A 51,360-nucleotide genomic window follows, 5' to 3' on the forward strand; every position below is an offset into this window, starting at 1 on the left:
TGGTACCCCCGGCAGGACTCGAACCTGCTACCTTCCCCTTAGGAGGGGGACGCTCTATCCAGATGAGCTACGGGGGCATCTATGCAAGAAGGGCGGTATGATAGCGGCCTGAAGCCTGTGGCTCAAGGTGTGTTGCGGATTCGTCGTTTATTCCGGGGGTGTTTTGTCTGAATCGCTTTCGCTGAGTGTCATCGTGCCGGTATGGCATGAGGCTGCTACCATTCAGTCTTTTCTGCAGTCGCTGCAGCCGGTCCGGATGGCCGGGCATGAAGTAATTGTTGTGGACGGGTGCAGTGATGATGGTACGGCTGATCTGGCCGCGCCCTGGTGTGATCAGGTGCTGACCTGCGATAAGGGCCGCGCCTTGCAGATGAACGCGGGGGCGGATGCGACAGGCGGTAACGTGTTGTTGTTCCTGCATGCCGACACGCTGTTACCCGCTGCCGCCATTGATCATCTTGAGCGCTTTTTCAGTAGTCCGGAACAATGGGGGCGTTTTGATGTGCGACTCAGTGGCCAGCGTGCCATTTTCCGGGTGGTGGCCTGGTTTATGAACAAGCGCAGCCGGCTGACGGGCATTGCCACGGGCGACCAGGCAATGTTTGTTCGTACGCCGGTGTTCCGGGCACTGCAGGGATTTGCTCCAATTCCGTTAATGGAAGACGTGGAATTGAGCAAGCGGCTTTGCAGCCTTTCACGGCCGTACTGCATCAAGGAGCCGGTCACAACAGATAGCCGGCGGTGGGAACACGGGGGTGCCTGGCGCACCATTTTTCTTATGTGGAGGTTGCGGTGGCGGTATTGGCGGGGTGAATCCCCGGAATCGCTTGCGGCAGCCTATCGGGCGGATGTACGACATGCAAAGAGTTGACCCGGAGTCGGTTCTGGTTATGCAGTTTGCCAAGTGGCCGGAAGCAGGGCGGGTTAAAACCCGGCTGATGCCGGAGCTTGGTGCCGAGGGGGCGATGGATGCCCATGTGCGGCTCAGTCTTGCCGTGCTTGAGAATCTGGTTGCCAGTGGCTATGGCGTCCGCTTTTTGTGGGATCGGCCCCTGGATCGCGCACCGGCCGCTGCCTTGCCGATTATCGAGCAGCTTACAAGCTATGAAGTGGATCAGCACTGGCAGCAGGGCGGTGTGCTTGGCGAACGCATGACACAGGCACTGGAATCAGGCTTGCAGGAATCCGGCAAGGCAATGATCGTGGGCAGCGATTGCCCGTCGGTGGACGCAGATTACGTACGGCTTGCAGTTGCCGCGCTGGACGAGGTGGATGTGGTGCTGGGGCCATCGGATGATGGTGGCTACGTACTGATCGGTGCCCGCGTGCTTGCCCCGGATATGCTGGCCGGTGTGGCCTGGGGTACGCAAAATGCCCTGGAGCAGACTCGCGACCGGCTTACTCAGTCCGGTTTGACGTATGCACTGCTTCCGGAAAAATGGGATGTGGATGAGCCTGAAGACTGGCGCCGGTTTCTCGGCCAGTCTTCAGGCTGAGCTGCTTCAGGCGTCAGGGACGCTTGGGCGCTGCATCAGTTGGCTGATAACGTCGTTGTTGTCGGGAGCATCGTCAGCGGTAAATACGCGCAGGGCTTTTTGCCGCTCGATCACCTGCTCTTCCAGGGTTTTGATCAGGGTTTCATGGCTCACCCCGTTAATGGCTTCTGCCAGTTTTTCCCGTGAGTCAAAGCCGGTTTGGCCCCGGTCGATCTCTCGCCAGTAGCGCTCGGATATTTCTCCCAGGCGGCGGTCCTGCTCCATCAGGTTACTGATGACAGCCTCCTTCTCCCGTTCCAGATCCTGTTCAGACATCTGTGCAAGTGTGCTTTTGAAGGTTTGCGAAAACTCCCGCACTGCTTTGTCGATTTTTTCACTGCTGGCTTCCGGAGACTGCACCACAAAACCCAGTGCCGGGGTTTCCAGCATCTCGAAAGGCGTGGCATACACGATGTAGCCGAGCTGGCGGTTGGTGCGTAACTCCTCGTAGAACGGGCTGCTGATAATCTGGCCCAACAGCCGGAAAGCAGCGCGCTCCTCAAAGCTGGTGTCTTCACCCTGAACATACAGGGTGTAGCCGGTATCCGGGTGGTCCACTTGCAGGGGCAGGACTGTCTCTTCTTCCGGCAGAGCCCGTACCTCGCTGCGCTCGACTTCTGCCAGTTCACTGTCATCCAGCACCATGGCGTGAATGCGATTGGTGAGGTTGAGCGCCGAAGCCCGGGTCATGTTGCCATGGACCAGTAACACCGGGTCGACCTGCGCCAGAAAGGCATCGGCAAAGGATTTGAGTTCATCCAGTGTCACCTGCCGGGCAGCCTCGAGCTTTTCTTCCGTGCTCCAGGCGTCTTCGATCAGCAGGCTCTGGATGAATTCGGAGGTCTGTTGGACCGGGCGTTCCTTGGCCTTGTTCTGAAGCTGGTCGATCATGTTCTGCCGGGCGATGTTGAATCGTTGCTTGGTCAGCTCCGGTTCGGCCACCTGGGTCAGCAGGCGTGCCATCAGTGTATGCAACTTGTCGCTGTAGCCGCCGACACGAACAGTAATACCGCTAAGGTGCGGGTAGATGCTGTAATCCAGCCCTGCCAGCTGGGCCGGGTAGGCCCAGGCGTTGACGTTGGTGTTGATGGCGTCCACCAGCAATGTCGACAGCACATTGCTGCGGGCCGACGCCCGGGTGGCCGGTGTGCGCAGGCTCAGGTAAACGTTCGCTTTGGGTGTTTCAAAGCGGGTATCCCGGGCGTACCAGACGTCCATGCCACTGACGGTTCCCATGGAGACAGGTTCGTCCATGGTGGGGCCGGGGACCATTCCCAGTTCTTCCGGGATAAACGGGTTTTCCAAAGGCAGTGCCAGGTTGGCTGCCAAAGGATTGCCGTCGGCAGTAGCGACGGCCCGGGTGTCCAGCGGTCTGATTTTATAGGCGGCCTGGTACCACTGGGTCAAGCTGGGCGACCGGAGGTCCGGTTCAGGCTCCAGCACGGCAACCAGCGCATTGTCCGGCGTCAGGCGCTCAAGAATGGCCCGATACTGGGCGGGGGAGTATTCTTCCATCATCCAGGGTGCCTGCAGAACATCTTCCGGCGCCACATGCCGCATTTGCCGCGACAGATGCATGACTTCCTGGATCGGCCGGTTTTTCTCGCGGAAGCGGAAGTCGATTTGCGCCAGTTGTTTCATTTCTTCAAAACGCTGCCTGGCAATGCCTTCGTTGCGCACCTTGTCGATGTAGGCAAAGGTAAGTTCAAGGATCTTCTCCTGCTCTTCCAGGCCCTCCGGCGTCAGTGACATGTTCAGTTCCAGCGTGGCGTCTTCGCCGGTATCCATGCCTGTACCGGCAGAGAGGCTTTCCACAAGCCCTGCCTGTTTCAACACGTCAAACAGGCTGCCCGGACCTTCGTGGCCCAAAAGGCTGGCAACGTAGTTGGCTGGCTTGTCGCGGTAGTTTTCCTGCTGTGAAGGAATCGGAAAGCTTAGCCCCAGGGTGCGGATATCCTTCAGCGCATCGACGTTCAGGTGGGCGGGCAGGGTGCCCGGGCTGAACAGTGGCTCGTCGTGCACCTCGGCGGTCAGGTTGCGGTTTTCAATGCGGTCAAACCGGCCGCGCACCATGGCCTCCAGATCATCCAGCGACTGCGGCCCATAAACTGCCAGGGTCATCAGGTTGGATGAATAGTGCTGCTCCCAGAACTCGATCAGGTCCGGGCGCAGGGGGCGTTCTTCAGTGTTCTCCAGAGTCGTGAGATTGCCAACGGCAAACTGGTGGAAGGCGTGTTCAGGGTTGCTGATCGCCTTTTTTACCGAGTAGAAGCGGCGGCTGTCTTCCTTCAGTTTGGAACGGAATTCGGAGTGAACGGCACGGCGCTCGCGGTCAACCAGTTCCGGCGTGAACAGAGGTGAGGAGAACTGTTCCGCAAAGCGGTCAAGGGCGTCCCCGAAGTATTCGGCCTGCACATCGAAAAAATAGTTGGTGTCCCGGAACGACGTGAAGGCGTTATGGCTGCCACCATGGCTCTTGATGAACTGCTGGTATTCGCCCGGGTCAGGGTATTTTTCGGTGCCCAGAAACAGCATGTGTTCGAGGAAGTGTGAGAGGCCTTCCCGGTCAGCCGGGTCATCTCCGCTGCCAACGGCTACATTCATGGAGGCCGCAGCGTTGTCAGACCCGGGCGCGGAAACCAGCAGTACCCTCAGCTGGTTGTCCAGCTGAACATAACGGTATTCATTGTCGTCGTTGGGGCTTTTTACAGGGTTGGTGCTGGCCAGTGCTCCTGAGCTGAAGGCGAGAAGGAGTAACAGCAGAAACCCTTCTTTCAGACTGAGGAATCCTTGGGCAAATCCATGAATGCCTGGGTGCATAGTGCCTCTCATGTTCGGTGGATAGTCAGTGAATCAGTTCGTTGCGGGTGCTTTCCGGTTGCTGGTCCAGAGTCTTTTTCGCCAGGCTGGCGGCGGCGTCTGCATCAAGCTGACCGGAAGCGATGCGTTCGAGAACGGTGCCCATCACTGCCACAGACTGGCGATAGTCAGCGAACTCGGCCTGGAAAGCGTGGTCAATGGCCTGGTAAACAGCCTGGATTTTCTGTTCTCTGGTGCCGGCGTCCGCCGCCGTATCATTGATGGCCTTCAGGCAGGCGCGGGCGATGGCAATGTAACGTTCAGCGTTAGGGTCGTCTTTTTGCATAGTCGGGATTCCGGAAACGGAGGTTAAGACAGAAGCTGTCATGAATGGTTCCGATTATGTCACCGCTCCTGACAGGTTTCATTTCCTGTCTGTAATGGTAGGCATTTGCGGGCAGGCTGCACACCATGTGCTAGTCTCAATTTCAGGATGTCGGGCGGGCAAGCGCATCGAAGTGCGCTTTCCCTGGCAGGACTAGAGTATTGGCTCTAGATAAAACAAAGGGTTACAGAGTAAATGCTCTAAAAAAGTCCGATACATGAGGGTTGCATTGAAGTACAATGCCGGCTGCCGGGATGGTATAAGACTTTGGTCTAATGCTTCGGCTGGCAGCACAGGGATAAACAACAATTGAGCAACAAGCAGGGTGGACTATCAATGAATTACTTTCTGACGGGTGGCACCGGATTTATCGGCCGTTTTCTCGTTGAAAAACTGCTGGCTCGCGGCGGCACAGTACATGTACTGGTGCGCGAGCAATCACAGGACAAGCTGAACCATCTCCGGGAGCGCTGGGGCGCGGACGAATCCCGGGTAAAAGCAGTGATCGGCGACCTTACCAGCCCCAACCTGGGGATTGACGCCAAGACGATGAAATCGCTCAAGGGTAAAATTGATCATTTCTTCCACCTTGCCGCGGTTTACGATATGGGCGCTGACGAAAAAGCCCAGCAGGCGACCAACATCGAGGGCACTCTAAGCGCAGTACAGGCAGCAGAAGCCATGGAAGCCGGCTGTTTCCACCACGTTTCCTCCATCGCCGCGGCCGGCCTGTTCAAGGGCACCTTCCGCGAGGATATGTTTGAGGAGGCCGAAAAGCTGGACCACCCCTACCTTCTGACCAAGCACGAGTCGGAAAAGGTCGTTCGTCAGAGTTGCAGGATTCCGTTCCGGATCTATCGTCCGGGAATGGTCATTGGCCACTCGAAAACCGGTGAGATGGACAAGGTCGACGGGCCCTACTATTTCTTCAAGATGATCCAGAAAATCCGCCACGCACTGCCGCAGTGGATGCCGACCATTGGTGTTGAAGGCGGGCGCCTGAATATCGTTCCGGTGGATTTCGTAGTCAATGCCCTGGATCACATTGCGCATCTGGAAGGCGAGGACGGCAACTGTTTCCACCTTGTGGACTCTGATCCTTACAAGGTGGGCGAGATCCTCAATATTTTCTCCGAGGCTGGTCACGCGCCCCGGATGGCCATGCGTATCGATTCGCGGATGTTCGGGTTTATCCCGCCCTTTATCCGCCAGAGCCTGAAGAATCTGCCGCCGGTCAAGCGCCTGACAACAGCGTTGCTGGATGATATGGGTATCCCGCCCTCGGTGCTGTCGTTTATCAACTACCCCACGAAGTTTGACGCCCGGGAAACCGAGCGGGTCCTGAAGGGTACCGGCATCGAAGTGCCGCGCCTTGAAAGCTACGCTGCTGTAATCTGGGATTACTGGGAGCGGAACCTGGACCCGGACCTGTTCAAGGACCGCACCCTGCGTGGCACCGTTGAAGGTAAGGTCTGCGTGATCACCGGCGGTACCTCCGGCATCGGTCTGGCGACTGCGGAAAAGCTTGCGGACGCCGGTGCCATTCTGGTGATCGGTGCGCGCAAGAAAGAACGCCTGATGGAAGTGGCTGCCCAGTTGGAGGCCCGGGGTGGCAATGTTCACGCCTACCAGTGTGACTTCGCTGAAATGGAAGACTGCGACCGCTTCGTAAAAACGGTGCTGGACAACCATGGCCACGTGGATGTTTTGGTTAATAACGCAGGCCGCTCCATCCGTCGCTCCCTGGCGCTGTCGTTCGATCGTTTTCACGATTTCGAACGCACCATGCAGCTCAACTATTTTGGCTCGGTTCGTCTGATCATGGGCTTTGCACCGGTCATGCTGGAACGCCATCGTGGCCACGTGATCAATATTTCCTCCATTGGTGTATTGACCAATGCGCCCCGGTTCTCGGCCTATGTGGCTTCGAAGTCCGCGCTGGATGCGTTCAGCCGCTGTGCGGCGGCAGAATGGTCGGATCGCAATGTGACCTTTACCACCATCAATATGCCACTGGTAAAGACCCCGATGATTGCACCCACCAAAATCTACGATTCGGTGCCCACGCTGACACCGGAGGAAGCTGCCGACATGGTGGTGGATGCCATTGTCTACCGGCCCAAGCGCATTGCCACGCGGCTGGGTGTTTTTGCCCAGGTATTGCAGGCACTGGCGCCAAAGATGGGCGAGATTGTGATGAACACCGGTTACCGTATGTTCCCGGATTCGCCGTCAGCTGCAGGCAGCCGCTCGGGCGAGCGGCCGAAAGTCTCCTCTGAACAGGTGGCATTCGCCGCGATCATGCGGGGTATTTACTGGTAGTACCCGCCGGTAAACAGGAACCCCGCTTTCGGTTCGGAAGCGGGGTTTTTTGTAGCCGTTATGCAGATTCGGCCGGAACGGGAGGCGGTGGAAAGCCGCCAATCTCACGCCATCGGTTTACGATGGCGCAGAACAGGTCAGCGGTCTTCTCGGCATCATACGCGGCCGAATGCGCTTCCTTGTTATTGAACGGAATGCCCGCCAGTTTGCACGCCTGGGCCAGTACGGTATGACCATAGGCAAGCCCTGCCAGGGTTGCGGTGTCAAACGTGGAAAAGGGGTGGAACGGGTTGCGGCGGATATCCGAACGCAGGGCCGCAGCGAATACGAAATTGTGGTCAAAGGTGGCGTTATGACCCACCAGCACGGCCCGCTTGCAGTCGTGGGCTTTGACCGCTTTGCGAATCGGTCCGAATATTTCGCTCAGGCCTTCCCGCTCGGGAACCGCTTCACGCTCCGGGCTCCAGGGATCTATGCCCGTAAAATCCAGCGCTGACTGCTCCAGATTGGCGCCTTCAAACGGGTCAATCTGCTGCACGTGAGTCTCGGAGCGTCTCAGCCAGCCGTCTTCGTCCATGGTCAGTATGACTGCAGCGATTTCCAGCAGGGCATCCTTATGGGGATTGAAGCCTCCCGTTTCCACATCGACCACGACAGGCAGAAATCCGCGAAAGCGGCGGGACATGGGATGCGGTTCTTTGTTTTCGTCGGTCACTTGAACTCCCGGAGTGTCGGGCCAGGATTATCCGCCTGGCCTGAAGAAAGATTACGGAATTATTCGGCTAAAAGGCGCCATCTCAGGCTTTCACCGGCTTTCAGGGGAACAATGGTGCCATCGGCCAGGGGCAGTTCACGGGGCATTTCCCAGCTGTCCCGCACCAGAGTAACGGTATCCGGGTTTCGTGGCAGTCCATAAAAATCGGCCCCGTTGAAACTGGCAAAGGCTTCCAGCTTGTCCAGAACGCCCAGATCTTCAAAGATCTCGGCATACAGGGATAGGGCGCTGTATGCCGAATAGCAGCCGGCACAGCCACAGGCGGCTTCCTTGCGGTCCCTGGCGTGCGGTGCCGAGTCGGTGCCGAGGAAAAAGCGCCGGTCGCCGCTGACGATGGCATCCCGCAGGGCCTGTTGGTGCCGGTTGCGTTTCAGAATGGGCAGGCAGTAAAGATGAGGGCGAATGCCACCGACCAGCATATGGTTACGATTGTACATCAGGTGCTGGGGCGTGATGGTTGCCCCCAGGTTGCCACCCTCATGACTGAGGACCAACTCTGCAGAGTCTGCAGTGGTGATATGTTCAAGAACAACCCGCAGGGCCGGAAAGGCTGCAAGTGTCGGCGTCAATACCCGCTCCAGGAAAACCTTCTCCCGGTCAAAGATATCGATTTCCTGGTCGGTTACTTCGCCATGGACCAGCAACAACATGCCACAATCGCTCATGGCTTCCAGTACCGGATAGATGTTACGTATATCGTTGACACCGGAAGCGGAATTGGTGGTGGCGCCGGCAGGATAGAGCTTTGCGGCAACCACTCCGGCCGCCTTCGCCTCGCGGATCTGTTCCGGTGTGGTGGACTCTGTCAGATACAGGGTCATCAGCGGGTCAAAGTCATGGCCGTTGGCTGCATCCATTATTCTGTCGCGGTAGGCGAGGGCCTGCGCGGCATTGATTACCGGCGGCACCAGGTTGGGCATGATAATGGCGCGGCCGAAGCAGCGGGCCGTGGCAGGCACCACGTCTTTGAGAATGTCACCGTCCCGGACATGAAGATGCCAGTCATCGGGCCGTGTAATTGTGATCTGATGGGTCATTGATGGTTTCCGGCTTGCCGGGGCATTTGCAGTGCTTGCCCCTTAAAAAATTCTGGCGGAATTATATCAGAAGCTGTCGCCGATTGTTTCCGGCAAGAATGCTAAAGAATACTTCCCGCTGGCCGTTAACAAACCAGTGAACCTTCTTTGACGGACTGATGGTATGGCACGAATTCCAGCGTTTCTGCGCGATGCAGCTATCGCCAGTGCATGCTCTTTGCTGGCTGGCGCCAATACGGCGCAGGCCGCGACCTATGGCGCGGGTATCGAGAACAGCCAGTGGTATCTGTCGGAGTCTGTCTTCGAATGTACCCTGGTGCATCAGGTTCCGGGTTACGGTCGAGCCGTTTTTCGTCACCGGGCCGGCGAGTCCCTGTCCTTTTTCCTGGAGTCGGAAACGCCGGTGATGCGCCCCGGCCGGGGTATGCTGATTGTGGAGGCTCCCTCCTGGCGCCCGGGAACAGCTCCCCGTTCCCTGGGCCGGGTAAACGTGGATGACAGTCGCCGCCCGGTTTCGCTGGATTCGCGCCTGGCGATGACGCTGGTTCAGGGCCTGCTCGAAGGGATGGACCCGACGGTTACCCGTGAGTCCTGGTATGACGGCAGCCCGGTTCGCGTGAAAGTCTCCAACATCAACTTTGCCGGCCAGTTTTCTGGCTACCGTTCCTGTACCTCCGGTTTGCTGCCGGTGAACTATGACCAGGTCAAGCGCTCCCGTATCCCCTTTTCCTCCGGTAGTACCAGCCTTTCCGCAGCAGACAGGGAGCTCCTGGACAACATAGTGGCGTACGTTCAGGCCGATTCCACCGTTGAGCGCATTTTTGTAGACGGCCACACGGATAGTAGCGGCAGCCGTATCGACAATCGGGCGCTTTCCGAAGAACGGGCCAATGTAGTGGCGGATTACCTGATCGAAGAGGGCATTGATGCCGATATGGTGACGGTCAGGGCCCATGGGGACCAGTATCAGGTGTCACGCCGCCCGGCGGATAACCGGCGCACCACGATCCGCCTTCAGCGGGAAGGCGAGCGGCCCGATTTGCAGCAGGCCAGCGGCTATAACGCCGCGACGCCTAATACCTGATGTGAAACCGGGCATTTTCAGCAGATGGTATTGAGCACTTCAAGGTGTGTATTAACGCTTTCTGCCAGCGCCTTCAGATGGTAGCCCCCCTCAAGTGTTGATATGATCCGGTCATTGGCGGAGTCGGCAGCAACGCTGGTGATCATTTCCGTCAGCCAGCGATAGTCTTCCACTTCCAGATTCAGTTCTGCCATCGGGTCCAGCCGGTGGCCATCAAACCCGGCGGAAATCAGCACCAGCTGCGGGCGGAAATCCTGCAGCCGTTTGAGCCATGCCGCTTCCACGGTTTTGCGATATTCGTCGGCAGAGGCCCCGGCCTGGATCGGCGTGTTGATGATGTTCTCCGCCTGGCGATGCACGTGCGAGTGGGGGTAGAACGGATGCTGGAAACTGGAGCACATCAGAATGCGCTCATCACCCCCCACTATATCAACCGTGCCATTACCCTGGTGCACGTCGAAATCAATGATGGCGATGCGTTCCAGATGGTGGAAGGTCAGGGCGCGCATGGCTGCCAGGGCAATGTTGTTATAGAAGCAGAACCCCATGGATTTGCTACGCTCGGCGTGGTGTCCCGGCGGCCGGGCACACACGAAAGCATTGGTCAGCTGGCTGCTGAGTACCATGTCTACCGCTTGAACGCTGGCACCGGCCGCCAGGCGGGCGGCTCTCAGTGTATCTGGCATGATGGCAGTGTCCGGGTCGACATACACCCGCCCCCGGGTTGGCTGCATCAGGTCCAGCTGGTGCAGGTAGCGTTCAGGATGAACGGTCAGTAGCTGGTCCCGCGTGGCTTCATCCGGTCTGACCCAATCCAGTTCCTGCGCCAGGCCGGTATCTGCCAGGTAACTGATAATAGCCGCAAGCCGTTCCGGGGACTCTGGATGCTCCGCCCCCATGGTGTGTTTCATGCAGTCGTCGTGAGAGAAAAATCCCGTTGTCATGCTGGTCCCGAACGTTCTGGTTGTGCTTGTATTTTAGCCAATATTATCAGGGATACGGTACCTTTGCCGTGTTTCTTTGGTCTTATAGGATCGATAGACATTTTACATCCCCGGACAAGGGCCTAAGATAGGACCTAGATCCGTCCGGTCGATTCGCAGCAAGGAGCAACGCTTGAGCACCCGATACCTGGAAAGCCTTTTCAATCCCTCTTCCATAGTGGTTGTCGGCGCCTCGGAGCGGGCGGATAACCTCGGCGGCATGGTGCTGCGGAACCTGATGGGTGGTGGTTACCCCGGCCAGTTGCTGGTGGTCAACCAGAACGATTACGATAATGTGCACGGTGCGCCCTGCGTCAAGAAAGTGTCCCGTATGGGGTTCAGCCCGGATCTGGCCATTGTCTGTACGCCTCCGGATACTGTACCAAAGGTGATAAAACGGCTGGGCGAAGCCGGTGTCCGCACCGCAATAGTGATGACCGGCGGCATGTCCCGCAGCCACAGCAAGACCGGTCAGCCGTTGATGTATTCGGTGCGCGACGCGGCACGGGAAACCGGCATCCGGGTGCTGGGCCCAAACACCATTGGTCTGATGGTTCCCGCCCGAAGCCTTAACGCAACCTATGCCCATATGGGCGCGATTCCGGGAAAAGTGGCCTTCGTAGGCCAGTCTGGCACCATCGCCAGTTCAATAGTCGACTGGGCGTTCGCCCGGGGGGTGGGTTTCTCCTACTTTCTGACACTGGGCGACGGCATGGATATTGACCATGACGATCTGATCGACTACCTGGCCCAGGACACACAGACCCGCGCCATCCTGTTGCATATCGAAAATATTCCCAATCCGCGCCGTTTCATGTCCGCTGTCCGTGTGGCTTCACGCACCAAGCCGGTGATTGCGGTGAAAAGCGGCCGGGTGCCTGAGTCGGAGTGGTTTCACCATGAGCTGCCAGCCGGCCTGACCCGCAGTGATCCCATCTATGATGCCATGCTTCAGCGAGCCGGTGTTCTGCGTGTGGATGGCCTCGGGCAGATGTTCGACGCTCTGGAAACTCTTACCAGAATGCGTCCGTTGCGGCGGGAAACCCTGGCGATCATGGCCAACGGGGTTGGCCCTGGAGTGCTGGCGGTGGACCGGCTGGCCCATCTCGGTGGCGAACTTGCAGACTTGTCCGGCAAGTCTGTTGATGCCCTGGCGGAGGCATTGCCTCCTTACTGGACCCGTAAAAACCCCATTGACCTGGGTTATGACGCCTCGCCGGAGCTCTACGCCAGGGCCATCAAGATTCTCGCGAAGGACCCTGAAGTTGCCAATGTTCTGGTGATGTACGCACCGACCCTGACCCAGGACAGCCTGCAGATTGCGGACGCAGTGGTGCAGGCGTCCAAAGGCACGCGTATGAACGTGTTCACCTGCTGGCTGGGCCAGAGCACAGTGCTGGATGCCCGTGATGAGTTTTACCGGGCAGGGCTGCCATCGTTCTTCAACCCTGAAAAGGCAGTCACGGCGTTCATGCAGCATGTACGTCACCAGCGTGTGCAGCGGCTGCTGACGGAAACTCCGGAGTCGTTTACCGATCACTTCGCCGATCACACGCAGACACGTAGGGTCGTGATCAATGCCATGCGCTCGGGCCGCAACCATCTTTCCAACCGGGAAGCCCGGGATCTGATTCAGGATTACGGTATCAATGCCGTGGACACCATCTACTGCGACGATATGGAAGAGGTGCTGGAGGCTTTTGCGGTGGAGCGCCGGCCGGTGGACATTACCCTCATTCACGAGCAGGCGTGTCACCCCCTGATTGAACTCAGCCCGGGCCAGCGCCGCTATAAGGGCACGGTCCAGAAGCTGAACAGCGAGGGGGCGATCATGGACTCCTGTCGCTTTCTGATGGAAGAGTACCAGAAGCACTATCCTCACAGTGGATTTCTGGGGTTCGCGGTTCAGCGCTCGTATCAGCATGTTGGCGGCATAGAGTTCAGCGTTGGTATCACCCGCGACAAGCTTTTCGGCCCGCTGGTGGTGTGCGGTGCCGCCGGTGCCCAGATCAACGTGATGACGGACCGCCAGATTGCCCTGCCACCACTGAATATGGTGCTGGCACGGGAGTTGTTGCGGCGTACCTACATGTACAAGCTTCTTAAAGAGCACAGCCTGCAACCGGAAGAGGATATTCGCGCGGTATCGGAAACCCTGGTAACCCTGTCCCAGATCGTCATTGATATTCCGGAAATACGCGGGCTGGAAATTTCCCCCTTGCTGTTCAATGAGCAGGGCACCGTCGCTGTAAACGTAGCCATTGACCTGGCGGAAAAGCCGGGACGGCCCATTATCCAGCCTTATCCCCGGGAGCTGGAAGAGTGGATCCTGCTACCGAAGTCTGGCCGCCGCGTGATTATCCGGCCGGTACTGGCAGAGGACGAGCCTGCCCATCGCGCCTTCCACGAGCTCCAGTCCCCGGAATCCATCCGCTATCGCTTCTTCCAGTATCGCAAGCATTTCTCCCGGGAAGACGTGGCGCAGATGGTCCAGATCGACTATGACCGGGAAATGGTGTTTGTTGCCAACGCGCCCCGTGAAGATGGCGAAGGCGAGGAAACACTCGGAACCGTTCGAACCTGGACGGATGCCGACAATTTGCGGTGTGAGTTTGCGGTAATGGTGCACGACAAGATGAAGGGTGAAGGCCTGGGTGTGGCATTGATGCAGAAAATGATCGACTACTGCCGCGCCAAGGGTACCGTTGAAATGGTGGGCAATGTACTGCCGGACAATCGTCCGATGCTGAAATTGGCCGAGCACCTGGGTTTCGAGATCCACTACAACCCGGAAGAGGAAGTGATGGATCTTACCCTGGTGCTCAACGAACCGGAAAAGGACTGGCAGCGCGAGCGCCTGGAGCAGACGTCCCACTGACTGATGGTTGTCAGCTTTCTTCCACAATGGCGGAGCGGTCTTCGCCGCCAAGAGCCTCCAGCAGGCCGGGGATCAGCCTGGCCAGTTCCAGTGTCATCAGCGAGAACGCAGCATCGAAGCGCGCCGCCGCGTCATCTGCACCCACATCATCCAGCTTTTCCTGCAGGGTATCGCCGAATTTCAGGCGTCGAATTCCCAGTTCCTCATCCAGCACAAACGACAGGTTATCGTCCCAGGTTACCGACAGCTTGGTGACCTGCATGCCGGCATCAAGATGGCTGCGGATTTCGTCGCCCTGAAGCTCCAGGCCTTTGCAGCGAACGACGCCGCCATCTTCTGACGAATCTTTCAGTTCGCATTCGGTACCCAGCTCAATACTCGCGGGCAGATCGATGGATTCATTCAGCCAGCCGGTGAAGGTGAACGCCGGCGCCTGTTCCACGGCGGGGGGGCGAACGGGTAGTGAGCCGAGGCTTTTGCGAAGGGCGGAGGCAAGGTCTTCTGCCTGTTTGGCAGAGCCGGCATCCACAACCAGAACACCGTCGGCCGGCGCCAGATAGGCGTAACAGCGGCGGTTCTTGGAAAAGGCCCGGGGCAGCATTTCCAGCATCACTTCATCTTTCAGTTCGTCTTTTTCCTTGCGCCGCACCTTGCGATGCTGCTCGGTCTCGATCATTTCGGCCTTCTCATCCACCAGTTCCTTTACAACGGATGACGGCAGCAGTTTCTCTTCTTTGCGCAGGGCAATCAGGTGATAGCCACCGGCGCTGTGGACCAACAGGTCGCTGTGTTTGCCCATGGGCGAAACCCAGCCCTGGCGCGAGGTCTCCTGGGGGCCACAGGGCTTGAAGGCATCGGCCTGAAGCTGTTCTTCCAGGGCTTCGGCGGTTATTTCGAATGGCTTGGTAAAACGGAATACGCGGGCATTACGAAACCACATGGTCCGGGTCCTTGTTGGTTATTGGCTGATGTCGATATTGAGAAAGGGGAGGGATGATACGGCCACCGGTCAGTGGCCGTAAAGTGACTGCTGTGAAATGTGGTCGCCGCCTCAGATCTGCAAGATTTCAACCAGCACGGTCTTTACGATAAAGCCCACCACACCGGCGCCCAGAATGGTGAACAGGGCAATGGTGCCAAACCGGCCTGCCTGCGATTTCTTGGCCAGGTCCCAGACGATAAAGCCCATCCAGACAATCAGGCCGGTGAGCAGGACCAGCATGGCCAGCTCGGAAAATACAGCTTCACTCATTGATAACTCCGGGTTTTGTGAAAGGTTTACTGCTCGTCCCGCAGGAACACCCAGTTGTCAGCACTGGACTGCTCTTCGCTGAAACGGTAACCCTCAAGATCAAAGCCCTTGAGATCATCCGCCTGGCTGATATTGTTCTGGATGGCGTAACGGCACATCAGGCCCCGTGCCTTCTTGGCGTAGAAACTGATCATCTTGTACTGGCCGTTTTTCCAGTCTTTGAACTGGGGGGTGACCAGGCGCGCGTCCAGCTCTTTCTTGCGCACGCTCTTGAAGTATTCGTTGGAGGCAAGGTTCACCAGAACCCCGTCATCGGCCTTCATCAGGCGGTTGAGCTCGTCGGTAATCTTGCTGCCCCAGAATGCGTACAGGTCCTTGCCCCGGTGATTCTCCAACCTGGTGCCCATTTCCAGGCGGTAGGGCTGCATCAGGTCCAGAGGTTTCAGAACCCCATAGAGGCCGGACAGAATTCTCAGGCGCTGCTGGGCAATGTCGAATTCCCTGTCGCTGAAGCTTTCCGCGTCCAGACCGGTGTAGACGTCCCCCTTGAACGCCAGCACGGCCTGGCGGGCATTCTCGAGCGTGAAGGGTGTGTGCCAGGTGCGGAAGCGCTCTGCATTGAGCTGCCCCAGCTTTTCGCTGACCCCCATCAGGTTACTGATGTCATGGGGTTCCAGTTCCTTGAGCTGGTCCACCAGTTCGCAGGCGTCGTTCAGAAAGTCCGGCTGGGTTGCTTTGGTGGTGGCCAGCGGACTTTCGTAGTCGAGCGTTTTTGCAGGAGAAATAACCATCAACATGTCGGGCAATCCTCATCGGAGAAAATTCAGTAGCTGGTCGCTGGTAAACGGCCAGTCCAGCTCCTCGCCAGTATCGTTGCGGCGCAGGACCGGAATCCGCGTGCCGTAACGTTCCACCAGTTGCGCGGACTGGGCGATGTCCACAGCATCCACGGGGATGGGCTCGGGCATGGGCGTATTCACCAGCAGGGCTTCCGCCAGTTCGCACAGGTGGCATTGGGACGTGGTATAGAAAATCAGCTCCATTACTTGGGCTGTGCGTCTATCTGTTGACCATTCAGATCCCGGCTCTCGGGCCCCATCAGGTACAGGTAAACCGGCATCAGCTCTTCCGGCGCGGGATTTTTCCGGGGATTCTCCGCCGGATAGGCCGTTGCTCTCATGTTGGTACGGGTCGCACCCGGATTGAGACTGTTTACCCGTACATTATGGCGGTCATCATCGAGTTCATCTGCCAGCATCTGGCTGAGCCCCTCAATCGCGAACTTGGAAACCGCATAGGCTCCCCAGTAAGGCTTGGCACGCCGGCCGACACCGGAAGACGTGAAAATCACCGAGGCATCGGCGGACTTGCGCAGCAGTGGAATCATCGCCCGGCTCAGCAGGAACGGGGCCGTGGCGTTTACATGCATCACCTTGTTCCAGATTTCGGGATCGTAGAGCTCGATGGGGCTGCGGGTTCCGAGGATGGCAGCGTTGTGAAGCAGGCCATCCAGACGATCAAAGTTGTCTTCGATCGTCATTGCCAGCTCTTCGTAGTCCTTCACCGCAGCACCCTCGAAGTTCAGCGGTACGATGGCAGGTTTCGGGTGGCCGGCGGCTTCTATTTCGTCATACACGGATTCCAGCCTGGACACGGTACGTCCGACAAGGATCACGGTCGCGCCATGGGCCGCATAGGCCTTTGCGGCCGCCCGTCCGATGCCGCTGCCGGCACCGGTTACCATGATGATGCGATCTCTCAGCAAGTCAGCCGGTGCTTGATAATCCTGCATTCTGTGTCTCCGTTGGGAACTCTATTGTAACAGTTTTGCCAGGTCGCTGACGGTGTCAGCCACAATGTCAGCTTGCCACAGGTCAACCGCCTCTGGCTGTTCGATATAACCGTAACGAACGGCAATGGTTTTCATGCCCGCGTTGCGCCCGGCCTCAATGTCGCGCTCGTGATCACCTACATATACGCTGGTGGCCGGGTCGGCACCCACTTCGCGGCAGGCCAGGATTAACGCTTCCGGGTGGGGTTTGCGGTGGGTGACATGGTCGGGACAGATCAGAATCGAGCAGCGCTCTCCCAGGTCCAGGGCTTCGATTAATGGCGCAGCGAAGCGAACCGGTTTATTGGTGACAATGCCCCAGGGTATATTGCGGATTTCCAGATCTTTCAGGATGTCGTCCACACCTTCGAACAGGGTGGTTTCCACAGCCACACCGGCTTCATAAAGATCTAGAAATGCAGTGTGCTTTTCCAGATAGTCCGGGTGATCCGGTTCAAGGCCAAAGCCCACCCGGATCATCGCCCTGGCGCCGTTGGACACCGAGCGGCGGATATGGGGCGCCGGCAGTGCTGGCAGGCCGTGGGCCTGCCGCAGTTCATTCAGGCAGCGAATGAAATCCGGCGCGGTATCAATCAACGTACCGTCCAGGTCAAACAGGACGGCAGATGGTGCCGGCAGAGCTGAAGGTGCTTTTGTCACGACGGCTCGGCTTCCTCGCGGCTATCCATGGCATGCATCATGTAATTGACGTCCACATCCCGTCCCAGGCGATAGACTTTGGTGACCGGGTTGTAGGTCATGCCGGTGAGTTCGCGGATCTCCAGCCCGGCATGGCGAAGGTGGTCGGACATTTCGGAGGGGCGGATGAACTTGCGCCACTCGTGAGTGCCCTTGGGCAGCAGCCTGAGTACATATTCAGCGCCCACGATCGCGAACAGAAAAGACTTGGGGTTGCGATTGATGGTTGATACGAACAGGTGTCCGCCGGGTTTCAGCATGGCAGCACAGGCCTTGATGACGGAGGCGGGGTCGGGTACGTGCTCCAGAACTTCCAGGCAGGTGACCACATCGTACTGGCCGGCGTGTTGCGGATCCTGAGCCAGTTCCTCAACCGTGATCTGTCGGTAATCCACCTTGATCCCGCTTTCCATGCCGTGGAGCCTTGCTACGGCCAGCGGTGCCTCACCCATGTCGATTCCGGTCACGTGGGCGCCCCGCTGTGCCATGCCCTCCGACAACAGGCCACCGCCACAACCCACATCCAGAGCGCGCTTTCCTGCCAGGGGCGCGCGCTCGTCAATATAGTTGAGGCGCAGGGGGTTGATATCGTGCAGCGGGCGGAACTCGCTGGTGGGGTCCCACCAGCGGCTGGCCAGTGCTTCGAATTTGGCGATTTCATTGTGATCTACGTTCTGATTGCTCATATGCAGTTCTGCCTGATAACGGAAAGGTCGGCGTCAGCTCGATTGCTGCTCGCGAATACGGTCTGCCCAGCCCTGGACGCGGAGCATCAGGTCTGGTACGTCAATACGGGTCAGTTTGCCTTCCTGTACCTGAGGTACGCCATTGATCCAGCTATGGGTTACCTGGCGACCATGGTTGCTGTACACAAGGTGTGAGGCGGCGTCATACACCGGCTGCAGGAAAGGATCGCTCAGGTCTACAGCAATGATATCTGCCAGTTTTCCGGCTTCCAGTGATCCCAGCTCATGGCCGCGCCCCAGTACCTGCGCACCCTTGATGGTGGCCATTGCCAGCGCTTCATGGGCGGATAGTGCAGAGGCGTCTGCGGCCACCACCTTTGCCAGCATCGCGGCCGTGCCCAGTTCGCCGAACAGATCCAGGTCGTTGTTGCTGGCGGCACCATCGGTGCCAATCGCGACAGTGATCCCGGCTTCGAGGAATTTCTGTACCGGGCTCAGGCCGCTGGCCAGCTTGAGGTTGGATTCCGGGCAATGAATTACGCGGGCGCCGCTCGCCTGCAGCAATTGTATGTCCGAGTCATCAACCTCGGTCATGTGGACGCACTGGGTTGCGGGGCCCAACACTCCAAGCTCTGCCATGCGTGCGGTTGGCCGGAGGCCGGTTTTTTCCACCGCATCGGCTACCTCGGAGGCGGTTTCATGCAGATGTATCTGGATGGCCGCACCAGTACTTTGTGACAGGGCCGCGGCTTTTTTCAATGGCCCGTCGGACACTGTGTAAGGGGCGTGAGGGCCGATGGCGGGCATGATAAATGGATCATCCTGCCACTGACGGATGAACTCCTCGCCCTTGGAGAGATATTCGTCCGGCCCGGAGCCCCAGGGTGTCGGGAAGTCCAGCAGGGGAAAGCACACCTGGGCACGCATACCGGCGTCCCTGGCAAGCTGGGCGACAATTTCGGGGAAGAAGTACATGTCCGAAAAGGTGGTGGTGCCGGTACGCAGCATTTCCGCCATCGCCAGCTGGGTGCCGTCGGCGACGAAGGTTTCGCTGACAAATGCGCCTTCGGCGGGCCAGATGTGGTCATTCAGCCAGGCCATCAGTGGCAGGTCGTCTGCCATACCACGGAAAAGCGACATGGCGGCATGGCCATGCATATTGATCAGGCCCGGAAGGATTACATGATCGTGCAGATCAATGGTTTCCCTGGCACGGAAACGGGCATCGGCTTCTTCCTGCGAGACCACCGCAGCAATCCGCTCGCCCTGGACAAGCACCGCCTGGTGGTCCAGAACCACATTTGCCGGCTCCATAGGGATAAGCCAGCGTGCGTTGATGCGAATATCTGCTGCGGTTATGGTATCTGCCGTCATTTACCCTGCCCTGGCCGGACCGCCCGGGATCTGTCCGTGCAGCCGAAGAATGTAGCTCGAAAGTATAGCGACCACCCGGCCCGAGAACTACCCTGGGGGGCTGAGTTTGGAGTGTGATCATGGTTATACTTCCTATATGTAAACTGTCTGGAGTGACTGAATGAGCAAAAAAACTGTTTCATCCGGCAAACGTTCCATTGGAACCGTAGCCATCCGCTGGCACGGTGGCAGCCTTGAGCTGCTGGATCAGCGCTTGCTGCCGGATCAGGAGCACTGGATTACGCTGGAGGGTGCCTCCGGTGTTGCCCAGGCCATCGGGGACATGGTGGTGCGTGGCGCACCTGCCATTGGCATAAGCGCGGCCTACGGCGTAGCGCTGGCAGCGCGCCATGCCGGCGGTGGCGACTGGAAAGCCGAGATCAGGCAGGCCATTCGCGAGTTGGCCGCCTCACGGCCGACAGCCGTGAATCTGTTCTGGGCACTTCAGGAAATGGAGCGCGAATTCGCCTGCTGCCATTCCCTTGATGAAGCCGTCAATCGGCTTGCCAGAACTGCTGTTCGTATACATGAAGAGGATCTGGCCGCCAATCTGGCCATGGCCGATAATGCCCTTGAACACATGGCTGCAGAAAAGCCATTTTCTGTGCTTACCCACTGTAATACCGGGGCCCTGGCCACTGGGGGATATGGCACGGCACTGGGCGTGATCCGCCGCCTCCATGAAGCGAAGCTGCTGAAGAACGTCTACGCAGACGAAACCCGCCCCTGGCTTCAGGGCAGCAGGCTGACCGCGTGGGAACTGTCACGCGACGGCATTCCTGTCACTCTGAATGCAGATGGTGCTGCCGCCGCGATCATGGCGGCCGGCAAAGTGCGCTGGGTGATTGTCGGTGCGGATCGTATTACCGCCAACGGTGACGTTGCCAACAAGATCGGTACCTACAGTCTTGCCGTGCTGGCCCGCCACCACAGGGTCGGATTTATGGTGGTTGCACCGTCCAGCACCGTCGATATGTCGCTGGAATCCGGTAAAGACATCCCCATCGAGGAGCGGGAGGGCTCGGAACTGAGGCAGGTGAGGGGAATGCCGATTGCACCGGACGGAGTAAAAGTTTTCAACCCGGTTTTCGACGTAACACCGGCAGGCCTGATTGATGCGATCGTCACCGAGAAGGGGGTAGTCAGCACTCCCGACCTTACCGGGATGAGATCACTATTCCGCTGATTCGTCCCTTTTTGCCCGCAGGTCTGCGATTTCCTTTTCCTGCTTTTCGATGAAGTGCAATGACATCTCGAAGCTCTGGCGAGTGAACTCCAGCACTTTGCGGAATCCTTCGTCGGAAAGGGTGCGGGCATCGTCGTGGCTGCGGAAAATGTTGATGAACTGCCGTTCCCGCTCGAACTGAAGCGGCAGGCGGCCAACGCCCCAGTCGTTAAGAATCCGCCAGACTTCAGGGTTATAGTTACGGGTTGTGCGAAGGATGAACGGGATCGGGTCGTTGCGGGCTATCAGTGCGGCTAGGCGCAGGATCAGTTCAAAGGAAAGGCTATTGGTGCCGTTCTCGATGGCTTCCAGGACCGATTTGTCTTTCAGGTTGAGGGCTTCGCTCATTTCCGACAGGGTCAGCCCCGCCACTTCACGAATGTCTTTGAGGGAGTTGCCAGCTGCCAACATCGCGCGTAGCTGGTCCTGGGAGTTGATCAGTGCCCGACCGACTTTCAGGGAGGTATCCGTGGATCTGGCGGCGAAGCGCAGCGCTGATCCTGTGAAGCCGGTAATGCGGTCAATGAGGGACTCTGGCCCTTTGTCGTGCGGCGGGGGGCTCTCCGCGCCGCGAATCTGCTCTACCTCTTCCATGGACCTCATGGCATGCATTGCGTCCATCAGCATGCCTTCCAGCAGACGCGCCTTTTTCCGGTCTTCTTCCTTCCCAGCCATGCTCGTCAGGGCCCGTTCACGGAGGAGTTGGGGCCGCTCAACGCGCCTGGGCCTGAGCGGTTATCTGTTTCAGGTTCAGAATGGACGCCATGCGCTGATCGAGTTCCAGCATGTCGGCCATGATGTTGCCGCCCTCACGAACGATGAAATCCAGCTCCTCATCGGTATTGTCCAGATCGGCTGCCTGCTGATCCTGCCACTCGTCCAGTTCCTCCAGGCTGTCGAACGGATCGCCTCCATGAATGTCACGGCGGGCGTTGGCAATACTGAGCCGCGTGCGCTGGATTTGTGACTGGTGCTCCTCGCGATCGTCAATGTTGAGGCTGACAGATGTCTGCTCGCGCTGCTGTTTGAGAAATTCGATCTCTTTCTGTAGCAGCTGAAATTCCGGATGATCTTCAAACCGGTCTTCGTGGCGCATACGCAATTCGTCAATCACGCCGCTGAAGTCAAAGTAGCGGGTGTGGGGAACGGCTTCGATCTGGTCCCAGGGCAGGGCGTGTTCCAGCGCATCCTCACCGATACGGGTCTTGTCGACCCGTGAAGGGATCTCGATATCGGGAATCACGCCCTTATGTTGCGTAGACCCGCCAGAAACCCGGTAGAACTTGCTCTGGGTAATTTTCAGCTGACCATGGTTCAGCGGACGGACTGCCTGCACCGTGCCTTTACCAAAGGTCTGTGAGCCGACGACCAGCCCCCGGCCGTAATCCTGGATGGCGCCGGCAAAAATCTCTGACGCTGATGCACTCATGCGATTGACCAGGACAACCAGCGGACCGTCATAGGCAACCGAGGGGTCCTCGTCGTTGAGTACCTGAACATCATTGTTGGAGTTGCGGATCTGGACGGTCGGGCCTTTCTCGATGAACAGGCCTACCAGATCATTGGCTTCGTGAAGAGCTCCGCCTCCATTGTTGCGCAGATCCATCACCACGCCATCAACCCCTTCGTCCTTGAGTTCGTTAATCAGCTCACGGACATCGCGGGTTGTGCTCTTGTAGTTCGGGTCACCGTTCTGCATCGCCTTGAAATCGGCATAGAAGGTGGGGATGTGGATCACGCCGATCTGGAAGCGTTCATTACCGCGTTCAAACTCGATCACTTCCTTGCTGGCGCTCTGCTCTTCCAGCTTCACGTTGTCACGTTGGATGGCGATGGTTTCGGTCACGGTTTCATCTGGCGCATCGGCGGGGATGACTTCCAGGGTTACGGTTGACTCGCGAGGGCCGCGAATCAGATCCACGACTTCATCAAGGCGCCAGCCGATCACGTTCACCGCCTTGTCTTCGTCTTCCTGTTTGACGGACACAATGCGATCCGCAGGCTCAAGCTGGCCCTGCTTGGATGCTGGCCCGCCAGGAACCAGGCGCACCACCTTGGTGTATTCATTATCTGACTGCAGTACCGCACCGATGCCCTCGAGCGAGAGGCTCATGTTAATGTTGAAGTTTTCGGAGGTGCGCGGTGAGAAATAGGAGGTGTGCGGGTCCCACATACCGGCGAAGGCATTCATGTAAGCCTGGAAGGCATCCTCACTGCGAGCCTGATAGGCACGCTTCAGCTGGCCTTCATAGCGACGGCGCAGGGCTTCTTCGATCGCTTCGTCGTCCGATCCGTTAAGGCGCTGTGCCAGTACCGCATTTTTGATCCTCTTGACCCACAATGCATCAAGAGCTTCCCGGTCAGCCTCCCAATCCGCCTTGGAGCGGTCCAGCAGGATGCGTTCATCGGCCTCGAAATCAAGCTTGTCGATACCCTCATCAATCAGTCCAAGGGCAAACTCGAGCCGTTGTATGATGCGTTGTTGAACCAGGTTGTAGATATCGAATCCGGGCTGCAGCTGGCCGGTTTTCAGGGCCGAGCCAAGCCCCATGCGCACGGCGTTGAAGTTTTCGACATCCTTTTTGGTCAGGTAGATATGCTGGCCGTCAAGGTAGTCCAGATAGGCGTCAAACACGTCTCCGGACAGGGAATCATTGATGCTCAGATCGCGGAAGTGGGTAAACTGCAACTGCCGTGCGATCAGGATATTCGCCCTGGCTTGCTCTACCGTCGGGGAGACTGGTTCGTAGACTTTGTCTGTGTCCACATTGGCCGACACTGGCAAGATGAGAGCCAGCGCCAGGGTAAAGACGGCTGCCTGACTACCGGCGTTGCGTCTCTTCCCGGAGTTGCTGCAACGGTTGATGAATCGTTCCGCGATGCTCATAAGCTTGTTTACCTGACGGTGGGTGGCGATACGGGAATCAGCAGATATCACCGGATTGGCTCATAATTTTATTGTAGGCAAGCGCAGGACTGGTTGCTATAGCGTTGAAGTATCGGTTCGTGACAATCTGTCCATGAAATAGTCAGATTCCAGAGCAGAGGAACGCTGTGGCAGGGCCCCTTGGCCGGAGCGCAGGGCTCCGGCCAGGCGAACGCTGGCTTCAGCTGAAGTTTGTGTTGGTTTCTGCCTTTTGAAGCAACAGAGACGGCGGCGTGAAGCGTTCACCATAACGCTCCGCCAGATCTCCGGCCCGTTCTGCGAAGGCTCTCACGCCGTACTGGTTGATAAACTGGATGGCGCCGCCAGTCCAGGGCGCAAAGCCGATACCGAAGATACTGCCGATATTGGCGTCTTCAACGGTCCGGAGCACGCCTTCTTCCAGACAGCGTACTGTTTCGATGGCCTGGATGAACAGAATGCGGTCTTTCAGCTCCTGAAGCTCTGTAGCCCGGGCTTTTTCCTGGTCTACAAACAGGGTTTCCAGTTCCGGCCACAGGTGTTTTTTCCCGGATTCCGGGTACTCATAGAATCCGGCCCCTGCGGCCTTGCCCTTGCGGTTGTGGCTGGTGACCATCTGGTCGATCACCGCTTCTGCCGGATGGGCTTCCCATACTTTACCCGCCGCTTCCGTGTCTTTTTTGCTCTGGTCACGGATGTGCTGCATCAGCGTCATGCTGACCTCGTCCGAAATCGCCAGCGGGCCTACCGGCATGCCGGCCAGAACACCGGCATTTTCGATACTGGAGGGATGGATACCTTCGCCCAGCATGGCGATGCCCTCATTCACGAAGGTGCCGAATACGCGGGAGGTGAAGAAACCGCGGCTGTCGTTCACCACAATGGGAATCTTGCCAATCTGTTGCACATAATCAAAGGCACGGGCCAGGGTGTCATCGGAAGTTTTGGCCCCCACGATGATCTCCACCAGTTGCATCTTGTCCACCGGCGAGAAGAAATGCAGACCAATGAAATTGTCTGGCCTGGCTGACGCTTCTGCCAGCTGTGTGATCGGGATGGTGGAGGTGTTGGAGGCAAAGGTGCCGTTTTTGACCAGCTTTGCCTCTGCCTCCTGAGTGACCTTCGCTTTCAGGTTGCTGTCTTCGAAGACCGCCTCAATGATCAGGTCGCACCCTTCAAGGTCGTCGGCGGAACCGGTGGGCCTGATCCGGTTCAGCACCCCGGTTTTCTGCTCTTCGGTCATGCGGCCGCGGCTGACTTTCTTTGCCAGCAGTTTTTCCGAATAGGCTTTGCCTTTTTCGGCATTTTCTGTGGATACATCCTTGAGCACCACTTCAATACCCCGGGTGGCGGTCGAGTAGGCAATACCTGCGCCCATCATGCCGGCACCGAGAACCCCGACCTTGCGGAAGGTCTCTTTCTCCACGTCCTTGGGACGGCTTTCGCCGGCGTTCACGGCGTTAAGCTGGAACCAGAAGGTGCCGGTCATATTCTTGGCGACCTGGCCGATGGTCAGTTCTGCGAAATAACGGGTTTCGATCAGGCTGCCGTTGTCGAAATCCACCTGGGCGCCTTCCACAGCGGCCGAAAGGATCCGCTCCGGGGCGGGGTAACAGCCCTTTGTTTTCTGTTTGAGCATCGCAGGGGCGATGGCAAGCTTCTGGGCCATGGCCGGATGGTGGGGAGCACCGCCGGGAAATTTGAAGCCTTTCCGGTCCCAGGGCTGCTGGCTTTTCGGGTTGGCTTCGATAAAGGCGCGGGCTTTGCCGATCATGTCGTCAGTGGAGGATGCCAGTTCGTCGACGATGCCGGCCTTGAGTGCGGCTTTGGGGTTCACCTTCTTGCCTTCCATCAGATACGGGAAGGCGGCCTCCAGGCCGATCATCCGGGGCAGCCGCTGGGTACCGCCACCGCCGGGCAACAGGCCCAGGGTGACTTCCGGCAGGCCAAGCTGGATTCTGTCGTCGTCCATGACCACCCGATGATGGCAGGCCAGGCAGATTTCCAGGCCGCCGCCCAGAGCCGAGCCGTTGATAGCCGCCACAATGGGTTTGCCGGTGGTTTCCAGGGCGCGCATTTCGGCTTTCATGCCGTTGACCATGTCTTCAAAGGTGCCGGCGTCTTCGCGGGTGACTTTGTAGAGCTCCTTCAGGTCGCCACCGGCGAAGAAGGTTTTCTTGGCGGAGGTGACGATAATGCCACGAATGCTGTCGAGATCATTTTTGGCCTTGCCCACGGTTTCGGTCAGGGCGGCGCGGAAATCGGCGTTCATGGTGTTGGCGGACTGGCCGGGCATGTCGATGGTCAGAGTCAGAATCTGGTCTGAACCCAGGTCATAGTGAATGACGCTCATATTCGGTTCTCCTCTCGGAATCAGTGGTCGGCTCAGACGCGCTCGATGATGGTGGCAATACCCATTCCGCCACCCACACACAGGGTGGCCAGGCCGTAACGCAATTCTCTCCGCTCCAGTTCGTCGAGCAGGGTGCCCAGGATCATGGCACCGGTGGCGCCCAGGGGATGACCCATGGCAATAGCGCCGCCATTAACGTTCACTTTTTCATCGGGAACCGACAATTCCTTCTGGAAGCGCATGACCACTGAAGCAAACGCTTCGTTCACTTCAAACAGGTCGATCTGGTCGGCCGTCATGCCGGCTTTGTCCAGCGCCTTGCGGGCTGCCGGGGCGGGGCCGGTCAGCATGATGGTGGGGTCGGTGCCGGTGACCGCCGTTGCCAGAATGCGGGCGCGGGGTTTGAGCCCCATGGCCTTGCCCTTGGCTTCACTGCCGATCAGCATGGCTGTGGCGCCGTCCACGATGCCGGAGGAGTTGCCGGCATGGTGTACATGGTTGATCGTTTCCACGTAGTGGTATTTTTCCCGGGCAACGCCGTCAAAGCCCATTTCTCCCATCATCTGGAATGAGGGCTTGAGGCTGGACAGGGATTCCACAGTGGTGTTGCCGCGAACATGCTCGTCGCGGTCCAGAATCATCACCCCGTTCTGGTCGGTAATGGGGATGATGGATCTGGAAAAGTAGCCTTTTTCCCAGGCGTTTGCGGCTTTTTTCTGGGATTTCACGGCAAAACCGTCTACGTCTTCGCGGCTGAAACCTTCCAGGGTGGCAATCAGGTCTGCGCCGATGCCCTGGGGCATGAAGCCGGTATGCAGGTTGGTGGCGGGGTCGGTTGCCCAGGCACCCCCGTCCGAGCCCATCGGGACCCGGGACATCGCTTCAACCCCGCCTGCGACGACCAGGTCTTCCCAGCCTGAACGGACTTTCATGGCCGCGAGGTTGACAGCTTCTAGGCCAGAGGCGCAGAAACGGTTGAGGGTGACGCCGGCTACCACTTCGTCCCAGTCCGCTGCCAGTGCAGCGGTTTTGGCAATATCCGCACCCTGGTCGCCAACGGCGGTCACGCAGCCCATAACGATGTCGTCAACCTGGGCAGTATCCAGGCTGTTTCTCTCCTGCAGTGCCTTGAGCACGGTGGTCAGCAGTGTGATGGGTTTGACGCTGTGCAGGGAACCATCTTTCTTGCCGCGCCCCCGTGGCGTGCGAACGGCATCGAAGATATAGGCTTCGGTGGTCATTTACTGTCCTCTATTGGTCTTTGACTCGGGAATAGCGTTTCTCAAGCGCTAACCATAGCGGTTTGCGGCCTCAGAGCGTAATGACGTGCGCTGCCAATCCCATTGGCGAAACTGCTCATATCCGGGAGGCGAGAGCCGCCTCCAGTGCCAGGCCGAGGCGCCTGGCAAGTGGTTCGCTGACCAGATCCGCCGGCTGCACCAGGCACCAGTTCGCAATCAGCATTTCCAGTTGCCGTGACTTGTCGTCACTGTTGGCGGCGTTGCCCATTCCCTCTGTCAGGCGTTGTACCTGAATTTCCATACGACGGCTCTGGTCTTCGCCGGGGGAAGGTACCTCCGCGAGTATTTCTGCGCGGATAACCAGTTCTACCGGGTCGGGCTGGCCCACACCTGCGGCGAGTTCGGTCCAGTGGCCAGGGAGTGCAGCGTCGACCAGAGTGCTTGTGCTTCTGGACGTAATCCAGTGCTTCCAGGTTTCGATCTGTTCCTGCCGCTGGCGGATGGACAGCAGCCCGGAAAGCCGGCTGCGTTCGTTGCTGATCTGCTCCCTGGCGCCTGCTGAAAGAGGCTCACTCTTGAGGGCATCCAATTCCGTCAGGGCAGTGTGCAGGGAATCCGCGCTGGCGTCGCTGCCCAACGATTTGCCGGCGGCAAGCACCGGTGCGGCTTTTTCATCGGCTTGCCGGGCCAACTGCTCTTGCTCGTTCTTGTGGGCGTCGCGGCGTGCAAAAATCTGATCACACGCCTTGCGAAACGCCTGCCACAGTTTCCTGTCCTCGCGGTGACGTGTGATGCCGATGCCGGTCCACTCATTTTGCAGTGCTTTGGCCTGATTCATGGCCTCGGCAAGGGGCTCGTGTTCAATCAGAGTCTCCGCCCGTTCGACGATTCCCTGTTTGAGCGCTTCGTTCTTTTTGCGCTCTTCATCCAGTGGCTCCTCCAGTTTTTTGAGCAGATCATCAAACTGTTTCTGTACCGGCCGGTTGTCGCGGAATTCTACCGGCCAGGCCGCTTTCCATTCCTCCCGGGCGATCTGGTGGATGCGTTCGGCAGCTTTCCAGTCAATGGTGTGCCAGTCCACATTATCGAGGAAGGTGCGCAGTTGCTCGCAGATTGTCTTCCGGGTCTCCAGATTTGCTTTTTTCAGGCCGGATTTTGCAGAGAAATAGGCCTTGCAGGGTTCATAGGCCAGATCAGAGGCCTGTTTGAAGCGCGACCACAAGTCGCGGTCCGATGAGCCTCCGAGGTCGCGCCATTCATTTTGCAGTTCCTTGATTCGTTCCGCCTTGGTTTCCGGTTCAATCGGCTGCTTTGCCAGATATTCCATCTGCTCGCAGAGGGAAATCTGTTTCGGAAGAGTGGCAAAGCCCTGCCAGTCCGTCAGTTCCCGCAGTTGCCCGCCCAACAGTTGGATTCGCGGCTGCAAGGATTTGCTGTGGCGATGGCCCAGGTTTTTGAGCTGCTGCTGGGCGACCTTGAAAAGTTGGCGGGACTCCTTCAGCTGTTTGGCCTCCAGTGCAATGTCCAGCTTGTCGAGGGTCTGTCGCACCGAATCGGCCAGGTGTTTCTGTTCTTCGGTGTCCGCTTTGCCGGTTTTTGGCAGGCGTGGCTTGCCGGCTATGCGGTACAGAGCGTCGAGCATGGAAGGGCGTCGAAAGTCTTTCGGCCACTCAATCACGTCGAGTATTTCTTTTGCTCTGCTGGCGGCGGCTTCGTCATCAGCCTCAGCAGGGCTCTGCAAGGCAGTGATCTCTTCCCGCTGCTGGCCCAGGCGTTTGACAGCCGCTATGTATCCCCGCAGTGACTGCATCAGATCCTCGTAGGCTTTCTGCTCCTGCTTGTCGACCTGGGTGTCCCGGGCTGCTTCCAGCCAGCGGTTTTCCTGTGTTTTCTGTAGCGCGTCCAGTGATGCCAGTGACGGCTCCAGGTCCGGATCCTGCTGTTTCAGTTCCTCAAGCGTGTTTTCCAGCAGGGACAGGGTTTCCGCTCTCTGGCTCCGCTGTTCCTGCTGCTGTTTTAACCGGTCCTTTTCTGCCTGCATCTCGCGGAGGCGTTCACGGCACTGGTGGGCTGCCTGCAAAAATTCGGTGGTCTGGTCCTGGGATGCCCTGGACTCGACCTCGTTCCATTTCTGCAGCAGTGCTTCCAGACGGGCTTCAAACAGTTTGGTGTCGTCACTGCGTGCCTGTTCGGTGGCGTTGCGAACAAGTGTCTGTATGGTTTCGGCCAGTTTCCGTTGGCGCTCTTCCTCATCCCGGATCTGATGCAGCTTTTTGCGCACTGCCTGGTAGACGCCCTTGTCCTTGCCCTTGGCCAGTTTCTGGACACGCTGTAGTGCTGACTTGTCCACTAATGCCGCAGCTGCTTTAAAACGGATACTTGCGGTCATGCCGCCGGTTGCCAGATCTTCAAGCTGCCCGACGGAGGGGGTAGCATTCAGGGTGCTGATTTGCTGCTCAAGCTTGTCATCCTGCCTGTTCACCTTGTCAAGAGCTTCAGGCGTTGGCTGCTGAGGAGTCGCGGCAGGGGGCGTTGTGTTTGCCTTGCGAGTTCTGAACAGTTTCTGGATGAATGCGGCCATGGGATAATCCTTTGATATTGAAACCAGTTCCCGGTGTGGGCAAAGTAAGCCTGCACCGAACATCGGCTTTTTCCGGTGTTCCGGATGCCGGGTACGTCAGTTGACTGTCCCGGTTATACCGGGCAGTTGTTTCGAGTGGGGTAGCCAGTCGGGGCACTAGTCTAGCGTTTTGTCGGCATTTGCGGGAAGAGTCAGAATGGGAAAAGCATCAAATCCGGACGACCAGGATTACAGGGCCCGCTCCGCTGCGCTGCGGTTGCTGGCCCGCAGGGAACACAGCCGCCTTGAGTTGTCCCTCAAACTCATGCAGAGAAAGTTCGAGTCAGCTGTGATAGATCGGATTCTGGATGACTACGAGAGTGAAGGCTGGCTGAGTGATGAGCGGTTTGCCGATATTTACGCGCGCCAGCGGATTGATCTTGGCTACGGGCCGCTCAGGATTCTGGCAGAGCTCCAGCAACGGGGAGTTCACGCAGCACCCGGCTGTATGCGGGAGATGACCGACGCGGACTGGATAGAACGGGCTACTCTGTTGAGAGAGAAACGGTTCGGCCTCTGTGATATCAGCGAAGACTGGGATGAAAAGGCGCGCCAGGCACGGTTTCTGGCAAGGAGAGGGTTTGCTTCCGATCAGGTCGAGTCAGCTCTGGAGCGGCGATTATAGGGTAGGGGGAACAAATCCAAGTTCACTGGGCAGGCTCGCCCGGATTTCCTGTTTCGAGGAGGCGCCACCGGGCCCGATAATCTTTTCCATGCCTTCAAGGTCTTTGAACCATGGCTTTTCAGAGGTTTCAGCGACCTGGGTGGGCTCTGTCATCCAGGCAAGAAAGTCGTAATAGCGACGGATATTCTGCACATAGATAACCGGCTCGTGGCCACGGGCATAGCCATAGCGCGTCTTTGAATACCACTCCTTCTGAGCCAGTAACGGCAGGAATTCCTTGACGTCCATCCAGCGGTCAGGGTCCTTGCCGGCGCCCTGGGTCAGCCTGCGGGCGTCTTCCACATGACCCCAGCCAACGTTGTATGAAGCCAGCGCAAACCAGGTGCGGTCAGGTTCCGGAATCCGTTCGGGAACCTTGCGGTGGACGATGGTGAAATACTTGGCGCCACCCTGGATACTTTGTTCCACATCGAGGCGATTCTTTATACCGATATGATTGGCAGTTGCGCGGGTCAGCATCATAAGGCCGCGCACCCCCGTAGGAGACACCGCATTGGGCCGCCAGTGGGATTCCTGATAACCAATGGCCGCGAGCAACCGCCAGTCAAGGTTGTAGGACGAGGCATAGTCTCTGAACAGGTTCTCGTACTTTGGCAGACGGTTTTCCACATGGTGTGTAAAGGTCCTTGCACCAACATAGCCCAGACGATCCAGATGACCGTAAAAACGCTCGGAAATCTGGGCCAGCGCACCGCTCGCCCTCAGCTCACTGATAAAACTCTTGGCAGCTGTGGCCAGTGTCTGGTCCTGCTCTGCGGGGAACAGCCACACAAGGTCGTGCGGATTGCCCAGGCTGAAGGCGCTCTTGACCATGGGGAAGAATACGTGATTGAGGTCGAGTTCGTTGGAGGAGACCACGGCCAGCGGGTATTCCCCCGATTCCACCCGCGCCAGTATGCCGGCGGCATCCAGTCCTGAATGAACCTCCCACTGCAGGCCCCGGTTTTCCGCCCGGAGTTGCTTCAGATGATGTTCATGGTTGCTGTCTGCCACCAGGTGAAGGGTCTGACCCTCAAGGTCGCTGACTGAGTCCGGGCGGTTTGTGTCGCGGTTGTATACCACAACAGACTCGGCCTCAAGGCCATTGGCCACTGTGTGGTATCGATTGGCGAAGTCCGGGTGATCAGAAAACCCGGCCAGACCGATATGGGCGTAGTCCTGGCCAATAACAGAGAGCACGCCAGTGTTGTCATCCGCCACCCGTACCTTGAGTTCGACGCCCAGATCGTCGGCAAACAGCCTGGCCAGCTCGTAGTCATAACCGGTGGGGCCGTCGCGGCCGTCGTAATAGACAGAAGGCGCGTTACGGGTAACCACGTGCAATATACCCTCGGAGCGAATCTCCTGCAGAGTGCTTGGCCTGGAGCATCCGGCAGTGACAAAAGCAACGACGAACAGGCAAGTGTACCTTGCCAATGTCAGAAGCAACGGTTGTTGGTCGGTTGTTTGCAAATTCTGAACTCCCTGTCCCTTCTTTAATAATCCCCGGTCCGGGGTGGGCGGTCAATGGAATTGATTATTTAATATGCAAAACGGTGTTAAATTCGTCGGGCAGGCCACGACCTTTTGACGCTGTATCCTGGACGCCGTTTCGAGTATCATTGCCGCCTTTCAAATGGCCAGCCTCTTCCTCTTACCGGACGCTCCGGCGATCAGGCGGGGTGCCCGGCTCCCAGTTTCGCGCGTACAGGTTTTGATCATGCTTGAACTTCGCGGCGCTCCTGCGCTTTCGCCTTTCCGCTCCCGCAAGCTGCATACCCGCATCCAGGAAATTGTTCCCGAGGTGGAGCACGTGTATGCCGAGTTCATGCACTTTACGGATCTTGAGTCCCCCCTCTCCGAATCGGACCAGGCTGTGCTCGATCGGCTGTTGACTTACGGCCCCAGTGTTCCTGCCGAAGAGCCCGACGGAGTGCTGTTTCTGGTTGTTCCGCGGCCCGGTACCCTTTCGCCGTGGTCCAGCAAGGCTACTGACATAGCCCATAACTGTGGGTTAAGGCAGATCCGGCGCATTGAGCGCGGCACAGCCTATTATATAAAGGCAAGTCGGAAACTGGGACCTGCGCAAAGAGAGAAGATTGCCGCACTGCTCCACGACCGCATGACCCAGAAAGTGTTCCATGAGATGGGCGGGGCGGAGTTATTGTTCCATACCGATGAGCCGCGCACTCTTGATCGCATTCCGGTGCTTTCCGGCGGGCGTCAGGCTCTGGTGGATGCCAACCGCTCACTCGGTCTGGCGCTGGCAGAAGACGAAATTGATTACCTGGTGAAATCTTTTTCGGATCTTGAACGGGACCCGACAGACGTTGAACTGATGATGTTTGCTCAGGCCAACTCGGAGCACTGTCGCCACAAGATTTTTAACGCCTCCTGGGATATTGACGGCGAGGGGCAGGAAAAATCCCTGTTTGCGATGATCCGCAATACCTTCGAAATGAACAGCGAGGGCGTGCTGTCTGCCTATAAGGACAACGCCTCGGTCATTGCCGGCAGCCGTGGTGGCCGTTTCTTCCCGGAGCCGGAATCCGGCGTGTATCGCTACCATGAAGAAGACATCCATATTCTGATGAAGGTGGAAACCCATAATCATCCCACGGCCATCGCCCCCGCCGCCGGTGCGGCAACCGGTTCCGGTGGCGAGATCCGTGACGAGGGTGCGACCGGCCGCGGCTCCAAGCCCAAAGCAGGCCTGAGCGGATTTACGGTTTCCAACCTTAATCTCCCGGATGATCCCCAGCCCTGGGAACTGGGCTATGGCAAACCGGACAGAATTGCCTCCCCACTGGACATCATGATTGAAGGTCCCATCGGCGGTGCGGCTTTCAACAATGAATTCGGGCGCCCGAACCTGGCCGGTTATTTCCGGACGTTCGAGGAGCTGGTGCCGGGCGCCGCTGGCGAGGAAGTTCGGGGCTATCACAAGCCCATCATGATTGCCGGTGGTCTGGGTAACATTCGTGCCAATCATGTCGAGAAGGGTAACATTCCTGTCGGTGCCAGGCTGATTGTTCTTGGCGGGCCGTCCATGTTGATCGGTCTTGGTGGCGGCGCTGCTTCATCCATGGATTCCGGTTCCAGTCACGAGAACCTGGATTTTGCTTCGGTTCAGCGTGACAACCCGGAAATGGAACGTCGCTGCCAGGAAGTGATTGACCGCTGCTGGCAGATGGGTGACGACAACCCGATCTGCTTTATCCACGATGTTGGCGCGGGCGGGCTGTCCAATGCCATGCCGGAGCTGGTGAAAGACGGTGGTCGCGGCGGTCGCTTCGAACTGCGGGATATTCCCAGTGACGAGCCTGGCATGTCGCCCCTGGAAATCTGGTGCAACGAATCCCAGGAACGCTATGTGATGGCCGTTGCGCCAGAGAATCTGGAGCAGTTCGATGCGCTCTGCCGCCGTGAGCGTTGCCCGTACGCAGTGATCGGCGAGGCTACCGAGACGCATCATCTTGAGCTTGGCGACTCCTACTTCGATGATCGTCCGGTTGATCTTCCCATGGACGTTCTTTTCGGCAAGCCACCCCGGATGCACCGGAGCGTTTCCCGCTCCTCATTTACCAAGCCCATTTTTGACTCCACCAAAATCGATCTCCAGGAGGCGATCGGCCGTGTTCTCCGGCTGCCATCCGTGGGTTCGAAAAGTTTCCTGATTACCATTGGTGATCGCACCATCACCGGTCTGGTGGCCCGGGATCAGATGGCAGGGCCCTGGCAGGTCCCGGTCAGTGATGTGGCGGTTACCTCCTCATCGTTTGATGTGAAATCCGGCGAAGCCATGGCCATGGGTGAGCGCACACCGGTTGCGGTCATTGACGCCCCCGCGTCAGGCCGCATGGCAGTTGGTGAAGTTATAACCAACCTGGCTGCAGCACCCATAGCCCGTCTGTCGGACATTCGTTTATCTGCCAACTGGATGGCAGCAGCAGGTCATCCTGGCGAGGATGAAAACCTCTACGAAACGGTTCGAGCGGTGGGTATGGAGCTTTGCCCGGCATTGGGTATCACTATTCCGGTGGGCAAGGACTCCATGTCCATGAAGACCGTTTGGGAAGAGGACGGTGACAGCCCTGAGCAGAAGAGTGTGACTTCGCCCCTGTCGCTGATTATCAGTGGTTTCGCACCGGTGACCGATGTCGACAGAACCCTGACGCCGCAGCTCGTTACCGATGCAGGTGAGACAGATCTCATCCTGATTGATCTGGCGGCCGGCCAGAACCGCCTGGGAGGGTCCGCCCTGGCGCAGGTTTATCGGGAAATGGGTGCTGTGGCACCTGATCTGGACGACCCGGAAGATATCAAGGCGTTTTTTGCGGTTATCCAGGGACTCAATGAAGACGGCAAGTTGCTGGCCTACCATGATCGCTCCGATGGTGGTCTTTTTGTGACGCTGGCCGAGATGAGCTTTGCTGCGCGTTCCGGCATCGATATCAAACTGGATGGGCTGGCGGAGGATTCGTCCCAGTTCCCGCGCGAGCTTTTCAATGAAGAGCTGGGTGCAGTCATTCAGGTTCGGCGTGAAGAAACCGGTTTTGTGCTGCAGCAATTCTCCGGGGCTGGTCTTGGTGATCATACCTCCGTTATCGGTACTCTCAACGAGGATGACTGTATTCGTTATACTTTCGAAGGTAATGAGGTTATTGCCCGGCCGCGGGTAGAGCTACAGCGGCTGTGGGCTGAGACCAGTTACCGGGTGCAGTCGCTCCGTGATAACGCCGACTGTGCGCAGGACGAATTTGACAACCTCCTGGATGCCGATGATCCCGGCCTTCACGCCAAACTGACCTTTGACGTCAATGACAATATTTCCGCTCCCTATATCAACAAGGGCACGCGGCCGAGGATTGCGGTTCTGCGGGAGCAGGGTGTTAATGGCCAGGTCGAAATGGCCGCAGCTTTTGACCGCGCAGGGTTTGAGTCTGTTGATGTGCATATGAGTGACCTGTTGTCGGGCAGGGTGTCTCTGGAAGGCTTCAGCAGTCTGGTGGCCTGTGGCGGATTTTCCTACGGGGACGTGCTTGGTGCCGGAGAGGGGTGGGCCAAGTCCATTCTGTTCAGTGACCGTGTTCGCGACCAGTTTGCTGCTTTCTTTAACCGGCAGGACACCCTGGCTCTTGGCGTCTGTAATGGCTGTCAGATGCTGTCCAACCTTCACGAGTTAATTCCCGGTAGCGAGGGCTGGCCACGTTTTGTTCGCAATCAGTCAGAACAGTTTGAAGCCCGGCTGGTAATGGCGGAGGTGACATCATCGCCTTCTGCGTTCCTGGAGGGCATGGTCGGGTCGAGAATGCCGATCGCGGTTGCTCATGGTGAGGGCAGGGTTGAGTTTGCCTCCGGCGCGTCGGCTGAACAACTACGCGACAATGAGCTTGTTGCACTGCGCTACGTGGATAATCACGGTGGCGTCACCACGCGCTATCCCTATAACCCCAATGGTTCTGAAGCAGGTATCACTGGTGTTACTACCAGAGATGGCCGGGTTACCGTCATGATGCCTCATCCTGAGAGAGTTTTCCGCACCTCTCAGCACTCCTGGCATCCACGAGAGTGGGGAGAGGATGCCCCCTGGATGCGTATGTTCCGTAACGCGAGGCGTTGGTTCGGTTAGGCCCTGACCAGGGGTAGAAAAAGCCGGTCCGGATGCACCAGAGTGGTGATTTATCCGGAGCCGGCTTTTTTCGTTTCCGCGCCTGGAAAGCTTAATGGTTTTCAAGGGAAATTTTTGTTTATAAGTGAGAAAATCCCCTTGACTAAAATGGTTTATGCACATTTTTAAATCCTTTCTGTGCGTTCCGTGAACAAAGCGTTGGTTTAAGGCCCGCCTTTTGTTCAATGGCCATAAGTTTTTGATAAATAAGGAGTTAATTAAGTAGGTGAATTTGTCGCCAATTTAACGGAAGGGCAGTCATTACAGGGGGTGAGGGCATGTTCCCAAAATCTTTCCCCAGAGTTATCCACAGATTCTGTGGGTAAGTAGCTAACTGCTTAATCTGTACATAAAATATGCGCATCGGACACATCGAAACCGGGGTTTTTGACCGTGCAAAAGGTCATGAAAGGGAGCTGACAGATTATGTACAAGATGTGTTATTTCGTTCCGGAAAGTCATCTGGAGAGTACCAAAACCGCACTGTTTGAATCCGGCGCAGGCCGCATCGGAGACTATGACTGTTGCGCCTGGCAATGTAAGGGGCAAGGGCAGTTTCGCCCGCTTGACGGGAGCAGACCTTTCCTTGGTCAAGTGGGGGAGGTGGAGCGGGTGGAGGAGTTCCGTGTTGAGCTGGTCTGCGCGGACGAGCTTATCCGCGCTGCGGTACAGGCGCTGAAAGCATCACATCCCTATGAGGAGCCAGCTTACGAAGTGTTCCGCATGGAAGAGCTGTAGTATTTATTGACCGTGGGGTTTCATGCGATAGCGTATGTCATCCACGTGCACCGGGAAATGTTCGTTCTGAACATCTTCCAGGTAAAGCTCCAGAGTGCGACGCACGGTCGGGAATGACAACTCATCCCACGGGATGTCCTCCAGGGCAAACAATCTGGTTTCAAGGGACTCTTCGCCGGCGCCAAAGTTCTCGCTGGTAAGCGTTGCCCGGTAAAACATGTGAACCTGGTCAATATGGGGAACGTGGATAATGGTGTAGAGATTGTCCACCGTAACTTCGGCAAGCGCTTCTTCCCGGGTTTCCCGGGTAGCGGCTTCAAGTGTGGTTTCCGAGTTTTCCATGAATCCCGCAGGTAGTGTCCAGTAGCCGTAGCGTGGTTCGATGGCCCGGCGGCACAGCAAGACCTGCCCCTGCCAGACGGGAACGGTTCCCGCGACAATCCGGGGATTCTGGTAGTGTATGGTTTCGCAGTTGACGCATACATAACGGTGACGGTTATCGCCCTCGGGGACGCGCTGTTCGACAGGGTGGCCGCAGGTACTGCAGTATTTCATTCGTTTCACCGTATACTGGACAATTGTGTGGTGGCAGGTGTAACTATCGGTGCTGCCGGCGTCTCATTCAATAGTCAGATCGAAAAACGGAGCTGTGTTTTGCGCGATCTTCTTTCCGAACGCCTCTCAGGTTATGTTCCCCGCTTGTTAACGCTCGACTATCCCGAGGCTGGCGTGCTGGTTCCGGTGACCGATGACCGGGGCAATCCTGAAATTGTGTTTACCCTCAGGTCTGAAAACCTGAGCACTCACCGGGGCCAGGTATCTTTCCCTGGAGGGCGACGTGATCCGGAGGACAAATCCATTGCCGACACTGCTCTGCGGGAAACCCATGAAGAAATCGGACTGCCTCCGGAAAAGGTGCAGTTAATTGCACCGCTCAGCCAGGTTATGTCACTGCATCAGATTCTCGTTACTCCGTACGTTGGTGTCATACCCCGCGATCACCCGCTGACCGCAAATCCTGCTGAAATCGAAAGTATATTCAGGGTCCCTGTCGAATTCTTCCTGGAAGACAAACGCCATCGCACCGACCCGTTGAATTTTCTCAATAATACATTTTACGTGCCCTGTTATCGCTGGGGCCGGTATCAGATTTGGGGATTGTCCGCCGTTGTGCTGGTCGATTTCCTGAACGCGGTATACGACGCCGGCATCGACCTGCTTGAGCCCCCTGCCGGGAGCTGATTCCCTCAGCTGATCTCCTCACCTCAATTCCCAGTCATCGGTTCTGTTCATCCGGGGCCGGTTTACCCCTGATTTCTATGGCTTACCTCGCTTCAGCCGTTCCGGCAGGAGCGAGGTCGTGCCGGTCTGTGCTCAAAAAACGCAAAAATTTAGACTAAAGTCTAATGTTTTTGGCGAAGCATCAGGTATTACATGGTGAATACTGTATGCAAACGAGAGCCAGGGAGCTGCATCGTGGGGTTTGATCAATGAAGAAAATCCAGGCCGAGAAGAACCTGCCAGAGCTGATATACGACTCGGTAGTCAATGCCATCGTTGAAGGTTTGCTGAAGCCCGGGGAGCGGGTTACCCAGGAAAGCCTGGCCGAGAGGTTGGATGTCTCACGGCTGCCTGTGAGCCAGGCCATGCAGCGTCTTCGCGATGATGGCTTCCTGTCGGCTGTCGGACGCAGGGGCCTGATGGTTTCGGTGCTTGATGAGAACTTCGTGGCGCAGTTGTACGAGTTCCGGTGCGGAATTGACCTGGTCAGCGCCGGGCTGGCCGCCCAGAGGGTGGATGCAGGAGCACGGAAGCGTGGCAAGGACATCATCGATGAAGGGCGCGCAGCCGGGAAGGCCCGTGACCTACCCGCTCTGATAGACGCTGACATGCGCTTTCACGGCTTCATCTACGAGCTGGCGGGAAACACGTTCATCCTGGATTCAATGGAGGCCCATTGGAACCATGTAAGGCGTGTCATGAGTGACATCCTCATTGTCGAGAAAAACCAGCAACAGATCTGGGAAGAGCACGCGGCAATACTGGATGCAGTTCTGGCCAGTGACGTGCGGACTGCTGAAACGCTTGCGAGGCAACATGTGGAAACCGCATCGAAGTGGCTTCAGCAAGAAATAAAAGACTCTCGTGAACCGCTGAAAAGAAGCGGTAGCGCGATTATTTAATCCAAGGAGAATGCGATGCAAAACAATGACAATAGCGCTGCGGTAATTCGGGTAATGTTGGCAAAGATCGGTCTGGACGGCCACGACAGAGGCATAAAGGTTGTCGCACGTGCGCTCCGGGATGCCGGCATGGATGTGGTCTATACCGGACTGCATCGCACGCCCGAGGAGGTCGTGGATGCGGCTATCCAGGAAGATGTGGATATCCTGGGCATCAGCCTGCTCTCAGGTGCGCACATGCACATTTTCCCCAAGGTACTGGAGCTCCTGAAAGCCAAGGAAGCGGAAGACATGATCGTTGCCGGTGGCGGGGTTATTCCGGACGACGATGTCAAAGAGCTCTACCAGATGGGCGTTGACAAGATTCTGCTACAGGACACTCCTCCCCAGGAAATCATTGACTCGTTCCGGCAACTGGTCGCAGAGCGTGGTGCCCGGTAACGCCGGCACCATGCCGGCCGGGCGGCCGTGACAGATTTCCTAAGACGACAACCAATAACAATATCAGGAGTCTCCGATGGAAGAGTGGAATTTTCCCCCTAATTACAACAACGACTATTTTCCGGATCCGAACAGCCCCTACTGGTTTCGGGACCGGGAAACCATGGCCCCGGAAAAGCGTGACGAGCTCATTGTTGCCCGTATCCGCGAGGTGATGGCCTATGCTTACGATCACTCGCCGTTTTACCAGCGCAAATGGGACGAGGCCGGTATAAAGGCCAGTGACATTCGCAGCCTTGCCGACTTCGAAGCAGTTCCTGTTGTCACCAAGCAGGAGCTGCGGGATTCCCAGGCGAAAAATCCGCCATTCGGGGACTACCTCTGCTGCCCTGAAAGCGACATACACCACATCCATGGTACGTCAGGCACGACCGGCCGGCCCACAGCGTTCGGTATTTCCCGCCGTGACTGGGACACCATCGCCAACAACCACGCCCGGATCATGTGGGGTATGGGTCTGCGGCCGGGGGACACGGTGTTTGTAGCTGCCATCCTGAGCCTTTACATGGGGTCCTGGGGCGCGTTGATTGGCGCCGAAAGGCTGGGTTGCAAAGCCTTCCCCTTTGGCGCCGGCGCTCCCGGGATGACAGCGCGAGCGGTCACCTGGCTGGGAATGATGAAGCCCGCCGGCCTATACTCCACGCCGTCGTATGCGCTGAGGCTTGCGGAAGTGGCCCGTGAGGAAGGAGTGAATCCCAGGGAGTTCGGAATCAAGGTTCTGTTCTTTTCCGGTGAGCCCGGCGGGTCCATTCCGTCTATTCGTGACAAGATCCAGGATATCTACGGGGCGAAGGTGGTTGATTGCGGGACCATGGCCGAACTGACGCCATGGATGCACGCCTCCGGCAGCGCCGACACCGAGGGTATGCTGCTGTGGCAGGACATCGTCTACACCGAAGTGGCGGACCCGAATACCCATCGGCGCGTCCCCTATGGCGAGCAGGGCACCCCGATCTACACCCACCTGGAGCGGACTTCCCAGCCGATGATCCGCATGATCTCCGGCGACCTGACCCACTGGGTAATGGAAGACAATCCCTGTGGCCGCACCTATCCGAGGCTGCCAAAAGGCATCTACGGGCGGATCGACGATATGTTCCAGATCCGCGGCGAGAACGTGTACCCCAGTGCAATCGCTGAAATTCTTGAAGGCCTCGCCGGTTACGGCGGTGAGCACCGGATTATCATTTCACGGAGTGGCTCGATGGATGAGCTGGCCGTGCAGGCGGAGTTTGACCAGAAGGTCGCGGACAAGGGCCCGGATGCGGTCAGGGAGCTTGGAGAACGGGCGGAGGCAGAGTTCAGCCGGGTGCTGGGCGTGCGCGCCCGCGTTGAAATGGTCGAGCCGGACACCTTCCCGCGCACCGACTTCAAGGCGCAGCGTGTCGTTGACGACCGGGACCTTTACCAGAGCCTTCACCAGAAGCGAGGAGGTTAAATGATTAACCGCATACCTTCCATGGAGCTGGCGGAACGGGTTCGGGAAGGACACCTCCGTGCCATAGCCAGGCTGATTACGCGGGTTGAGAGTGGTGGCGACCCGGAAGTGCGCCAGGCTCTGGCCGAGCTCTACAAGAGTACCGGCCGCGCCCATGTGGTGGGCATTACCGGTGTGCCGGGAGCGGGGAAGTCGACCCTGGTCACACAGCTGGTCCATGAATACAGGGCAAGTGGCCGCACCGTGGGTGTCGTTGCCATCGATCCTTCCAGCCCGTTTTCCGGTGGCGCCATTCTTGGTGATCGTATCCGTATGGGAGACCTGGTTTCCGACCCCGGGGTGTTCATTCGCAGTATGGCAACCCGGGGAACCCTGGGTGGCCTGGCCAGACCGGCTCTGGATGCGGTCGACCTGCTGGACGCCGGAGGGTTCGATGTGGTCCTGATCGAGACGGTCGGGGTGGGGCAGGACGAAGTCGATATCGTGCGTGCGGCACACACCACGGTGGTTGTAAACGCGCCCGGTCTGGGTGACGACGTCCAGGCCATCAAGGCGGGGGTGCTGGAGATTGCCGATGTCCATGTGGTGAGCAAGGCCGACCGGCCGGATTCCAACAAGACCATCCAGGAGCTCAAGGCCATGCTGATGATGAGCCTGGAGCCGGGTGAAGGCATCTGGCGGGTACCGGTGGTGCCCACCAGCTCTGAAAAACATACCGGTTTCGGCGAGTTGATGGCCGCAATTGACCGCCACTCGGAGCACCTGGAACGAAGTGGTGAAATCACTGAACGGCGACGCCAGATTGCGCTGACCCGGGTGGTGAAAGTGGCCGAAGAGATCGTCCGGGACAATTTTGCACGTGACAGCAGGTCGCAAACCGAAGAGCTGCTCAAAAAGGTTACCCAACGCGAACTGGATCCCCATGGAGCCGCGGTGACCTTGTTAAAAGCCATGAAGGAGACGATTCATGAATCACACTGACCAGTATGACCCCGCTGCACTCAAGCATATTGAAAAAGAGTTCGATGAGTGGGAAAAGAACGAAGTGGCATCTTTTATAAAGCGGGCACCGGAGAGCCAGTCCGAATATATTACCGCTTCCGGTATGCCGACGAAGCGTACCTATACGCCACTGGACCTCAAAGACACCCCGTTCGAGGACATTGGCTTCCCCGGGCAATATCCGTTCACCCGGGGACCATACCCCACCATGTACCGGGGCAGAAACTGGACAATGCGCCAGATCGCCGGCTTCGGAACAGCCAGGGAAACCAATGGGCGTTTCAAATACCTCATTGCCCAGGGTCAGACCGGCCTGTCGATCGATTTCGACATGCCCACCCTGATGGGGTACGACTCCAGTCACCCGATGAGCCAGGGCGAAGTAGGCCGTGAAGGCGTTGCCATCGATACGCTGGCGGACATGGAAGAGCTGTTCGACGATATTGATCTGACCAAGATATCCGTATCCATGACGATCAATCCGTCGGCCTGGATACTCTACGCCATGTATATTGCGCTGGCGCAGAAGCGCGGTTACGACCTCAATGACCTGTCGGGCACCATCCAGAACGACATTCTCAAGGAGTACATTGCCCAGAAGGAATGGATCTTCCCGGTGCGGCCGTCGGTTCGCCTGGTCCGTGACTGTATCCAGTACGGATCCGAAAACATGAAGCGCTACAACGCCATCAATATCTCCGGATACCACATCTCCGAAGCCGGCTCGACCGCTGTCCAGGAAGTGGCGTACACCATGGCCACCACCATGGAGTATGTGCAGACGGCTATCGACGCCGGGGTGGACGTTAATGAGTTTGGCCCCCGACTCTCGTTCTTCTTCGTGAGCCAGGCGGACTTCTTTGAAGAGATTGCCAAGTTCCGCGCAGCGCGGCGGATTTACGCCAAAATCATGCGGGAAAAGTTCGGCGCCACGAATCCCGCGGCCAGCAGGCTACGTTTCCACGCCCAAACTGCGGCGGCAACACTGACCAAGCCACAGTACACGATCAATCCAATCCGTACTGCCCTTCAGGCCCTGTCTGCTGTGTTGGGTGGCGCGCAGTCGCTGCACACCAACGGTATGGACGAGGCGTTTGCGATACCCACCGAGGAAGCAATGCGGATTGCACTGCGTACCCAGCAGATCATCGCCTACGAAACCAACATCACCCAGGTGGTGGACCCACTGGGTGGTTCCTACTACGTTGAAAGCCTGACCGACGAGATCGAGCGGGAGGCCTGGAAAATTCTCGATGAGGTTGAAGAACTCGGCGGCACACTCAAGTGTATCGACGACGGCTATTTCCAGAGAGGCATATCCGATTCGGCCTATGATTTTGCGTTGCGCAAGGCCAGTGGCGAAAGACCGGTTATCGGTGTCAATATGTTCGTTCAGGAGGAAGAGGATGTTGAAATCGAGACCCATCCCCATGATCCGGAGACCGAGCGCCGGCAGATTGAGCGCCTGAACAGGGTCAAGGACAATCGCGATGAGGAAAAGGTCCAGAGTATGCTCAAGCAACTGAAAGAGCAGGCCGAGGACGAATCGGTAAACCTGATGCCGCTTACCATTGAGTTGGTCAGAGAGGGCGCTTCGATGGGCGACATTGTTGAAACCCTGAAAGGCATCTGGGGAACCTACCGTGAAAAACCGGTAATCTGACCGGCTTCATTTGCTGACTGAACCACCAGTACACGGGAGAAATGAATGGTCAGGCTCACCAGGATCTATACGAAAACCGGAGATAAGGGCGATACCGGCCTCGGCGATGGAAGCCGGGTCGCCAAGCACGATCTGCGCGTGGAAGCCTATGGCACGGTCGATGAGGCCAACGCCGTTATTGGCTTGGCGCGGCTCCATGTGGACGAGGAGCTGGACCGGATACTGGCCCGCATCCAGAACGATCTGTTCGATGTGGGTGCGGATCTGTGCACACCTTTTTCGGAGAACCCGAAATACCCACCGCTGCGGCTTGCTGAGACCAAGACCGTCGAACTCGAGCAGGAGATTGACAGGTTCAACGCGGATATTCCGTCGTTGCGCTCGTTCATTCTTCCGGCGGGCAATCCGGCTGCAACGCACCTTCACCATGCCCGGACGGTGACACGCCGGGCTGAGCGCATCATCGTTCAGTTGAAGGAGGACCAGGACATCAGCCAGGCGGTACTGGAGTACATGAACCGCCTGTCTGATTTGCTGTTCGTGCTTGCAAGGCATGCGAACGGCAAGGGTAAGGATGATGTGCTCTGGGTACCCGGAGAATGACATCGGTCGGCTGTGACCAGGCGATGTATTTCATTCTCGTGAATTGATTTAGGCCCGAGGGCCTGATAGTTTGAACACTGAAAAAGTGTATACCGTATTCAGGTAATGCTTTTTTGTGGCACCAGCGCAGAAAAGCTTAAAACGGGAAGTCGGTTAAAGTCCGACGCTGCCCCCGCAACGGTAAGCGAGCTAAAGGCAATCTTATAAGCCACTGTGCGTACTGCATGGGAAGGTGACTGCCCCGGATAGGCCGTAAAGACTATTCCACTCGCAAGCCCGGAGACCGGTCTGAGTACACACCCGAAGTTGCGGAGGGCGACGGCGGTGGGTGAGTTGTGTCGGTTTCACGCCCGTACTCTGACTCGTATCCTGCCTGCCCAAGTCTCACTCTCAAGCTCCGCAATATAATAAACACCATGCGGGTGCGCATGGTTTACAAGCGAGTGTTGATTATGGGTTATTCCAAGACCATGCCGGTTCTGTTATCCGGCCTCCCCCTTGTTTTCCTGCCAGTTTCCGATGTGTTAGCTGATGACGAAAAGACCATCTCGGCGCTTGATCCGATTGTGGTTACTGCGACACTTGGGCCAAAAACCGTTGGTGAAAGTCTGTCTTCTGTCACTGTGATTGATAAGGAAGATATTGACCGGCAACAGCCTGCGGAATTTCAGGATATTCTCAGGGCACAGCCAGGTGTAAACGTTGTGTCTGATGGCAGCTACGGCAAGACCACCAGTGTATTCCTGCGTGGTGCCGGTAGCTCTGGTACGGTGCTTCTGCTGGATGGCATCAGGCTACGCTCTGCGACCGCAGGCATACCTCCGTGGCAATTCCTTCCTCCGGAACTGATGGAGAGGGTTGAACTGGTGCGCGGAGCAAAAAGCTCTTTGTACGGTGCAGATGCTGTTGGTGGAGTTATCCAGGCATTCACTCTAGAGCCCGAGGCCGGGCGCCAGGGCTGGGCAGAGCTGTCAGGAGGTTCCCATGACACTCGGGAGGTCACGACTGGCCTGGCAGGCAGGGAAGGCCGTTCCGCTTTCCTGGCCAGTGGTGTTTTTTCCGATACCGACGGTACCAACCTGCGGGCTGGTGGCGAAGATAAAGGATTCCGTAACGCCGGTGGTCTGGCAAAACTCAGTCACAACTTTGATCAGGGAGGTGGTGCTGGATTAACGGTATTCCAGTCTGAGGGCAATACCGAATTTGAAGGTGGTGACACGGATTTCATGATCCGGGCGATGGGGTTTTATCTGGAGGCTGTCGCCAGTGACTACTGGCGTACCCGTATCCAGTTTTCTGGGTCCCGTGATGAGCAGGATACATTTGGTACCTATCCGAGTGTTTATAACACTCAGTCACGTTCGGCCCGTTGGGAAAACACTCTCACTGCAGGCGTCCACGAGGTTGTACTCGGTTCTGAATTTATGATCGACGAAGTTGAAGGTAGCGATCAGTTTGCTGAAAACAGCCGTAGCAACTCCGCAGTTTTCGGGCAGGCTCGCCTCAACTTTGATGCTAACGAGCTGATGTTCAGCTTGCGTCTCGATGATAATGAAGCATACGGCAAGGAAGAAACTGGAGGTATTGCCCTGGGTCACCAGTTCGATCGCTCTCACCGTTTGCGCCTGAGCTACGCGACATCGTTCAAAGCGCCTACTTTCAATGATCTGTACCTGGAAATACCTTCTGACTTTGGAAGCTACTTGGGGAACCCGGATCTTGATCCAGAGAAAGGTCAGATGATGGAGATCGGTTTTTCGGGACGGTATGACTCATGGTTCTGGGATGCCGCCATTTACCAGAATGATGTGGACGACCTGATTACCTTCGTTTTTGATCCTGCCACTTTCGACAGCACGATGGAGAACGTGGAAACCGCCCGGATTCGCGGTGTCGAAGTGTCATCCGGTTTTGAAACGGACGGCTGGAACCTGGCAGCAGCCGTCACGTACGCGGATTCCGAAAACCGTGATACCGGTGCCCGTTTGCCGCGACGTGCGGAGAGAAATCTGCGTCTTGACGTTGACCGGTTGTTTGCCCAATGGTCGCTTGGAGCAAGTTTTATTGCCGAAAGCGATCGGTACAATGATCCGGCCAATACCAGCTTGCTTCCCGGATACGGTACGGTTGACGTGAGAGCGGCCTGGAACTTCCTGCCGGGCTGGTCTGCCTCGTTCAAAGTGGATAATGTGCTGGATCGCCGTTACGCCACCAGTCAGGGCAATGATAGCGTGACATTCGAGCCCTTTGACTATCTCGCCGCCGGGCGGACCTTCATGGCTTCGGTGCGCTATGATTTCAAGCAGTAAGTTCCCTGGCCCGAAAGGTTCGAATTCCTTATGAAGCATTTCGGGCTTATCTTTGTGGTCACCCTTGTGGTGTGTTTTCCTTTACCCGGGTTGGCGGACGACTTGTGTGCGACCGATGGCCTGGATCATAAAGTCTGCCTGACTGCGCCTGCAGAGCGAGTTGTTTCGCTCTCGCCAGGCGCGACAGAACTGCTGTTCTCCGCCGGTGCCGGAGACAAACTGGTCGCCGTCAGCGCCTGGAGCGATTACCCGCCAGAAGCCGCCAAACTGCCGCAAGCCGGCAACAGCAACAGGCTGGATCTGGAAGCCATTGTTGCGCTGGAGCCGGACCTGGTGGTGGCCTGGGTGGATGGTAATTCCGCCTCGCAACTGGCGAAAATTGAAGCTCTGGGCGTTCCGGTATTCTGGCTGAAACCACGCACGTTTGAGGATATCGCAAGCGCAGTAGAGCGGCTGGGCGTGCTCAGTGGTAATGAAAAGACCGGTGCGGGCCGGGCTGCTGATTTTCTGGCAGGCATTGAGCAGTTGCGCGATCGCTACCAGGAAGCTCTGCCGGTGCGGGTGTTCTACCAGGTCTGGCACGAGCCACTGATGACCATCAATGATGAGGAACTCATTGGCAGAGCTATTCGCCTGTGCGGTGGCAGCAATGTGTTCGGGCACTTGCCACGCGTGGTGCCCCGCATCAGCAAAGAAGCGGTTCTGGAAGCCAATCCGGACGCCATACTCAGCGGTGGTGAAGACAGTGACGACCGCCGCTGGCTGGAGCAGTGGCGGCAGTATCCGGAACTGGCGGCAGTAGCGATGGATAACCTGTATCTGATTGAGCCGTCGCTGATCCAGCGTTCTACCTTGCGCATGCTTGAAGGTACCAGCCAGTTATGCCGGACCCTGGAGGAGGCTCGTGCACGGTTATAGCCGCCCGCTGGCCATTCTTGTCCTGATCAGCCTGCTCTGCATGGGTCTCTCCATCAGTATGGGTAGTGCTGCTTTGTCGTTTGCAGACACATGGGCCGTACTGACAGGCAACGGCACCCCTCTGCAACAGACGCTCATACTGGAGTTGCGCCTGCCGCGCACCCTGAGCGCTTTCGCCACCGGTGGGCTATTGGCAGTGGCCGGTGCGCTGATGCAGGTGCTGCTTCGCAATCCGCTGGCGGATCCCTACATTCTGGGGCTATCCGGTGGCGCAGCGGTCGGTGCCTTGCTGGCCATGCTGGCGGGATTGGCCGGGGCTCTGGTGTCAGGTTCGGCATTTGCAGGCGCACTGCTGGCAACCATGCTGGTATTTGGCCTGGCCCACGGAACCGGAAGCTGGACACCGTCCCGGTTGTTGCTGACCGGCGTGGTGGTGGCTGCGGGGTGGGGCGCGATCATCACGCTGATTCTCGCCATGAGCCCCGCCCGGCAGTTGCCCGGCATGCTTTACTGGTTAATGGGTGATCTTTCCCACGCCGGCAATCCGGCACCGGCACTGGCCCTGTTGGTATTGGTTTGCGCCCTGGTGCTTCCCCTGGGACGCAGCCTGAATGTGCTTGCCCGTGGCCCGCTTCAGGCCGCTGCGTTGGGGGTAACCGTAAGGCCGCTGGAATGGCTGATCTATGTGCTTGCCAGCGTGCTCACCGCAGCTGCAGTCTCCATGGCCGGAAGCATCGGTTTCGTCGGCCTGGTGGTACCTCACATGTTGCGTCTGGTTCTGGGCAATGATCAGCGCCTGATCCTGCCTGCCTGTGCCCTGGCTGGCGGCACACTTCTGGTGCTGGCGGATACTCTGGCACGAGTCGTGATCGCGCCGGAGCAGTTACCGGTAGGTGTCATTACCGCCCTGCTGGGTGTGCCGACCTTTCTTTATCTGCTTTACCGGAGCCGCTGATGAACCCCTTACAGGCACGAGATCTGGTGATCGATATTCCCGGCAGAGACGATGGCGAGGCGCTGAATTTCATAATTCAGCCCGGGCAGATTTGGGGTGTGCTGGGCCCTAATGGTGCTGGCAAGACGACCTTGCTCCATACGCTGGCGGGATTGAGGGAGCCCCGTGCAGGGGAAGTCTGTCTGGGCGAGCATCGTCTGATGGAGCTGAAGCGTAAAAGAATATCGCAACAACTGGGCCTGGTGTTTCAGGAGAGGCAGGACGGTTTTCCCGCCACGGTACTGGAGACTGCGCTGATTGGCCGCCACCCTTGGTTATCTCCCTGGCAGATGGAAACCGGGAATGACGAAGAAATCGCCCGCCGCTCCCTGGAGCAGTTGGATGTGGCCCATTTGAGCGACCGAATGGTGAACACCCTATCCGGTGGTGAGCGCCAGCGCGTGGCCATTGCCACAGTCCTGGCCCAGGCACCGGATACCTGGCTTCTGGACGAGCCCACCAATCATCTGGACCTGCACCACCAGGTATCAGTACTGCAGTTACTTACCGAACAGGCCGGTGCCGGGAATTCGGTTTTTATGTGCCTGCACGACCTGAATCTGGCAGCACGCTGGTGTGATCATCTGCTCCTGCTTTATCCCAATGGTGAGGTCTGCTGGGGCCCGGCCGAACGGATGCTTGCTCCGGTGGCACTCGAGCGACTCTATGGCCAGGAATTGCTGACAGTGGAGGTAGATGGCGCGCCAGTGTTTGTCCCCAGGAAGGTCTGGTAGCCAGGCAGACATTAGAAGCAGAAGTCAGAAAAGGTTAAAGTGCCGGCCTCAGGGCTGCCGTGTGCCGGTTTATGCAATCAGGTGAGGTAGAGGATGAAAGTCGCGGATAAGGTGCGCTCGCCCTGTGTGAGCATTTGCGCGCTGGATGACAACGATATCTGTGTCGGATGCCATCGCAGCGGGGATGAAATCACGCGTTGGTCCCGAATGAGCAATGAGGAGCGACGTGAAGTGCTACAAAAAGTCGCCAGGCGCGAGCGCGAAAATTTGATCTAGAGATTGGCCATTGATCGACACAACAGGACTCGCAATATCATGACTGATACCGTTCGAATAGGTACTCCGCTCAAAGCAAACGCCTTCAGGGTGCTCTTTTGCGGCTCCGGGGAGTTGGGCAAGGAAGTGGTCATCGAACTGCAGCGCTTCGGCGTGGAAGTGATTGCAGTTGATCGTTACGCCAATGCTCCGGCCATGCAGGTTGCCCATCGCAGCCATGTTGTCGATATGCTGGATGGTGAAGCGCTCCGCCGCGTCATTGAAGCGGAAAAGCCGAACCTGATTGTGCCGGAGATCGAAGCCATTGCCACGCCGGAACTGGTGAAGCTGGAACAGGAAGGCTATCACGTGATACCCACAGCACGAGCCGTGAACCTGACCATGAACCGCGAAGGCATCCGGCGCCTTGCCGCTGAGGAGCTCGGGGTTGCCACATCACCGTACCGGTTTGCGGAGTCGAAAGCGGAATATCTCGCAGCCATTGATGCCATCGGATTGCCCCTGGTGGTGAAGCCGGTGATGAGTTCGTCCGGCAAGGGGCAGAGTACGGTAAAATCCCCCGAGGATATTGAAGCTGCCTGGGAGTATGCCCAGACAGGTGGTCGCGCCGGTAAGGGCAGAGTAATTGTTGAAGGCTTCGTGGACTTTGATTACGAGATCACCCTGCTGACAGTAAGGCATCGGGCTGGCATTTCATTCTGCGAACCGATCGGACATCGCCAGGAAGACGGGGATTACCGGGAATCCTGGCAGCCCCAGCCGATGAGTGAGAAAGCCCTGGCCCGCTCCCGCGAGATTGCTGAGGCTGTTGCCGGCAATCTCGGTGGCTACGGCGTTTACGGGGTAGAGCTGTTCGTTCAGGGTGACGAGGTGTGGTTTTCAGAGGTGTCGCCGCGCCCTCATGACACCGGACTGGTGACGCTGGTTTCCCAGGATCTGTCCGAATTTGCCTTGCACGCCCGTGCCATCCTGGGATTGCCGATACCTGCAGTACGTCAGCAGGGCCCATCGGCTTCCGCGGTGATACTGCCCGAGGGAGATTCAGATGCCGTAGCCTACACGGGACTTGAAAAAGCCCTGGCAGAGCCCGATACTTTCCTTAGGCTGTTCGGAAAACCTGAACTGAAAGGGCGCCGTCGTATGGGTGTGGCGCTTGCCACCGGTAATTCGATTGCCGAAGCCAGGGAAAAGGCGACCAGGGCAGCGGCCGCCGTAAAAGCCGAGCTTTGACAGTAATTCCCTGGTCTCCTGAAAAAGTTATAATGAAACGTTGACACCTCAGGTGAGCTCTGTAGAATACGCATCTCGTTCGAGGGACACGCCACTGAGGCGGGTCAGAAATCGAACGACAACCGTTTGAATTGATTGAAGATTTCTTGTTTTTAAATTCTTCAGAAAGCGGTTGACAAGGCAGCGGTTCGATGTAGAATACGCCACCTTGATCGGGCAAGTCCCGAACGCTCTTTAAAAAGTTGACCAAGTAATTCGTGTGGGCGCTGGCCGGGGTATTTCGGACATGAAATATCAGGACAGTGACTCGTCGAAAAATTGAGTTTTGTCTTGAGCAGAAATAAAGGATCTTCGGATTCTTGTATGATTTAAACTGAAGAGTTTGATCATGGCTCAGATTGAACGCTGGCGGC

General features: G+C 57.6%; 42 protein-coding genes, 1 tRNA gene and 1 riboswitch. Of the genes, 22 read left to right on the forward strand and 21 right to left on the reverse strand.

The annotated features are described in order from the left end of the window. Positions 1 to 77, reverse strand: a tRNA-Arg gene (locus DIT72_RS14550). An 86-nt stretch (positions 78 to 163) separates the two neighbouring features. On the opposite strand from DIT72_RS14550, the gene DIT72_RS14555 reads away from it, so the two are divergent. Both DIT72_RS14555 and DIT72_RS14560 read left to right on the forward strand, forming a co-directional pair. Then, positions 164 to 871, forward strand: a complete 708-nt coding sequence (locus tag DIT72_RS14555) for a TIGR04283 family arsenosugar biosynthesis glycosyltransferase (RefSeq protein ID WP_135955962.1) — start codon at positions 164 to 166, stop codon at positions 869 to 871. Beyond that, positions 858 to 1,496, forward strand: coding sequence for a TIGR04282 family arsenosugar biosynthesis glycosyltransferase (locus tag DIT72_RS14560; protein ID WP_135955963.1), 639 nt, complete (start codon positions 858 to 860; stop codon positions 1,494 to 1,496). Before DIT72_RS14555 ends, DIT72_RS14560 begins: the two co-directional genes overlap by 14 nt. Positions 1,497 to 1,502: 6 nt before the next feature. Here DIT72_RS14560 and DIT72_RS14565 read toward each other — a convergent pair whose 3' ends face one another. After that, positions 1,503 to 4,355, reverse strand: coding sequence for an insulinase family protein (locus DIT72_RS14565; RefSeq protein WP_135955964.1), 2,853 nt, complete (start codon positions 4,353 to 4,355; stop codon positions 1,503 to 1,505). A 25-nt stretch (positions 4,356 to 4,380) separates the two neighbouring features. Further along, on the reverse strand, positions 4,381 to 4,680 hold the full coding sequence (locus DIT72_RS14570) for a hypothetical protein (RefSeq protein WP_135955965.1): 300 nt from the start codon (positions 4,678 to 4,680) through the stop codon (positions 4,381 to 4,383). Positions 4,681 to 5,055: 375 nt separating this feature from the next. On the opposite strand from DIT72_RS14570, the gene DIT72_RS14575 reads away from it, so the two are divergent. Continuing rightward, on the forward strand, positions 5,056 to 7,041 hold the full coding sequence (locus DIT72_RS14575) for an SDR family oxidoreductase (RefSeq protein ID WP_135955966.1): 1,986 nt from the start codon (positions 5,056 to 5,058) through the stop codon (positions 7,039 to 7,041). 58 nt (positions 7,042 to 7,099) lie between these two features. On the opposite strand, the gene rnt is transcribed toward DIT72_RS14575, so the two are convergent. Next, entirely contained in the window at positions 7,100 to 7,756 is a 657-nt protein-coding gene (gene rnt, locus DIT72_RS14580; protein WP_135955967.1) for a ribonuclease T, read from the reverse strand. A 59-nt stretch (positions 7,757 to 7,815) separates the two neighbouring features. Continuing rightward, on the reverse strand, positions 7,816 to 8,853 hold the full coding sequence (pyrC, locus tag DIT72_RS14585) for a dihydroorotase (RefSeq protein WP_135955968.1): 1,038 nt from the start codon (positions 8,851 to 8,853) through the stop codon (positions 7,816 to 7,818). 163 nt (positions 8,854 to 9,016) lie between these two features. On the opposite strand from pyrC, the gene DIT72_RS14590 reads away from it, so the two are divergent. Then, positions 9,017 to 9,937, forward strand: coding sequence for a flagellar protein MotY (locus DIT72_RS14590; RefSeq protein WP_135955969.1), 921 nt, complete (start codon positions 9,017 to 9,019; stop codon positions 9,935 to 9,937). A 17-nt stretch (positions 9,938 to 9,954) separates the two neighbouring features. On the opposite strand, the gene DIT72_RS14595 is transcribed toward DIT72_RS14590, so the two are convergent. Next, positions 9,955 to 10,881 (reverse strand): histone deacetylase family protein, encoded by a 927-nt coding sequence (locus DIT72_RS14595; protein ID WP_135955970.1) that lies wholly within the window; start codon positions 10,879 to 10,881, stop codon positions 9,955 to 9,957. 172 nt (positions 10,882 to 11,053) lie between these two features. Between DIT72_RS14595 and DIT72_RS14600 the strand changes: the two genes are divergently transcribed. Continuing rightward, entirely contained in the window at positions 11,054 to 13,798 is a 2,745-nt protein-coding gene (locus tag DIT72_RS14600; RefSeq protein ID WP_135955971.1) for a bifunctional acetate--CoA ligase family protein/GNAT family N-acetyltransferase, read from the forward strand. 10 nt (positions 13,799 to 13,808) lie between these two features. Here DIT72_RS14600 and rdgC read toward each other — a convergent pair whose 3' ends face one another. The 8 genes from rdgC to DIT72_RS14640 all read right to left on the reverse strand — a co-directional run bounded on the left by rdgC (position 13,809) and on the right by DIT72_RS14640 (position 19,640). After that, positions 13,809 to 14,738, reverse strand: coding sequence for a recombination-associated protein RdgC (rdgC, locus tag DIT72_RS14605; protein ID WP_135955972.1), 930 nt, complete (start codon positions 14,736 to 14,738; stop codon positions 13,809 to 13,811). A 111-nt stretch (positions 14,739 to 14,849) separates the two neighbouring features. After that, the gene (locus DIT72_RS14610; protein WP_135955973.1) at positions 14,850 to 15,050 is read right to left on the reverse strand and encodes a DUF2788 domain-containing protein; all 201 of its coding nucleotides are present in this window, start codon (positions 15,048 to 15,050) and stop codon (positions 14,850 to 14,852) included. A gap of 26 nt (positions 15,051 to 15,076) precedes the next feature. Further along, positions 15,077 to 15,847: a peroxide stress protein YaaA gene (gene yaaA, locus DIT72_RS14615; protein WP_135955974.1), complete on the reverse strand. Its 771-nt coding sequence runs from the start codon at positions 15,845 to 15,847 to the stop codon at positions 15,077 to 15,079. Between the two features lie 12 nt (positions 15,848 to 15,859). Continuing rightward, positions 15,860 to 16,093 carry a glutaredoxin family protein gene (locus tag DIT72_RS14620; RefSeq protein ID WP_135955975.1) on the reverse strand — a complete coding sequence of 78 codons (234 nt, stop codon included), beginning with the start codon at positions 16,091 to 16,093 and terminating at the stop codon, positions 15,860 to 15,862. Further along, positions 16,093 to 16,842: a YciK family oxidoreductase gene (locus DIT72_RS14625; RefSeq protein WP_135955976.1), complete on the reverse strand. Its 750-nt coding sequence runs from the start codon at positions 16,840 to 16,842 to the stop codon at positions 16,093 to 16,095. Before DIT72_RS14625 ends, DIT72_RS14620 begins: the two co-directional genes overlap by 1 nt. A gap of 21 nt (positions 16,843 to 16,863) precedes the next feature. Further along, positions 16,864 to 17,541, reverse strand: a complete 678-nt coding sequence (locus DIT72_RS14630) for an HAD-IA family hydrolase (protein ID WP_228260831.1) — start codon at positions 17,539 to 17,541, stop codon at positions 16,864 to 16,866. Beyond that, the gene (gene ubiG / locus DIT72_RS14635) at positions 17,538 to 18,266 is read right to left on the reverse strand and encodes a bifunctional 2-polyprenyl-6-hydroxyphenol methylase/3-demethylubiquinol 3-O-methyltransferase UbiG (RefSeq protein WP_135955977.1); all 729 of its coding nucleotides are present in this window, start codon (positions 18,264 to 18,266) and stop codon (positions 17,538 to 17,540) included. Before ubiG ends, DIT72_RS14630 begins: the two co-directional genes overlap by 4 nt. 33 nt (positions 18,267 to 18,299) lie before the next feature. Then, on the reverse strand, positions 18,300 to 19,640 hold the full coding sequence (locus DIT72_RS14640) for a TRZ/ATZ family hydrolase (RefSeq protein WP_135955978.1): 1,341 nt from the start codon (positions 19,638 to 19,640) through the stop codon (positions 18,300 to 18,302). A gap of 160 nt (positions 19,641 to 19,800) precedes the next feature. Between DIT72_RS14640 and mtnA the strand changes: the two genes are divergently transcribed. Then, entirely contained in the window at positions 19,801 to 20,865 is a 1,065-nt protein-coding gene (gene mtnA, locus DIT72_RS14645) for an S-methyl-5-thioribose-1-phosphate isomerase (protein WP_135955979.1), read from the forward strand. On the opposite strand, the gene DIT72_RS14650 is transcribed toward mtnA, so the two are convergent. From DIT72_RS14650 to DIT72_RS14670, 5 genes are all read right to left on the reverse strand, one after another. Next, on the reverse strand, positions 20,854 to 21,579 hold the full coding sequence (locus tag DIT72_RS14650; RefSeq protein WP_135955980.1) for a helix-turn-helix domain-containing protein: 726 nt from the start codon (positions 21,577 to 21,579) through the stop codon (positions 20,854 to 20,856). The two genes, mtnA and DIT72_RS14650, sit on opposite strands and share 12 nt — an antisense overlap. 37 nt (positions 21,580 to 21,616) lie before the next feature. Continuing rightward, positions 21,617 to 23,791 (reverse strand): carboxy terminal-processing peptidase, encoded by a 2,175-nt coding sequence (locus tag DIT72_RS14655; RefSeq protein WP_135955981.1) that lies wholly within the window; start codon positions 23,789 to 23,791, stop codon positions 21,617 to 21,619. A gap of 220 nt (positions 23,792 to 24,011) precedes the next feature. Then, positions 24,012 to 26,162 carry a 3-hydroxyacyl-CoA dehydrogenase NAD-binding domain-containing protein gene (locus DIT72_RS14660; protein ID WP_135955982.1) on the reverse strand — a complete coding sequence of 717 codons (2,151 nt, stop codon included), beginning with the start codon at positions 26,160 to 26,162 and terminating at the stop codon, positions 24,012 to 24,014. A gap of 32 nt (positions 26,163 to 26,194) precedes the next feature. After that, positions 26,195 to 27,403 carry an acetyl-CoA C-acetyltransferase gene (locus DIT72_RS14665; RefSeq protein ID WP_135955983.1) on the reverse strand — a complete coding sequence of 403 codons (1,209 nt, stop codon included), beginning with the start codon at positions 27,401 to 27,403 and terminating at the stop codon, positions 26,195 to 26,197. 115 nt (positions 27,404 to 27,518) lie between these two features. Continuing rightward, complete coding sequence (locus DIT72_RS14670) at positions 27,519 to 29,984, reverse strand: DUF349 domain-containing protein (protein ID WP_135955984.1); 2,466 nt, start codon at positions 29,982 to 29,984, stop codon at positions 27,519 to 27,521. 196 nt (positions 29,985 to 30,180) lie between these two features. Between DIT72_RS14670 and DIT72_RS14675 the strand changes: the two genes are divergently transcribed. After that, positions 30,181 to 30,648 (forward strand): regulatory protein RecX, encoded by a 468-nt coding sequence (locus DIT72_RS14675; protein ID WP_135955985.1) that lies wholly within the window; start codon positions 30,181 to 30,183, stop codon positions 30,646 to 30,648. Here DIT72_RS14675 and mltF read toward each other — a convergent pair. Further along, positions 30,643 to 32,106 (reverse strand): membrane-bound lytic murein transglycosylase MltF, encoded by a 1,464-nt coding sequence (mltF, locus tag DIT72_RS14680; RefSeq protein WP_169450003.1) that lies wholly within the window; start codon positions 32,104 to 32,106, stop codon positions 30,643 to 30,645. The genes DIT72_RS14675 and mltF overlap by 6 nt on opposite strands. A gap of 301 nt (positions 32,107 to 32,407) precedes the next feature. Between mltF and purL the strand changes: the two genes are divergently transcribed. Beyond that, positions 32,408 to 36,319 carry a phosphoribosylformylglycinamidine synthase gene (gene purL / locus DIT72_RS14685; protein ID WP_135955987.1) on the forward strand — a complete coding sequence of 1,304 codons (3,912 nt, stop codon included), beginning with the start codon at positions 32,408 to 32,410 and terminating at the stop codon, positions 36,317 to 36,319. 465 nt (positions 36,320 to 36,784) lie between these two features. Next, positions 36,785 to 37,096: a Nif3-like dinuclear metal center hexameric protein gene (locus tag DIT72_RS14690; protein ID WP_135955988.1), complete on the forward strand. Its 312-nt coding sequence runs from the start codon at positions 36,785 to 36,787 to the stop codon at positions 37,094 to 37,096. Positions 37,097 to 37,099: 3 nt separating this feature from the next. Here the strand turns inward: DIT72_RS14690 and DIT72_RS14695 are convergent, their stop codons facing one another. After that, positions 37,100 to 37,651 carry an NUDIX hydrolase gene (locus DIT72_RS14695; protein ID WP_135955989.1) on the reverse strand — a complete coding sequence of 184 codons (552 nt, stop codon included), beginning with the start codon at positions 37,649 to 37,651 and terminating at the stop codon, positions 37,100 to 37,102. Between the two features lie 99 nt (positions 37,652 to 37,750). Here DIT72_RS14695 and DIT72_RS14700 point away from each other — a divergent pair, with 99 nt between their 5' ends. The 13 genes from DIT72_RS14700 (at position 37,751) to purT (ending at position 50,947) form a co-directional block, all read left to right on the forward strand. After that, positions 37,751 to 38,338, forward strand: coding sequence for an NUDIX hydrolase (locus tag DIT72_RS14700; protein ID WP_135955990.1), 588 nt, complete (start codon positions 37,751 to 37,753; stop codon positions 38,336 to 38,338). 248 nt (positions 38,339 to 38,586) lie between these two features. After that, the gene (locus DIT72_RS14705) at positions 38,587 to 39,279 is read left to right on the forward strand and encodes a GntR family transcriptional regulator (RefSeq protein ID WP_135955991.1); all 693 of its coding nucleotides are present in this window, start codon (positions 38,587 to 38,589) and stop codon (positions 39,277 to 39,279) included. Positions 39,280 to 39,294: 15 nt separating this feature from the next. Then, complete coding sequence (locus tag DIT72_RS14710; RefSeq protein ID WP_135955992.1) at positions 39,295 to 39,720, forward strand: cobalamin B12-binding domain-containing protein; 426 nt, start codon at positions 39,295 to 39,297, stop codon at positions 39,718 to 39,720. Between the two features lie 76 nt (positions 39,721 to 39,796). After that, the gene (locus tag DIT72_RS14715; protein WP_135955993.1) at positions 39,797 to 41,218 is read left to right on the forward strand and encodes a phenylacetate--CoA ligase family protein; all 1,422 of its coding nucleotides are present in this window, start codon (positions 39,797 to 39,799) and stop codon (positions 41,216 to 41,218) included. Then, positions 41,219 to 42,199 (forward strand): methylmalonyl Co-A mutase-associated GTPase MeaB, encoded by a 981-nt coding sequence (meaB, locus tag DIT72_RS14720; protein ID WP_135955994.1) that lies wholly within the window; start codon positions 41,219 to 41,221, stop codon positions 42,197 to 42,199. Continuing rightward, complete coding sequence (locus tag DIT72_RS14725; protein ID WP_135955995.1) at positions 42,186 to 43,883, forward strand: methylmalonyl-CoA mutase family protein; 1,698 nt, start codon at positions 42,186 to 42,188, stop codon at positions 43,881 to 43,883. The genes meaB and DIT72_RS14725 overlap by 14 nt, the downstream gene beginning before the upstream one ends. 45 nt (positions 43,884 to 43,928) lie before the next feature. After that, the gene (locus DIT72_RS14730) at positions 43,929 to 44,486 is read left to right on the forward strand and encodes a cob(I)yrinic acid a,c-diamide adenosyltransferase (protein WP_135955996.1); all 558 of its coding nucleotides are present in this window, start codon (positions 43,929 to 43,931) and stop codon (positions 44,484 to 44,486) included. An 83-nt stretch (positions 44,487 to 44,569) separates the two neighbouring features. Continuing rightward, positions 44,570 to 44,792: riboswitch (cobalamin riboswitch) on the forward strand. A 146-nt stretch (positions 44,793 to 44,938) separates the two neighbouring features. After that, positions 44,939 to 46,795, forward strand: a complete 1,857-nt coding sequence (locus tag DIT72_RS14735; protein ID WP_135955997.1) for a TonB-dependent receptor domain-containing protein — start codon at positions 44,939 to 44,941, stop codon at positions 46,793 to 46,795. Between the two features lie 30 nt (positions 46,796 to 46,825). Beyond that, on the forward strand, positions 46,826 to 47,713 hold the full coding sequence (locus DIT72_RS14740) for a cobalamin-binding protein (protein WP_135955998.1): 888 nt from the start codon (positions 46,826 to 46,828) through the stop codon (positions 47,711 to 47,713). A gap of 40 nt (positions 47,714 to 47,753) precedes the next feature. Beyond that, positions 47,754 to 48,668: a FecCD family ABC transporter permease gene (locus DIT72_RS14745; RefSeq protein ID WP_135956017.1), complete on the forward strand. Its 915-nt coding sequence runs from the start codon at positions 47,754 to 47,756 to the stop codon at positions 48,666 to 48,668. Continuing rightward, positions 48,668 to 49,441, forward strand: a complete 774-nt coding sequence (locus DIT72_RS14750; protein ID WP_135955999.1) for an ABC transporter ATP-binding protein — start codon at positions 48,668 to 48,670, stop codon at positions 49,439 to 49,441. The genes DIT72_RS14745 and DIT72_RS14750 overlap by 1 nt, the downstream gene beginning before the upstream one ends. A 93-nt stretch (positions 49,442 to 49,534) precedes the next feature. Continuing rightward, positions 49,535 to 49,717, forward strand: a complete 183-nt coding sequence (locus tag DIT72_RS14755) for a DUF1289 domain-containing protein (protein ID WP_135956000.1) — start codon at positions 49,535 to 49,537, stop codon at positions 49,715 to 49,717. A 39-nt stretch (positions 49,718 to 49,756) separates the two neighbouring features. Continuing rightward, positions 49,757 to 50,947, forward strand: coding sequence for a formate-dependent phosphoribosylglycinamide formyltransferase (gene purT, locus DIT72_RS14760; protein ID WP_135956001.1), 1,191 nt, complete (start codon positions 49,757 to 49,759; stop codon positions 50,945 to 50,947). Positions 50,948 to 51,360 lie beyond the last annotated feature (413 nt).

It is taken from the genome of Marinobacter orientalis (assembly GCF_004792665.1).
GTDB classification, from domain to species: domain Bacteria; phylum Pseudomonadota; class Gammaproteobacteria; order Pseudomonadales; family Oleiphilaceae; genus Marinobacter; species Marinobacter orientalis.

Excerpts from the sequence above, each read along its gene's own strand:
- DIT72_RS14675 (WP_135955985.1), top strand. The coding sequence starts at position 30,181 with ATGGGAAAAGCATCAAATCCGGACGACCAGGATTACAGGGCCCGCTCC.
- mtnA (WP_135955979.1), top strand. The coding sequence starts at position 19,801 with ATGAGCAAAAAAACTGTTTCATCCGGCAAACGTTCCATTGGAACCGTA.
- DIT72_RS14750 (WP_135955999.1), top strand. The coding sequence starts at position 48,668 with ATGAACCCCTTACAGGCACGAGATCTGGTGATCGATATTCCCGGCAGA.
- pyrC (WP_135955968.1), bottom strand. The coding sequence starts at position 8,853 with ATGACCCATCAGATCACAATTACACGGCCCGATGACTGGCATCTTCAT.
- DIT72_RS14570 (WP_135955965.1), bottom strand. The coding sequence starts at position 4,680 with ATGCAAAAAGACGACCCTAACGCTGAACGTTACATTGCCATCGCCCGC.
- purT (WP_135956001.1), top strand. The coding sequence starts at position 49,757 with ATGACTGATACCGTTCGAATAGGTACTCCGCTCAAAGCAAACGCCTTC.
- DIT72_RS14715 (WP_135955993.1), top strand. The coding sequence starts at position 39,797 with ATGGAAGAGTGGAATTTTCCCCCTAATTACAACAACGACTATTTTCCG.
- DIT72_RS14705 (WP_135955991.1), top strand. The coding sequence starts at position 38,587 with ATGAAGAAAATCCAGGCCGAGAAGAACCTGCCAGAGCTGATATACGAC.
- DIT72_RS14650 (WP_135955980.1), bottom strand. The coding sequence starts at position 21,579 with ATGGCTGGGAAGGAAGAAGACCGGAAAAAGGCGCGTCTGCTGGAAGGC.
- DIT72_RS14655 (WP_135955981.1), bottom strand. The coding sequence starts at position 23,791 with ATGAGCATCGCGGAACGATTCATCAACCGTTGCAGCAACTCCGGGAAG.
- DIT72_RS14690 (WP_135955988.1), top strand. The coding sequence starts at position 36,785 with ATGTACAAGATGTGTTATTTCGTTCCGGAAAGTCATCTGGAGAGTACC.
- DIT72_RS14575 (WP_135955966.1), top strand. The coding sequence starts at position 5,056 with ATGAATTACTTTCTGACGGGTGGCACCGGATTTATCGGCCGTTTTCTC.
- DIT72_RS14735 (WP_135955997.1), top strand. The coding sequence starts at position 44,939 with ATGGGTTATTCCAAGACCATGCCGGTTCTGTTATCCGGCCTCCCCCTT.
- DIT72_RS14590 (WP_135955969.1), top strand. The coding sequence starts at position 9,017 with ATGGCACGAATTCCAGCGTTTCTGCGCGATGCAGCTATCGCCAGTGCA.
- DIT72_RS14565 (WP_135955964.1), bottom strand. The coding sequence starts at position 4,355 with ATGCACCCAGGCATTCATGGATTTGCCCAAGGATTCCTCAGTCTGAAA.
- DIT72_RS14595 (WP_135955970.1), bottom strand. The coding sequence starts at position 10,881 with ATGACAACGGGATTTTTCTCTCACGACGACTGCATGAAACACACCATG.
- yaaA (WP_135955974.1), bottom strand. The coding sequence starts at position 15,847 with ATGTTGATGGTTATTTCTCCTGCAAAAACGCTCGACTACGAAAGTCCG.
- DIT72_RS14610 (WP_135955973.1), bottom strand. The coding sequence starts at position 15,050 with ATGAGTGAAGCTGTATTTTCCGAGCTGGCCATGCTGGTCCTGCTCACC.
- ubiG (WP_135955977.1), bottom strand. The coding sequence starts at position 18,266 with ATGAGCAATCAGAACGTAGATCACAATGAAATCGCCAAATTCGAAGCA.
- DIT72_RS14710 (WP_135955992.1), top strand. The coding sequence starts at position 39,295 with ATGCAAAACAATGACAATAGCGCTGCGGTAATTCGGGTAATGTTGGCA.
- DIT72_RS14740 (WP_135955998.1), top strand. The coding sequence starts at position 46,826 with ATGAAGCATTTCGGGCTTATCTTTGTGGTCACCCTTGTGGTGTGTTTT.
- DIT72_RS14695 (WP_135955989.1), bottom strand. The coding sequence starts at position 37,651 with ATGAAATACTGCAGTACCTGCGGCCACCCTGTCGAACAGCGCGTCCCC.
- DIT72_RS14620 (WP_135955975.1), bottom strand. The coding sequence starts at position 16,093 with ATGGAGCTGATTTTCTATACCACGTCCCAATGCCACCTGTGCGAACTG.
- purL (WP_135955987.1), top strand. The coding sequence starts at position 32,408 with ATGCTTGAACTTCGCGGCGCTCCTGCGCTTTCGCCTTTCCGCTCCCGC.
- DIT72_RS14755 (WP_135956000.1), top strand. The coding sequence starts at position 49,535 with ATGAAAGTCGCGGATAAGGTGCGCTCGCCCTGTGTGAGCATTTGCGCG.
- meaB (WP_135955994.1), top strand. The coding sequence starts at position 41,219 with ATGATTAACCGCATACCTTCCATGGAGCTGGCGGAACGGGTTCGGGAA.
- DIT72_RS14725 (WP_135955995.1), top strand. The coding sequence starts at position 42,186 with ATGAATCACACTGACCAGTATGACCCCGCTGCACTCAAGCATATTGAA.
- DIT72_RS14660 (WP_135955982.1), bottom strand. The coding sequence starts at position 26,162 with ATGAGCGTCATTCACTATGACCTGGGTTCAGACCAGATTCTGACTCTG.
- DIT72_RS14670 (WP_135955984.1), bottom strand. The coding sequence starts at position 29,984 with ATGGCCGCATTCATCCAGAAACTGTTCAGAACTCGCAAGGCAAACACA.
- DIT72_RS14625 (WP_135955976.1), bottom strand. The coding sequence starts at position 16,842 with ATGCAGGATTATCAAGCACCGGCTGACTTGCTGAGAGATCGCATCATC.
- DIT72_RS14560 (WP_135955963.1), top strand. The coding sequence starts at position 858 with ATGCAAAGAGTTGACCCGGAGTCGGTTCTGGTTATGCAGTTTGCCAAG.
- DIT72_RS14745 (WP_135956017.1), top strand. The coding sequence starts at position 47,754 with ATGGGTCTCTCCATCAGTATGGGTAGTGCTGCTTTGTCGTTTGCAGAC.
- DIT72_RS14730 (WP_135955996.1), top strand. The coding sequence starts at position 43,929 with ATGGTCAGGCTCACCAGGATCTATACGAAAACCGGAGATAAGGGCGAT.
- rdgC (WP_135955972.1), bottom strand. The coding sequence starts at position 14,738 with ATGTGGTTTCGTAATGCCCGCGTATTCCGTTTTACCAAGCCATTCGAA.
- DIT72_RS14665 (WP_135955983.1), bottom strand. The coding sequence starts at position 27,403 with ATGACCACCGAAGCCTATATCTTCGATGCCGTTCGCACGCCACGGGGG.
- DIT72_RS14640 (WP_135955978.1), bottom strand. The coding sequence starts at position 19,640 with ATGACGGCAGATACCATAACCGCAGCAGATATTCGCATCAACGCACGC.